A 57,671-nucleotide genomic window follows, 5' to 3' on the forward strand; every position below is an offset into this window, starting at 1 on the left:
AAAAGTACTATCAATATCAGGAATTTTAATAATGTTATTAACAATAACATTAGGATTTTTAAATATTGAAGAGTGGAATAATACAAATATAGTATCATTTATATTTATATTATTAGCTGAGATAATCTTCTTTGGAGGATTTATTTTGGTAGAAAAAACATATAATGATTTTTCAAAGACTTTCTATAGAGGAATAACTTTTTCTGTAATTACTTTATATACACTAGCAACTATAATTACATCATTAGTATTCATAATATTTACAGAGAAAGCATTTAGAAGTTTATTGACTATACAATTAATTATATTAGCAATTTTTTTAATAGCTTTTATAACTGTATATTCTATATCAAAAAAATTAAAAGATTCAGATGAAAAAATATTAGGTTCAACTTCTAGGATAGAAAACTATATAAATAGATTAAATTTATTAAAGAGTCAAGACTCAAGCAAACCATATTCTCTAAGAATTAAGAAGTTAGCGGAGGATTTGAGATTTACAGACATATCTACAACAGTATTAGCTGATGACGATATAGAATTAGTGATATCGAAATTAGAGGAAGAATTAAACAAAGATGAGGATTTGTCAGAAAAAGAAATAGAATTACTATGTAGTAAAATATCAAATCTTATAGAAAGAAGAAAATTGGAGGTACACTCTCTTAAAAGGGGAGGAATTTAACGATGAATCAATTGGAGAATAGAGTTAGTGCCAATAGAGCATTTTCTAATATCCAATTAATTATAGGAATTTTTTTAATAATTTCTTCTTTATATAAAATTGCAGATAATAGTTATATTAGAAGTAGTATAATGAATATTATGTTTGTTCTAGGATTATTGACAATGATTTTTAGTGTTAAAAGGAAGAAAATATGTAATATGTCTTTAAAATATACAGGACTTTTAGGTGAAAGTGGAAAATATAATATAACAGATTTAGCACTAGTAGTAGGAATAACAGAAGATAAGGTTAGAGAAGAAATACAGAAGCTTATAAATAAGGGATATCTACAAAATGGGTATTTAGAATCATCAACTAACTCACTAGTATTACCTGAAAGAAAATATTCTGCAGCTGATAGAACAGACTTACAAAAAAGTACAATCATTTGTAATTCCTGTGGAGGAGAAAACGAAATACCTAAAGGTAAGGTTGTAGAATGTGAGTATTGTGGTTCACGAATTAAAGATTAAAATTAACAGATACTTATTTAAGGAAGAATAAAATATGAAAATTAATATTGATAAAATTCAAAAAGCTAAAAAGAATAGTGCATTAAAATTTTGGATAGGTGGGTTTTTTATACTCTCAAGTGGTTCCGTTTTGATAGATTATATAAATGAAAATAAGGGAATAGGAGAGATTGTAATAGGAACTATTATGTTTTTATCTTTAATTACTGTTACTATAAATGGAATAAAGCAAGGTCTATTAGTTCGAAAAACTAAAAATTATTCAGCTATAATAGAAAATTATAAAAGTTATGGTGAAGTAAATACAAATGAATTAGCGGAATTAACAAAATCATCAGAAGAAAATGTGGTAAAAAATATTCAAGAAATGATAAAAAGGCAATATATATACGGTGCATATATCGATTTTAATAATAAAAAAATAGTATTTTCAAATAAAGATTTAGAAAAAACTAAAAATATTAATAATGAATTTGAAGTAGTTACATGCCCCAATTGTGGTGGCAATAATAACGTTCTAAAAGGAAGCACAGTGGAATGCGAATATTGTGGCTCCGTTATAAAAAATTAAGGGTGAAGAATGTGAATCAATGTAAAGTAAATTATATTTCAGCACTAATTTTAGGAATTCTACAATTAATATCAGCAATTTTTTTTGCTATAATGGTAATAACTGGATTAAGTGAAATTTTCACCTCGCAGTTGGATGGTTTTGAATTAATGTTAATTATTGCATTATCTGTTGGGGGTATATCTTGTCTAATATCAGCTACTGATAAATTTAAATTAGCAAGTTTATATAAAGAATATGTTAGAATTTTAGAAATATCTAAAGATGGATCAATAACTAGAATAAGTAACATAACAAAAACTAAAGAGATAGTTGTAATATGTAATTTGCAAAAAATGATAAAAAAACGGTATTTTACAGGAGCAGAAATAAATGTAGATACAAAAAGGATAATATTTAACCATACAAGTGTATATTCTGACCTTTCTTCTAATATACATAAAAATAAAAAAGTTAGGAAAGAAGAAAATAAGGTAATTATTTGCCAAAAGTGTGGGGGAGAAAATTTATTAGATACTTTGGAATGTGAATACTGTGGTTCTAAGATAAATGGAGGATAAATAGAGAATGAATAATAGACAAGGGAATAATAGCATTGTTTTTAATCCTTTATATGATAGAAAGGGAGAGAATATAGCTCTAATAATAATTTTATTATTTGTATTTTATCCTGTAGGTGTCGCTTTAATGCTTTCTAAATTACACAAAGAAAGATATAACTTTATTGAGAATGCTAAAAGTACAACTATAATAGGTTGGATATTGACTGGAATGGGGATTTTCCTTTTTTTAATTTCATTACTTGGATCTACAGTAGATTCTAATTTATATGAAGATGAATTAGCTAGTGCATTGGTTGGCATTTTAATTATAATTGCACCACTTATAATCCCTGGAATTATAATGATAAGAGAAGGAAAAAAATATAAGAAAATTGGCGAAAAATTTAATTCATATTTGTATATACTGGAAAAAAATACAGATGGAAATATAGACGAGATAGCAAATTCTATGAATTTAGATTATGAAGTAGTTGTTGATGATTTGGAATCATTAATTAGAGCAGGGGCTTTAATTAGGTGTTATGTAGACAGAAAACAAAGAAAGATAAAATTTATGGACAATTATAACACACTTAAAAATAATACAAAAAAAGAAGAGAAAAATCAGACCTGTAAAAATTGTGGTGGAAGTAATCCTGCAGGTGCTACAGAGTGCGAATATTGTGGAAGTGAATTACAATAGATTAGAACATCGTTTTATACGGTGTTTTTTTAGTAAGGAAAAGCAAAAATATAAATTTTAATGAGTTTTGATATACTTATAGTAGTAATAAATAAATTTTATAGAGGGATAATATGTATTCAAAAATAATGACATGTGTTTTGGAAGGATTAAACGGCTATGCAATTGAAGTTGAAGCTGATATAGCTAGGGGATTACAATCATTTAATATAGTTGGACTTCCAGATATTTCAATAAAAGAATCTAAAGAACGTGTAAGAGCAGCTATTAACAATTCAGGATATATGTTTCCAATAGGGCGCATTACAATAAATTTAGCTCCAGCAAATTTAAAAAAAGAAGGATCACAATTAGATATTTCTATTGCAGTAGCTATTTTAACGGCCTTTGGAGTAATTTATAATATTCCTAAAAAAGAGATAGCTTTTATAGGGGAACTTTCTCTAGATGGAAGAATTATGAATGTACAAGGTGCATTGCCTATGGTAATTTCATTAAAAGAACTGGGTTTTAAAAAAGTTATAGTACCAGATGAAAACAAAGAGGAATGTTCACTAGTAAAGGGAATAGATATTATTCCGATAAGGAGTCTTAAAGATTTAGTAGATTATTTAAATGGAGATATTAAAATAGAAAATTATAATGAAGATATAATTTTTAAAGATGGTTCTACAGAAAATTATGAAATAGATTTTGATGAAATAAAAGGACAAGAAAAATTAAAAAGAGCTATGGAAATTGCTGCTGCAGGTGAGCATAATATTATTATGATAGGACCTCCAGGAGCAGGCAAAACAATGGCAGCTATGAGACTTCCAACAATATTACCACCATTGAACTTTGAAGAGGCTATAGAATCTACAAAAATATATTCAGTAAGTGGTAATTTAAAAGAGAGTAAACTAATAAATAAACGACCTTTTAGAGCACCACATCATAGTAGCTCATCGGTTTCAATAATTGGTGGAGGGAGAATTCCTATGCCAGGAGAAGTATCTTTAGCACATAATGGGGCGCTATTTTTAGACGAATTACCAGAGTTTAACAAAAACACAATAGAAGTTTTAAGGCAACCTTTAGAAGAAAAGGAAATTACTATTTCTAGAGCAAATGCAACTCTTACTTATCCAGCTAATTTTCTTTTTATAGCAGGTATGAATCCTTGTCCGTGTGGTTATTATGGCGATGAGACAAAGGAATGTACTTGTAGTATTACTCAAATTAATAAGTATTTATCAAAAGTTAGCAGACCAATTTTAGATAGAATAGACATACATATTGAAGTGGAGCCAGTAAAATTAAACGAATTAACTTCTAGAAATAAATCTGAAAGTTCAAAAAATATAAGAGAAAGAGTTATTAAAGCAAGAAATATACAAAAGGTAAGATTTAAAAAAGAAAAAATCAAAACTAATGGGCAGATGAATAATAAGTTAATTAAAAAATATGTAGTACTAGATGATGAATTAAAAAATATACTTGAAATAGCTTACGAAAAATATAAATTTTCAGCAAGAACAGTAAATAAAATACTAAAGCTTACTAGAACTATTGCAGATTTAGAAGATAAAGAGAATATTGAAGCTAAACATTTACTAGAATCTATAAGATATAGGACAGTAGATACAAAGTATTGGGGGTAATAAATTATAAATAGATAATTTGGTGGATATTACTATAAATAATTTAATTACTAGGGGGATTAAATGTTTAAAAAATTATTTAGTAAATTTAAAAAAAATAAAATTGGTAAAATTAGAGCTATTCAATCTGGCAAAGTAATAAATATATCAGAAATTTCAGATGTAATGTTTGCTGAAAAAATATTAGGGGATGGGGTTGCGTTAATACCCAAGAGTAATGATATTTATAGTCCAGTTTCAGGTAAAATAGATGTAATTGCAAACACATTACATGCATATGGTATAAAAACCAATGATGGATTAGATGTGCTTGTACATGTCGGTTTAGAGACAATAGAGCTAAAAGGAAAAGGGTTCAAACCTAAAGTAAAAGTAGGTGATAGAGTAAAAGTAGGGGATTTACTATTAACAGTAGACATTGACTTACTAAAGGATGAGGGGTATGAAATAATAACACCTGTTATAATAACAAATATGGATGATATAGAAGAAATAAAAACTTATACAGGAGAGGCTACAGAAAAAGAGACTGTAATTATAAAATATATAAAAAAATAAAGGAAGATATTATGAATATAGTTATACTTGATGGATACTTAGTAAATCCAGGAGATTTAAGCTGGGGAAAGATTAGTGAATTAGGAAATTTAAAAGTTTATGATATAACACCAAAAGAGCTAGTAGCTGAAAGAGTAAAAAATGCAGATATTATTTTATTAAATAATTCTATAGTTGCAAAAGAAGCTATAGAAAAAGCAAATAACTTAAAATACATATCAATGTTAGCAACAGGATATGATAATGTTGATGTAGAGGAATGTAAAAAAAGAAGAATAAAAATATCCAATATACCATCATATGGAACAGATACAGTTGCTCAATTTACATTTGCTTTGTTACTTGAAGTTTGTAATAATGTAAAAATACATAGTGATGCTGTATTTTCAGGAGACTATACCTATAGTGATAAGTATGGACTTCCACTAAAAAAACAGTATGAACTTTCGGGAAAGACTATAGGAATAATAGGATATGGAAATATAGGTAAAAAAGTTGGTGAAATTGCCAAAGCTTTTGGAATGAAAGTACTAGCTTACAGAGGAGAAAATAAAGGGAAAATATATGATGAAGAAGTATCATTAGAATATTTATTAGAAAATTCAGATGTAATATCGTTACATGCTAAGTTAACAGAAGAAAATGCAGAAATTATAAACACAAAAACTATATCTAAGATGAAAAATGGAGTAATAATTATAAACGTTGCAAGAGGTGGACTTATAGTGGAAGAAGATTTAAAAGAGGCTTTGAATTCTGGGAAAATTCTAGGGGCTGGAATAGATGTAATTACAACAGAGCCAATACAAAAAGATAATATATTATTAAAAGCTAATAATTTAATTATAACTCCCCATATTGCATGGACAACAAGAGAAGCTAGACAAAGAATTATAGATATAGCAGCAGATAATATAAGAGGATATATAAACGGAAAATATATAAATACAATAAATTAAAAGTAACTTTAAAAGGATATATCTGATAGTATATCCTTGTTTTTATGGAAAAAAGCAACAAAATTAATGAAAAATGCAACTAATAGCAGTTTTATTGCAAGAAGGAAAGAAATACTTTAATATTGAAAATATCAAAAGAAATTAAAAGCAAGGAGGAACTATTTGAAGATTAGATTTAGTGTTAAAGATGGTTTAGAGCTATAAGAATATATAGTTTTAACTCATCAAAACAAAAAGGATGAATGGAAAAGTATAAAGAATATACTAGAAAATTCAATACAAACAATAAATGTAATAGATGCAAAAAACTATAGTAGTGTTGTCTTGAAATTAAATGATATTATGGTAATTCAGTCAGAAGATAGGAGATGCAATATAGTAACTAGGACTGGAGAAATGTTTTGCTAAATATGCGGTTAAAGAAATTTGAAGAAACTTTTATAGATAAAAATATTATTCGAATTAACAACAGTGTATTTATAAATATTAATTATATAAAAAGTTTTCAATCTTTGAAAAATGCAAGAATAGAAGTAGTTTTAGAAGGTGGTATAAAGTATTTTGTAAGTAGATATTATATTAAAAATTTTAGGGAGAGATTATTATGATAAAAGATTTAAAAAACTTGTTTTTTCAAGTATTTACAGGCACAGTTATATGGTTTAGTTTTTTTATTGACAATATTTTCAGAAAGATTGAATATACAGAATATAAATATAGTTTATGTATGGAATATTATAGGTGTAGCAATTATATCAACTTTAATATTCGGGGTTATATATAATGCATTATGGTATTATTTAACATTAAAACCTATATGGAATATTTTAATAGCTTCAATATTTAATACATTAGGTGGATTTGCTATGATATGGTTAATATCAAAAGATATGTTCTATTTTATAAAAAATTGGTCAATAGAAGTATTTATATTAACATTAGTTTTACACACAATTGCATTTTATTTTTATGCTAAATATAAAAATAAAAAGGAAGCAGTAATATTGAGTAAAGCAATCAATAAAGTTAATAAATAAAAGACGCAAAATGCGTCTTTTATTTATTCTTAATGTATGTATTTTCTTGATTAATATTTTTATCTCTGTAGTATAAATCTTTTCGTGGGTTATATCCTAAATTATCCCAAAATCTATTTCCAATTTCATTTTTACAAAAAGCGACAAGAGCTATTCCATTAATATTTTTTTCTTTTAGGATTTTTTCAATATGGAGAACCATCTTTTTACCTATTCCCCTACCTTTTATTTTCTCTGAAATTGCAACGTGATACAAATAAGCTCTTTTTCCATCAAAACCACATAAAATAGTTCCTTCAACATGTCCATCTTCTTCATAAACAATTGAAAGTTCAGGATTATATTCAATAAAAAATTTTATTCCTTCATAAGTATCATCAATATTTCTTAGTCCCATACCAGTAGTGTTTTTCCAAAGATTTACAGCTTCATAATAATCGTTTATATTCATAGCTCTAATAAAACCCATATAATCACCTCGATAAAAAGTACATTAATTATACCATAGAAATATTGATTATATTCAAAGCTTGTGATATATTTATTGAGCAAAGTGTTTCTTGGCACCCACTTTAAAAATCAAGATGTGATAGGAATCTGTCTCGTCTTTTGACGAGACTTTTTTTATTGTGCAGTCATAAATATAATAATTAAATTTAATGACTGTAAAGATTTATTAAGGATGTCATAACACAATTCTATATTAGGAAGGTGTTTTATGAGTAAAAAATTTAATTCAAGGTTCATAGTTAGACAAGGTGTTGTAGCTGCTTTATATGCAGTTTTAACAATGATGCCACTACTCTCTAATTTATCTTATGGACCATTACAATTCAGAGTCTCAGAGGTTTTGACATTGTTGGCATTTTTTAATGGAGAGTATGTTTGGGGACTTACAATAGGATGTTTTATTGCAAATATGTTAAGTCCATATGGTGCAATTGATGTAATTATAGGAACTTTAGCTTCTTTTATAGCGGCGTTTCTAATGAGTAAGTGCAAAAATATTTGGTCAGCTAGTGTAATGCCAGCTATAGCAAATATTTTAGTAGGAATTCAATTGTATGTTATATCTGCATCAAAAGAAGGTTTTTTTATAGTTACTGGACAAATTATGTTGTCAGAAATATTAGTTGTTACAATTCTAGGAGTTGCAATATTTAAGGCCTTAATTAAGAATAAATCTATAGTTAAGTACTTAGATCTAAATAATAGAAATATGGTTTATTAATTAGATAAGTTTTTTTGGGGTAAGAAAAGTTTGTAGGGATAAAATCTACAAACTTTTTTTATTGGAGAGTATTATGAAAAAATTAGTGATTGGTATAGTAGGTGGAGTATATAGAGGAAGTTTTGCCAACATATTGTATACAAAAGAAACTTATATTAAAACTATAACTAGAAATGGACAAATTCCAGTTATGTTGCCTATAACAAAAGATAAAAAAGCAGTTGAAGCACTTATTAAAAAAGTAGATGGACTAATTTTCCCAGGAGGAGTTAATATTTATCCTTTTCATTATGGAGAAAATCCAAAAACAGAGATACTAAATTTTGATTTAGAGAGAGATAACTCTGAATTTTTGTATTTAGAAATGGCCTTAAATTATAAAAAACCTGTGCTTGGAGTCTCAAGAGGCTGTCAAATTATAAATGTGTATATGGGAGGTTCATTAATACAAGATATAAAAAATGAAAGACAAAAAGATATATATCATATAGGAACAAGTCAGAAGTTAGAAACAAGTCATTATATAAATTTAATAGACGACACAAATATAAAGAAAGCTTTCAATGTAAATAGAGCTATTGTAACCTCATGCCATAGTCAGTCTATTAAAGACTTAGGTAAAGATTTAAGAATATCAGCTAAAGCAGATGATGGAGTAATAGAGGCCGTAGAGTATTTAGGAGATAGTTATTTAATAGGAGTTCAATTTAATTTAGATAGAATGGAAAATGAAGAAAGCAGTTCATTATTTAATCAATTTATAGGAAAGTGTAGGTAAAATAAATGGATAAATTTATAGGAATACCTTGCTGGCTTGAAAATAGAGAAGGATTTATAAGTCATGAAATAAATAATAATTTTTCAAAAATGATATTAGAATCAGGTGGAATTCCAATAGTTATACCACAAATATACGATGAAAATTTATTAGATGAATATATTAACATGATAGAAGGACTAATACTTGTAGGAGGTTCAGATATATCACCTTATCTATACAATGAGGGACCTAATAGGTATTTGGAAAGCACAAGTCCAGTACGAGATGAGGTAGAGTTTTATTTACTAAAAAAAGCTATTGGAAAAAAGATACCAGTATTTGGTGTATGTAGAGGAATGCAATTAATTAATATATTTTTTGGAGGAACTTTATACCAAGATATGTATTCTCAGTGTGAAGATGTATTTAATCATAGCGATAGGGAAAAAAAGGGAATAATTTACTACCATAAAATTAATATTAATGAAGGAAGTAGATTACATAGTATTTATGGATCGGATATTGTAGTTAATACATTCCATCACCAATCTGTTAAAAAAATAGCAAAAAACTTTAAAATTACGGCAAAATCAGATGATGGTATAATAGAAGCTATAGAATATGAAAAGGATCAGTTTATAATGGGAATTCAATTTCATCCAGAATTTCCTGAACATAATGGTGATTTTTATAAAATATTCGAATATTTTATATCACATATTTAAAGGAGGATACAATGAGTTACAAAGAAAAATTAGAAATTGGAAATCAAAATACTAAAAATGTATTTAGTAAATGCCCTGAAGTTGGAGAAAGTTTTTCAAAACTACACGGAAGTACTATAAGAGATGGAGTAGTTTCAGCAAAAAATAGAGAGCTAATAGCATTGGGTATAGCAATAGCTATAAGATGTGAAGGTTGCATAGTTGCTCATGTTGCAGCAGCTAAAAAAGCGGGAGTAACATTAGAAGAAATTTATGAAACTATAGAAGTAGCTATTTTAATGGGCGGAGGTCCATCTGTTGCATATGGTGGAATTGCAGCGGCTTGTGCAGAAGAGTTTTATAACTAAAAATATAGTTATAATTAACTAATACTGTATATATAATATTTTGTTAGAATGTGAAATGTTTAATTATTATTAATTGATAATTATAAATTAGTCAATAAGATAATTACATTTTAAAACTGAATATGTAAAAAATAGATACTTAATATTATGGAGTATCTATTTTTATGGGAAAAAATTGCAATTAATTTTTTGAATATTTTAAATATATATATTCTGAAAATCCTTTTTGTTTGGCAAATTTCACTTTTTCACGGCTATATTCTTGAAATCCATGTTTTTTATACAATGAAATAGCACTTGAATTTACATTTGTAACATTTAAAGTTAGTGTTTTGTACTTATACTTTTTAATAACATATTCAATGAGTTTACTTGCTAAACCTTGTCTTTGATATTTTTTAGATACACCAAGAATATCAATATAGGCACTATCTGAATCCAAAGGAATTGTTTTTTCAAAGTCATTACTTAAAGCTATTCCAAACATATATCCCCTGAAAAAACCAAAGTGTTTTTGAAAATCTTTAAGAGGAATATTAAAAGCTCTTTTATCGTCTGTAACAAGAGCAATAAAAGCTACAACTTCATTATCAATAGTAGCAACAAGATAGTTTTGTAGTAACAACCCATTTTTAATAGCTTGTGATATTTTTCTTTGGTCAGTAGATATTGAACTCCAGTCTTTGAAAAAAGAGTAGGCAAAAACTATTGCTACAGCTTATCTATCTTGTTTAGTTGCGTTTCTAATTATGCATTCTGACATTGTATTTCCTCCAAAATAGTAATTTATTAATAATAAATAACTGTTAACTAATTTTTAATAATGAGCATATACGTTAAAAAAGACGCTTTCAAAATGAGCGTCTATTTTTTAATTAATTTTATTTAATGCCTGCTCAATATCTGAAATAATATCATTTATATTTTCAAGTCCTACTGAAAAACGTACAAGCCCAGCGTCAATACCAGCAGCAACAAGTTGTTCGTCAGTAAGCTGTCTGTGTGTTTCACTAGCTGGATGAAGAACACAAGTTCTAATGTCTGCAACATGAACTTCGTTTGAAGCTAATTCCAGAGAATCCATGAATTTTATAGCATTATCTCTACCACCTTTTATAATTATAGAAATTACACCACTAGATCCTTTTAAATATTTTTTAGCCAATTCATAGCTTACATCTTTTTCTAATCCTGGATATGTAACGGATTCTATTTTATCAGATTTTTCAAAATATTTAGCAACTTCTAGTGCATTTTCACAGTATTGTTTCATTCTAACAGCGAGAGTTTCTAATCCTAAATTTAATAAAAATGCAGAATGTGCTGCGGGATAAACTCCAAAATCTCTCATTAATTGCATTCTAGCTTTTATAATATAGGCTGCTTTTCCATAAGTTTCTGTATATGAAATACCATGATAAGATTCATCTGGTTCAACAAATTCTGGAAACTTTCCATTAGTCCAATCAAAATTACCACTATCTACAATAACTCCACCAACTTGCACAGCATGTCCATCCATGTACTTAGTAGTTGAGTGAATTATTATATCTGCCCCATATTCAAATGGTTTACACAAGATAGGAGTTGCAAAAGTATTGTCAACTATCAGAGGAACATTATTTTTATGTGCTATATTTGAAAGTTTTTCAAAGTCTAAAACCTTAAGAGCTGGATTAGCAATAGTTTCACCAAAAACAGCTTTAGTGTTTGTTTTAAAAGCTTTTTGAATCTCTTCTTCAGAAGCATTAGCATCTACATAGATACATTCAATACCTAGTTTTTTTAAAGTATAAGAAAATAAATTTACAGTTCCACCATAGATTTCTGTAGTACTTATAAAACTATCTCCTGAATTACAAATATTTAAGATTGCTAATAAAGTTGCAGCTTGTCCAGAAGTTGTACACATAGCTCCAACTCCACCTTCAAGTTCTGCAATTTTATTTTCAACGGCCATAACTGTTGGATTTGCAAAACGTGAATAAATTAATGATTTTGTTGGTTCATCAAAAACAGAAGCAACTTCTTCCGTAGAATCGTAAACATAAGTTGTGCTTTGAACTATAGGAACAACTCTAGGCTCAGAATTTTTAGGGCTATACCCTGAATGTAGGCATTTTGTTTCATCTCTCATAAAAAACCTCCTTTAATTATAAATTGCATATATTGTAACATATTAGTTAGATATAAGGTAACATTATTTACATATAACTTGATATAAAGATAAACTATAATGAATTGAATTTTTCAACGTCATTAAATAAAGTATCATAAAACTTTTTGCCTATTTCTGATAGAACAACATCTTTATGCATAATAATTCCAATTTGAATTTTTTCATCATAATTAATTGGAACTGAAATAATATCTTCCCCATGTAAATATTTTGGAAATATGCCAGATGAAAAAGTATAGGCTTTCAGTCCTATAATAAAATTAACAACAGCCGCCCTATCACTAACGTGAATACTCTTTTTTACAGGGATGGAACTAAGTATTTCTTCTGAAAAATAAAAAGAATTATGTTGTCCTTGATTAAAAGATATTCTAGGATAATCTTCTAAATCTTCTAGGTCAATTATACTTTTTTTTGCCAAAGGGTGATCTTTGGATAAGAACACGTGGGGTTTAGCGCAAAAAAGTTCATTAAAAATAAGATTGTTCTCAGAAAGCATTTTTCTTATAACAGCTTCATTGTAATTAGAAAGGTATATTATACCAATCTCACTATACATTGTTTTGACATCTTCTATTACTTCATATGTTGTAGTTTCATTTAATGTAAAATCATATTCACCTGAGTCATATTCTTTTACTAATTCGACAAAGGCATTTGCTACAAAAAGATAATGTTGTGAAGAAGCACAAAATCTATGTTTTGTATTAGGACCAGTTATGTATTTAGTTTCTAAAAGTTCTGCCTGTGTAAGAACTTGCTGAGCATAACCTAAAAATTCAGCACCTTTATTAGATAGAACTACTCCTCTATTATTTCTAATGAAAATTGCAAATTGTAATTCTTTTTCAAGTTCCTTAATAGCGTTGGAAAGACTTGGTTGTGATATAAAAAGTTCTTTAGCAGCTTCATTGATAGATCCTTTTTCAGCAACTTTAACTATATATTTTAATTGTTGTAAAGTCATAAATACACCTCATATTTTATACTAATAAAAGAATATCATATAAATGAGTAAATATGTAATAGGAGTTAAATTATACTAAAGAATGATATGATACAATAAATTAGAAAATATTAAAATATTAGGTAAAGACATTAGGAGTAAGGTATGGATATAGAAATAAGAGAGTGTAAAGTAGAAGATGTAGAGAGTATTTACAATTTAAATAAAAATAGTTTAGATTGTGACTTTAACAAGGATATAATAAAAGAAAATCTAGAAAAAATAATAGAAAACAAAAATTATAAAATTTTAGTGGCAACATATTATAGGGAAGTAGTAGGGTATATTCAAGCACATGACTATACTAGCTTATACCAAGAATCATTAACAGATATTATTGGACTAGCAGTAGATAAAAGGTACCAAGGGAAATGTATAGGAAAAAGACTTGTACAAAGCATAGAAGAATGGGCAATAGAAGAAGGCTCAAAAGGATTAAGGTTAGTTACAAGAATTGACAGAGAAAGTGCACACGAATTTTATAAAAAGAAAGGCTTTGAAGAGATAAAATTGCAAAAAAATTTTAAAAAATATTTTTAGGAGAAATATATGGAAAATATAAGAGAATGTAAAATTGAAGATGCAGTTGCAATACACTCAATTAATAAAAACGAAATGAATTATGATTTTTCAATAGAAGAAACTAAAATAAATATAAAAAATTTATTAAAGAGTAAAAATGAGAAAATTTTTGTTTATGAAATAAACGAAAAAGTAGTAGGTTATGTTCATGCTAATAATTATCAATGCACATATGCACCAGCAATGAAAAATATAATGGGCATAGCAGTAGATTCTAATTATAAGAGATTAAGAATTTGTAAAAAATTATTATAAGCAGTAGAAAATTGGGCAATAGAAGATAAAGTATTTATAATAAGACTTGTATCGGGCTATTCTAGAAAAGAGGCTCATGAATTTTATAATAAATGTGGTTATGCAGAAGGTAAGAAACAATTAAATTTTAAGAAAAAATTATAGTAAAATACATGATAGAGGATATACACGAGAAGATTATTTAAGGACAAGATTATTTATAATTTTGAATATGGAATGAGAGAAAATTATAGGATAGATTCGGGAGATACAATAATAGTTGAAACATGTGATTGCTTTCATGAGCAGATTGATAGCGAAGAACAAATACTTATGGAAATAGATATGAATATAATTAATCCTGCTACAGGTTAGATTTATGTAAATGGTGCAGTTAATTATTTAGGTAAAAAGATTCCCTTGAATCCTATGATAGGGTCATTGGAGTTGCGCCTAAAAAAGAAGATGGAGAGTGGGGAACGCATACTCCTTGGAAACACGGAGGGAATATGGATTCTAAAATTATAACTAAAGGAGCTAACCTTTACTTTAACGTAAATCAAAAAGGTGCGATGCTAGCACTAGTTGATTTACACGCTGTTATGGGAGATGGGAAACTTTGCTTTACAGGGGTGGAAATTTCTGGAGAAGTTGAACTAAGGGTATCTGTAATAAAAGCTATAAGAGAAATTAAATGACCTATTGTAGAACTTAAAGATAGAATAGAAATAATATCTTCAGGTGAAACATTGGGAAATGCAATAATAGAAGCTTTAAAAACAGCAGTTGATTATATACAAAAAGTTTTAAATGTATCTTGGGCAGAAACTTATTTAATGGCAAGTCAAGTTATGGATTTAAATATTTCACAAATTGTCAATCCAATGAAAACGGTGAGAGCATCAATCCCTAAGTATATATGTAACATAGATTAAATATTAAAATAAAAAATAACAGCTTTATAGCTGTTATTTTTTATTTTTCGCTTCTTCTTTTTCTTTCGCTTCTTTTTCTTTTTCCAATTTTATAACATCTTTATAATCATCACCTAAAATAAAATCATTAAAAAACTTAGAGTTTTTTCCAACTTCTTCATTTAGAAAATCATATCCATATTTTTCAGACAAAGTTTCTTTATCTGAAAATAAATTTACACCTAAGCCCAGTTGATTTCCTTCAATATTAGCACCGATGCTGGCTAAAATAGTAGGATACATATCAAAAGATGTCATTGTTCTATTTTTGCTGTTTTTAGGCTCAGTTGAAGGATTTATAAATACATTATAAACACTTCTCTCGTGTCCATCTATCATATTATCTTCATAAAAATCTGTTTGCATGCCTAGATGATCACCTAAGACCACTATAGTGGTATCTTTATAAAAATCTTGCTCTTTTACCCAATTTATATATTCATTAATTTGTGTAGAATTATAAGAATATACATTTTCATATTGTGTATTAAATTTCTTAGGTGCTTCTTCTTCGAGATATCCATTTTCAAAGTGGGTATTAGCTGTTTCTATTACTAGATTAAAAGGTTTATCATCTTTAGCGAGTTCTAAAGTTTCTTCTTTAGTCCATTTAAATAAATCAGTGTCATCAAAACCCCACCAAACCTTGTCTTCAGATTTCATGTATCCATTATCTACAGCATAGTTAAAGTCAAAAATATCATAATTACCATGAGAAAGGAAATATTTATCTTTATTTCCAGCCTTTGAATCTGAGCCCATACATACTTTAAGATTGTACCCATTTTCTTTTAGTATATCTCCAAGAGCATAAGTTCCAGATAGGAAATTATCGGAAGTATAAGTATTTGCCATGCTAACTTTCATGTTTATTCCAGATGTAATAGCCACTATACCAGATACTGTCCAAGTAGAACCGTTGGTATGATAAAAACCACCTATTTTTTTATTATTTGAAAAATTTGTATTTGATAAAGCTAATTCTTCAAGTTCAGGCATTACTGAATATTCCCAACCTCCACCTAACTCTTTATCAATTAGTGAATTTTCCATAGATTCAGCAAAAATAACTATTAAGTTTTTCTTTTTCTCAGGAAAAGTAATATTAACTTTCCTACCGTCAATGTAGTTTTCTTCAATAAAATCTGAAGATGCAAGAGAGTTTTTTATAAAAAGGTCTACTCTAAGAGAAAATGTAAATATCAGTAAAGTTAAAGTGAAAAAAGCTAAAGTAAATTTAACTTGGTGATTTTCAAAAAATCTATTTTTAACAAATAAAATGATTCCAACAAACACGATAAGTGGAAGTATAGCTTTTTTTATAGCAGTAATAAAAACATCTGAAGATGAATTTTCTCCACCATTGAAAGCATAAAATAGTATTTCTTCTATTGTCTGGTCTCTAAAAGTAAATTTTATATATAAACTAGCTACTATTATTAAACAAAATATAATTACAAGTAAATTTGTTATTCTCTTTTTATTAATTGTAATCACACTCCTTTTTATCATTATTTTTCTTAGATAACCCTTTAAGGTGTATATATCCAAGAGATACTATAAATAATGCTCCTATAACATCTACTATAATATCTTTCATTGTATCCATTAAAGCATTATGTCCTGTTAAAATAGTACCATTAGCAGTCATGAATTTTTGCATGTTAGTTCCTAAAATGTAATCTGCTAAATATTCATATATTTCCCAAATTGCTCCACAAGTAACTGCAAAACAAAAAGCGAAAAGCGAAACAAAAAATGGACTAAGTTGTGTACCTTTAATTTGATTGCTATTAAAGAATTGAACTAGAATAAATCCTAAAGAACCCAACATTGTAGCACTAAAAGCGTGCAGTATAGTATCCCAGTGAGGGATTTTATAGTAGAAGTCTTTAACTTCTCCCAAATAAATAGCACAAAACAGAAAAATGAAGTACATTATTTCCATTGTATCAGGAATATCTAATCCAAATTTTCTTTCAAATTGAGATGGAAGAAAGATAACAATCATCCCTACAATACATTGTAAAATTCTTAAGACATAATCGCTTTTAACCATTTCATATTCTTTATTAGGTATACTAGCAGGTGAATTTATAAAATTATAAATTGAAAAAATTGCTGATATTGCTAGTAAAGCAAAAACTATTTTAAAAATTCTAGTTTTTCTTTTAGCAGTTAATTTTTTCTTGAAATTTTCATCTTTAATAATTTTCATATATGCTCCTTATATTAACTACAATATTATATCATAGAATTAGGGGTTTTAGCCTTAATCATAGATAGAGTAATAAGATTTACAATAAAAAATAAATCAAATAAGGGTGTATAATTATATTTAAGACAGTAGCTATGATAAATGTAAAAAAGTAAGAAACACTACTTTTAAAATATGTAGTATAATATAAAATATTATGGAAAAGATGTTAGGAGAAATTTTATGAGATATAAAGAATTTGACAGACGGGTAAAAAATCATTTGTCAAAATACAAAAAAGATATTTTGAGAATTGAAGAAAGTGGATATCATAATGGAAAATTAGAAGATTATATACTTCCAGATAGCATAGAGAAGAACTTTATAGGAAATAGTTATTCAATTTATAAAGAGAAATATGATAAAAATAGAACTCATCTTTATTCAAATCATTTATGCTCTTCACAAGTTATGAATATAAACTTTTTTATTCCTTTAATAGAAGAAATAGATTTATTAAATAAAATTATAAAACACATTTTAAATTTAGATGATAAATTAGGAAAAATAAAAAAATATGAATTTGACTATAAGCCAGGATTAGATGAAAAAAAAGAGATAGACTTATATTTAGAATATGAAGATGGAAAAAAAGTATATATCCAAACAAAGTATGTAGAAAGTAATTTTGGAGAATTTTTAGACAATAATAAGTCTAAAGAATGGGAGGAAAAATATTCTGAATTATTAAGTGAGAGTTTATATTTAAAAGATATTAAGAAAGATGAATTTTACAAAAATTATGAGCTAAATAGAAATATTGGTTTAGTTAGAAGTGATAATGAATATTCGGTATTTATCTATCCTTATGAAAATGAAAGCTTAAGAAATATAGTTGAAGATATAGATATGAAAAATATAAAGGGAATAGATTGGAATAGTATAGTATATTATGTTCTAAAACTTGTTAATGATAGTGAGCTAGAAGATTACTACAGAGAATTTTCAAGAAAATACTTAAATTATTAAAAAGGATCTTTGAAGATCTTTTTTTTGATTTTATTGGGTAGAATAATAGTATTGATATAAAATAGGAGGGTTTTATGAAAGTAGGCTTAATTATAAATCCAGTTGCTGGAATTGGTGGTTCCGTTGGATTAAAGGGAAGTGATGGAGAAAAGGTTCAAAAACTTGCTTTAGAAAAGGGAGGAACTTATCAATCTAACAATAAAACCAAAATTGCGTTAAATGAAATAGTTAGTTTGAAGGAAAAGATAACATTTTATACTGGCTTTGGAGAAATGGGAGAAAATCTTCTTAAAGAGCTAGGATTTAATTATGAAGTATTAGGAGAAGAGAAAGATAAAACAAATTTCGAAGATACTGAAAAATTAGCAAAATCTATGAAAGATTTAAACATAGATTTGCTTGTATTCGCAGGAGGAGATGGTACAGCTAGAAATATATATAATGCAATAGAGATTTCTATTCCAGTAGTAGGAATCCCAGCAGGAGTTAAAATACATTCGGCAGTTTATGCAAATAATCCTAAAGATGCAGGTTTAGCAATAAAAGAGTATATTGAAAATCCAGATAGAGTAGATGTAGTAAATTCAGAAGTTATGGATATAGATGAAGAAAAATTCAGAAAAAATATAGTTGAGGCTAAATTATATGGATATTTAAAAGTACCTCGTATTCAACATTTAATGCAACAATCAAAATCTTCTTCAAATTCTGATTCAACAGATATAGATGGCATGGCAGATGAAGTAGAAGAAAGAATGGAGAAAGAAAATGAAGATGTTTGCTATGTTTTTGGAACGGGTGGAACGACTTTTTCTATTTTGGAAAAGCTGGGGTATGAAGGTAGCCTACTAGGCGTAGATATACTTTATAAGAACGAATTGGTTATAAATGATGGGACAGAAAAAGAAATTTATAATTTTATAAAAGATAAGAAAACTATTTTGATAGTAACAGTAATTGGTGGACAAGGTCATGTTTTTGGTAGAGGAAATCAACAATTAAGTCCTAGAGTTATTAAAGAAATAGGTAAAGATAATATATGGATAGTTTCTTCACAAGACAAAATATACACTTTGCCAGATGGATATTTAAGAGTAGATACTTCAGATGTTGAATTAGATGAAGAATTATCAGGTTATTACAAAATAATAATAGGCTATAAAAGAACGATAATGGCACAAGTTAAGGCATAAAGACTACTAAAAAGTAGTCTTTTTTATTTGTAAAAAATAATATAAAAAAAGAGTTGACAATTAAAAAAATAAATTGTACTATGTACTAAGACAACAGAACACTAAGAAGGAGATATAAATGGAAAAAGTATTGGAAATAAAAAACATAGATAAGAGTTATGGAAAACATTTAGTAATAAAAAATGTGAATTTAACTGTAAATAAAGGAGATATATACGGTTTAATAGGTAAGAATGGATCTGGAAAGACAACATTATTCAAAATAATAATGGGACTTTCTAAGCAAAGCAAAGGTAGTGTTAATATTTTAGGAAGTAAAGATAATGCTTCTTTAGAAAAAGCTAGAAAAAACATAGGGTTTTTTATTGGAAGTAACTTTTTTCCATATTTAACTGCTAGAGAAAATATCAATTATTACAGAAAGATAAAAGGAATAAAAGATAAAAGTGAAATAGATAGAGTTTTAAAAATTGTCGAATTAGACAAAGTAAATAAAAAATTTAAAGACTTTTCTATGGGTATGAAGCAAAGACTAGGAATAGCCAATGCTATTTTAGGAAATCCTAAAATAGTTATATTGGATGAACCCATAAATGGGTTAGACCCTCAAGGAATAGTAGATATTAGAAATACCTTACATTATCTGCAAGAAGAATATGGTACAACTTTAATGGTATCATCTCATATTCTTTCAGAGCTAGAATTAGTTGCAAATAAATTTGGATTTATTAATAAAGGAACTTTAGTTAGGGAGTTAAGCAGGGAAGAACTTAGAAATGAAGCAAAATCATTTGTAAGTTTAAGGGTAGATGATTCAAAATCTGCAATAAATATTCTTGAGAATATGTTAAATATTGATGGATTAAGGATAGAGTCTAATTTAATAAAATTACCTTCTGAGTATGCAAAGACAACAGATGTTATTAATGAAAAATTAGTAAAAAATAATATAAGAGTTTATGAAATTCTAGTAGAGGAATTAACTTTAGAAAATTATTATTTCAATTTGATAGGAGAAGGAAAAAATGTTTAATTATTTAAAAGCAGAAATTTATAGAATATTTAAGAAGAGAAGTTTTTATATATTAATGATACTTGCGGCTGTAAGTTATATAGCTATTAATTTTATTATGAATAATGATGGATATAATGCTGAAACATTGATGATGACAACTGGGGTGTTAGTACAGCTAGGAACAATAATATTAGGTATATTTATATTTACGACTGTTTATAACGATGATTTTAACAGCAAATCTATGCAAGCTATAATAGGGTACGGTATAAAGAGAAATAAATTAGTTATATTTAAAATTATAACTACAGCGATAATGTCAGTTATAGTGTTTACATTATTGAGTATAATATTTTTTGTGAATTTAAAGTTATTAAATATGTCATTAAGTAGCGATAACTTAAGAGCAATAGCCTCTCTTGTAACAAGCAATATAGTGAAGATATTGGTAATTTCTGCTATAGCTGGAATATTTTCTTTTTTCTATCAAAAGGCAGTTCCAGGAACTATAGTATTTGTACTAGCTATATCACAAGTTTTAGATATGTTTCTAAGTACAATATTAGGACTTAATTCTGTAATTTCTTTAATAGGAGATAGAAGAGAACTAGTATTAGGAAGTGTTTTATCAAATTTTGAAGAAATTATTTACACAGGAAATATAGAAATTATTCCGATAGCTGCTATAATAATATATTTTTTAGGAGCAATATTAATTACGATGTTTACATTTAAAAATAGAGAACTAGAATTTTAGGAGGAAAATATGAAGAAATTAATGGGGTTTTTAATAGGAATAATACTTATTGGCTTAATAGGGCTTGGAGTATATAAAGGGAAAGAATACTATAATGATAGATATGTTGGAGAAACATATTATATAGTAGTACCAGAAAATCAGTCACTAGAATTAGAAAAACAATACGCAGATAATGGTGAAGAATTAGGACTTGGCAAAGAATATAAATTAATAGGATATAATAAAAAAGGAGAGAGTAAAGAGTTAGAATTTACTGTAAGAACAGATAATCCTAAAGATTTATTTAAAAGAGGAACTTATTTAGCAGTTGAGAGTAGTAATCAAATTGTATTAGGTGAAAAATCTATAGATAAATCTGAAATACCAGATAATGTATTAAAATTAATAGAAGAAAATAAATAAAAAAGGATAGTTTTAACTATCCTTTTTTATTTAGATAAAAGAGGTATAATTTAAAGGAGGTGAAATATGAGAAAAATAATAAAGTTACCAATTTTATTTATAATAGCCATTATTAGTATTACTAGTTGTAACAATAAAGAATATACTAAATATGATAATACTTTTTATGATGCATTTGATACTATTATAGTATTTACAGCCTATACTAAAACAGATGAAGAATTTAACAAATACTATGATATAGTTAAAAATGAATTTGAAAGATTACATAAATTATATAATCAATATGATAGTTTTAAAGGTATTAATAATATAAAAACTATTAATGAGAATGCAGGAATAAAGGCAATAAAAGTAGATAAAGATATTATAAATTTACTAAAATTTTCTAAAGATATGTCAGAAAAATATTCTAACAAGACAAATATAGCTTTTGGTTCTGTTTTGGAAATTTGGCATGAATATAGAACAGAAGGTTTAAATAAGCCTGAAAATGCAAAGTTACCAAATATGGAAGATCTTAAAAAAGCTTCAGAATATATAGATTTATCTAAGGTAATAATAGATGAGAAAAACAGTACAGTATTTTTAAAAGATAAAAACATGGCTCTAGACATAGGAGCAACATCAAAGGGTTATGCCTCTCAATTAGTAATAGATAAAGTAAAAGAAGAAGGATGTATCTCTGCAATATTAAATGCAGGGGGAAATATTTTATCTGTCGGAAAACCTGAAGAAAAAGGAAAATATAAGTGGAGTATAGGTATACAAAATCCTAATAGCGAGATGGGTGATACAGGGACATCAAATACTGACATAGTATATGCAAATGATATTTCTGTTGTAACAAGTGGAGATTATCAAAGATATTATGAGGTAGAGGGAAAAAGGTATAATCATATAATAGACCCTAGTACATTAATGCCAGCTGATAAATTTAAATCAGTTACAGTACTTTCAAAAGATAGTGGAGTTGCAGACTTTTTTTCAACAACATTATTTATGTTATCGTTAGAAGAAGGAAAAGAATTACTAGAAAAAGTAGAAGATGTAGAAGCTATTTGGATAGATAAAAATAATAAAATTACGACAACAAATGGAATGAAACAATATTTAAAAAGCAAAGGTGCAAAAGCTATTAGTGATTAAAAAGAGAGAAACCTATATACATGGGGTATGTATATAGGTTTTTTATTTTAATGAATTTATGAAACGTTTTGAGTTTATTTATAAGAAATCTTCTTCCTTTAAGATTTCAGTTGCTTTTTCTACATTTGCTTCGCTAATCATAACTATAGGTCCTGTACATCCCATGCCACTTTCAGCGTAAATATTATTTTTCCAAAGAGCGATAACAGCATCTTCTAAATCTAAGATATCAACTCCAGGGATTGAGCCTGTTACAACTTCTTTAGGAGGTGCTTTAACATCTGTAGTATCTTCTACAGGACGCTTAGCATTGATTGCTTCTATTACTTTGTCAAAGCAGTAAGAATTTACTTCTTTGTATTCTTCTTCTCGTATTTTATTAATATTTCCAACTAATAAATCATAAGCATATTTTATAGCATTTGCAATAACTGGAGCTCCAGATGCTCTAGATATAATTAGTATGTTTCTATGGTATCCCTCTCCGATACCAGGACCATATCCATACCCTAGAGATTCATAACTTCCACCAGTAGTAAATGCTGAAAACATCTTCATTAAGATATTGCCAGTAAGTGAATCTGTAACACATACATCAGGAACTCCTTGTAGAACATCGTTACCTCTAAGTACTGCGCCACCATCACTTCTTGCTGATTCTGTATATTCGAAATTATATCCATTAGCTCTTAAATTATTTAAAGCTTTTTCGACTTGTTTAGCGCCATCTACGTTTAAAATACCAACAGTTGGATTTTCTATTCCTAAAGATTTAGCAACAGTAATACCAGCAATAGTATTTCGAACCATACTCTCTACTCTGTTTGTAGAGCTTGTACCAGTAGTGGTAGCAAGAAGCATTTCTTTTCCAACTCCAGGAGTTATAACTCTACCAACGGTAGAAACTCCAACAGGGAAATTATAATGCATAGTTATACAAGCATCTATATATTTAGAATCTAATAATTCTTCCATTTTACTATGAGCTTCTTCTTCATTTGAAACTTCAACTAGTTCAAATTCTGTTTCAATTTTTGGACCAATTAATACTATGTCATAGTTTAAAGATTTTGCTAAATTAGCGGCTTGAAGAGTGTTTTCTATTCCATGTTCACTACCTAATAATGTAAGACCTATTTTAGGTTTTTTCATAAAAGATCCACTTTCAATACCATTAGCTATTTCTAATAATACGTCTGCAATAATATTTTTTGACATATTATCACCTCTATTCTTTTAGCATATTTGCTGCTAGTTCTCTTAAAGATTCACCAATTATTTTCTTGATTTCTTCTTTAGATGCTCCTTGTTCAGCTTCTTCTTCACCAGGATTTCTTTCACATATAAAAGAAACACCATCAAAAAGATTAGTCATTCTACCTAAGAATAAACTTCCTTTACCTACAACCATAGCTCTAGTTTTATCTCCAGTAGAAAGATCATCAATCATGAATCCAACATAAGGAACTCCTGAAGGAATATGGCCTTGAGTAGGTGCCCAACCAGGTAACCCTTTTTCATCAATTAAAGTTTTTAATTCACTTCTTTCAATATCACCACGTTTTACAGCTAAAGCAGCTATCATTTTAAAGTTAGCTTCAGGTACATTTCCAGCACCAGCTGGCATTGTGATGTCTGGATTTTGCATTTCAACTGAATAAGTATCTACATCAGTAATTTTTAAATTAGCTCTATCTAATCCAGCAGTAATAAGAGAAGTCATTACAGCTTGAGGTGAAGAACCAGTACCAACACTGTGCTTACCTGTTAAATCAGTTCTAAAAATAGGACTTATTCCATCATTTTCAGAAACTAATACTGCAAATGCTCCTAGAACATCTTCTAGAACAGGATAACCTTTTTTGACATGGTCTTTAGCATTCATTCCAAGTTTAGCAGTAGCTCCACCAGCAACAACTAAAACATTTTTATAAACGCCAGCTTTAACTAAAGCAGCAGCTTCGATTAAAGAATGAGTAGGAGCAGCACAGAAACCTCTAGTATCAGAACCAGAAGCATTGGTTAAACCTGCAACTTCAGCAATAGCTTTAGCAAAGTTACCACCACCTCTTTGGTTAATATCTCCACAAGCTTCTTCTGAACACTCAATTACATAATCTATATCGTCTTTATTAATTGAAGAATTTCTCAATAAACTAATGGCAGCTAACACTCCAGAAGCTTTAACAACAAGATTTTCAAAAATTGTATGAGCATTTAAGTTAACATCGACGTCATGAGCAGCTTTTACTATACCAACAAGCTTTCCATCATGGTACAATCCCTCTGCTTTATGTTCATCTAATAGATGTTTGTCTGATTCTAAATCAGAAGGTTTTATTTTATCTAAATCTTCCTTAAATTCAGGATAGTTTTTTTCGATTTTAGGTTTTACTTCATTAATGAATTCTTCAGTTAGTTCAACTAATTCAAAAGAATCACAAATTTTCATTATAGCAATAAACTCGTCTTGAGGAGTTATTTCACCAAATTTACCAGTTCTTTCACCTTTGTATTCTTTATTATACCAAGGCATTTCATAATTATTTAATTCTTCTGGTCTTAAGTTTCCAATGTAAACTTGGTTAGGTAAATAGTTTACAACTTCTTCATAAGATCTAATATGGTTCCCAACTTCTTTTAAAAATTCAGAATCTGGATTTACGATTCTTTCTGTTGAACAAGTTGAACCGTTTTGTACAATCATGTCTGGAGTATGAACTAATACATAACCAGCGTTTTTAACAACAGGGAAAGACATAAATTACCTCCATTTTATTATGGATTCTGCTAATAGCAGAATCCATAATTTAAATTTTTAGTTATCAAATACAGTTTGATCTTGGATTTTAGTTTCTAAAGCACTTAAAGCTTTTTCAACTAATTTTCTTCTTAAAGCTTTTTCCTCAACAGGATCCAAAGCTGGATTTCCTAATGGATGAGGGATAGCTATTGTAGGTACGATTCTATTTGCTCCTACAGTTAATGAGATAGGAACTACAGTACACATATGAACTACTGTAATACCAGTTTTTTCAATTTCTTTAACCATTGTTGCACCGCAACGTGTACAAGTGCCTCACGTTGAAGTTAAGATAACTGCATCCACACCAGCAGCAACTAATTTTTCGCCTATTTCATGAGCGAATTTCTTAGCACTTGCTACAGCAGTACCATTACCAACAGTACTATAGAAGTAATCGTATAATTTACCGATTTTACCTTCTTTTTCTAAATCTCTTAAAACGTCAACAGGGATTACTCTGTCAGCATCTTCATTGGCATAAACCGGGTCATGACCACCATGAGCAGTTTCAAAAGTTTCTTCTGTTAAGTCATCAATTCCAGCTATTGAATATTCGCCATATTTTGAAGCTGAAGAAGATTCTATTCTGTCAGGGTTTACTTTAGGAACTATACCACCAGAAGTAACAATTGCAATAGTAGCTGTAGATAAATCATCTATAGCAAAAGCTGGAGGAACTCTGTCAAATGTTGGCATAGGATATTCTGTTTCAAAGTCTTCACCTTTGATTTTTTTAACAAGCATATCAACTGCTCTTTCAGAACCACGCTTTTCATTAAAGTAGTTTACTCTAATTCCTCTTTGAATATAATTTTCTTCTTTAGGTCCAAGAATTTCTTCGCCGTTCGCTAATTTAATACCTAAAGATGCCATTTTAGGAAGAGCTTTTCTCATTCCTGCGGCAGAGTTAGCAGTTTCTATTATATACAAATCTTTCTTAAACATATCTGCACCAGGATTTTCAGTGTACATTCCTGTTACAACAGGTATATTTAATTCTTCTTGAACTAATTTTGCGATAGTTCCAGCAGCAACACCATAACGTCCTGCGTTAAATGCTGGACCTGATATAAATAAATCAGGGTTAAAACCTTTAATCATTTCAAGAACTTCTTTACTTGCTGAATCTAAATTTTCGTTAAAATAACTATCTCCACAAACAATAGTAGCTACTACTTCAAAGTCTTCTCCTAGTTTAGCTTCTAATTGTTTACTTATTGGAGGTAACTCTTCAGCAATAAAAGGCTTAGTATCGGCTTTTTCTTCTCCTCCAATTCCAGCAAAGAATTGGTTTATATAATGCACGACTTTTTTATTCGCCATATATATCCTCCTATTTATAATATTTAATATAGATGTTAAAAGATTATCCTCTTATGTCAGCCATTTCTTCAGCTATTTCATCAACATCTAATACCATTTCCATCATGCCTATTTGTTCGTCATAAACAGCTGGATCAAATAATTCTTTCATTTCATTTTCAACAACATGATAAGCACCTAAGCCTAATTCAACACCAGCTAAAGGACCAGCGAATGTAGGATCTCCAGTAGTAACTGTTTCGGCTGCAAGACCTGCAGCTTCTGCTTCTGCCGCACCTAGTAAAACCACAAGATTTTCTGCTCCATATTTATCAGCAGCATCTTTAACTCTTTTTTGGTTTTCTAAGTCCATAGCACCAGCACTAGTTCAGACAAAACATTCAGTTGATGAGAAAACTACCTCTGTATTAGGAACTGTTTTTACACATTCTTCTATTGCAGGAGCAGGTATTCCATCACGGTCGCCTATTATGATTATTTTTTTATTTTCTAATAAACTCATGATATCCTCCTAAAATTTTAATTTTTAATTTGTATTATTAATAAGTTTTTGCAGTTAAATAATTAAATCCAGTTTCGTTAGTCGCACCAGTTATAGCTTGAATTTCTACTTCTATAGTTCCATCTGCTCTTAAAGAACCTTTAGCTCCACCAGCTATAGTATCAACTACTTCAATATGACCAATTATTCTATCTAATTTTGGTAATTCAACTACTTGGTTTGCATTACCACCAGTAACAACTGCATTAGCTTTCGGATCAGCATCTGCTAATGATTGAGATGCACCATCTCTACCAGCGTACTCATCAGTTACAATTACTGTTTTAACACCTTTTTCTTCGATTTTTTTACAGTTCATTATTAAGTCTGTATCTGGATTACCAAAACCTTCTTGAGATACAATAACAGCATCTGCACCAATGTATTCAACTAACTTTGAAGTCCAGTTTGAAGATCTTTCTTTGTCCATTAAATATACGTTTTCGTTAGTTATTATTACACCTAAGAAGTTGTAATCTACACCATGTCTTGCATATAAATCTTCAATAACACCATTATTCAAATGAACATAAGTTGGGTTTTTATCACATGCAGATACACAGTTACCACTAACAATAGCTCCATCCATTATTTCAGTAGGGTAAAGTATAGTAGGAACTATTTGCTTAGCATCTACACCATATACATAAGTATCATGTAGTAAACCTTGAGTTTGCAACATATATACATAAGCTACCTTAGGTAAACTAGGATATTCAGTAATTTGTTGTAGTAATGGTTTAGTTTCGTAAGTGCTAGTTTCATCAGGAGTTAAATCTTTTGCAAGTTCTCCAATATAAGTAGCTGCTTTAAAACCAATCATTCTAACAGCTTTTTCATGATCATGTTGTTTTAATCCATCAATAGGTTCACAGATAACAACTAAGTTGTTTAGTTTTGAGAAAGGAGTATATTTAGCACCTTCACCAACCATGTCTATGATTCCTTCTTGGAAACCTACGATTTTACCAGTAGTAACAACTGCCATTCCTTTTAATGCATAAGTTGTACCTTCACCAACAGTATCTACTTTATTTAAGATACCAGGGAATATTTGTCCATTTCCATCAACCTTTACTCTAGGTTCTATTACATCTTTTACAGGAGTAATTCTAACGCTTTCACCTGGTCTAGCAATATCAAAATCTATAGATTTAATATGCTCGTCTCCACCGACAGCCTCTAGTAATTCTTCCTTACTAATATAAAGAACGCCATTTTCGATTTTTGATGAATCAGCAAATTGTATGTCTTTAATAAAAATTTTGCCTAATTCTAATCGCATTCTACACCTCCAGCTTAATTAATTGTTTATATATAAAATACTTTTGTATTTTACTTTCTTAATTATAATGTTGTACTATCATTGCTTCTATATTTTCAATAGTAGCATCGTCTTTAGTTATTTCAGCAACAATTTCTCCATCTTTGTACATAAGCATAGTTGGTAAGCCTAAAACTTTTTGCTTAATAGCTAATCTTCTAGCTTTTGTAGTATCTAAAGAACAAAATTTAATTTTGTCACCATATTTTTCAGCTAGTTTGTGAACATCTGGCATTAAAGCTTTACACGGCTCACAACCTTCACTCCAAAAGTCTACAAAAACATAACCTTGTGCGTTTAACACTTCATCATCAAAAGTTTTTTTATCTAGTTCTAACATATTAATTCCTCCTATTCAAAATGTTCGTCTATATATTTTTCAGCAGTTACTGCAGCAATTGCACCATCTGCAGCAGCTGTTACAACCTGACGTAAAGTTTTTACTCTAACATCTCCTGCGGCATAAACTCCTTCGATATTAGTTCTCATTTCGGTATCAGTAACAATATACCCATTTTCTAAGTTTATCTTTCCTTCAAATAATGAAGTTTGAGGGATTAGACCAACAAATATGAAAACTCCCATTGTTCCATCATCTTCGTCAGCAACATATTCTGAAGTTTCACCAGTAACAGTATCTTTTAAAAGTACTGATTCTAGGATTCCATCACCTTTAATTTCAATTATTTCTTTATTTAACCAAAATTCTATTTTGTCATTAGCTTGAGCTTTTTCTACAATTGACTTAGCTGCTTTAAAAGTATCTTTTCTATGAACTAAATATACTTTTCTAGCAAATTTAGTTAAATACATAGCTTCTTCTAAGGCACTATCTCCACCACCAACAACTATTACCTCAAAATCTTCAAAGAAATCAGCGTCACAAGTAGCACAGTATGAAACACCTTTACCAGTAAATTCTTTTTCACCAGTACAACCTAATTTTCTTGGAGAAGCACCTGTTGCTAAAATAACCGCTTTAGCTTTGTAAGTTTCATCATCACAAATTACTTCTTTGATTTTTGAATCTAAATTGATATCTTTAACATTTGCTTTTTTTATTTCTGCACCGAAATGTTCAACTTGGTCTGCAAATCTTTTTGTTAGAGAAGGACCAGTAGCATTTTCCACAGAACCAGGATAGTTTTCTACTTCACTAGTAACAACTATTTGACCACCTTTTTTTTCTTTTTCTAAAACTAAAGTTTTCATTTTAGCTCTAGCACCATATAATCCTGCTGCAAGACCAGCTGGACCAGCACCGATAATTACTAAATCATAAATATTGTCCATTAATACCTCCATAATAAATAAGTTAAAATATTATCATATTTACTTAAAAAAATATTTATTAAATACGCTCAAGAGCGTTATCAATCAAATCTTTATCAATTACTTTAAAATCTTCTAAAATATCTTCTGTCCACTTAAAGTTTTTGTTCATTTCATAGAATTTTTCTGCTGTTAATATAGATTCTTCAATTAACCTTATTGAATCAAAGGGGATGCCTTCTGATTTTTTTAATACTAAAGTACGATATACAGTTTCATAAGGCTTAACACTACCATATAAAGGATGCGTTAAAAGTTCGTAGTTTTTATGTATATAGTCTCTACCTTCTTTTAGAATACCTAGATAGTCTGTGTCAATGTAATTTACTTCGTAATTAGTATATGATATAAATTTGGGATTGTTTGTGATTATCATCATATAGAACACCTCCTTAAACAAAAACGACAGAAGAATCTGCCTGATTCCTCTGTCGTTATCTCCAGATAATAGTCCAGTATTAGTACTTGTACCTGAGAATTTCATTTACAACTTGGCAAGAAGTAAACTTGTCCCTTCGGTTTCATTAATGAATCTCCCAATACCTTCAACCCATATTAAGTTGAATTAAGTATATCATTTGATTGACAAATAGTCAACAAAAAAATCTACAAAAGAAAGGAAAACGCGTCAAAAAATAAACTTTAAAAATTTTATAAATATTGAAAAATCAGTAAAAAAGATACAAAATAATTTACAAGAAAACGATACCTATAAAAAAGAAATTAATATATACTCTCTATTAGTATATAATATATGTATATAGCTTTTAGGAGGAAATTATGGAAAAAAGAGACTTACTTAGAAATTTACCAGCAGTAGAAGAAGTATTGAAACAGGTAAATATCAAAGATGACAGTTATACAAAAAGTATGAAAACAGAAGCTGTGAGAGAATCATTGGATTATTTTAGAAATATGATATTAGATTCTTCAGATGGAAATCTAGAAAAAATAAAAATAGACAATGATGAAATAACAATAAAAGTAAGAGAGATATTGGAGAAAAAGTATTCATTGTCATTAGAGAAAGTTATAAATGGAACAGGAACTATATTACATACAAATTTAGGACGTTCTCTTTTGAGTGAGAGTATAAAAGATGAAGTATGGAAAATAGCATCGGGATATTCTAACTTAGAATATGATTTAGAAAAGGGTAAAAGAGGTTCTAGATATATACATGTAACTAAAATGATAAAATTACTTTTTAACGTTGAAGATGTTTTAGTGGTAAATAATAATGCAGCTGCCGTTCTTTTAGTATTAAGTACTTTTGCGAAGAACAAAGAAGCTATAGTTTCAAGAGGAGAGCTTGTAGAAGTTGGAGGGGCATTTAGAATACCAAGTGTAATGTCAATGAGTGGGGCAAAGCTAGTAGAGGTTGGTTCTACGAATAAAACTAGAATTGAAGATTACGAGGAAGCAATAACGGAAGAAACTAAATTATTGATGAAAGTGCATACTAGTAATTATAAATTAATAGGATTTACAGAAAATGTTCCTAATAATGAGCTTAATGTATTAGGGAAAAAATATAATATACCTGTAGTAGAAGATTTGGGAAGTGGAGTTTATTTTGACTTAGAAAAATTTGGACTAAAACATGAGCCTACTATTGCTGAGTCTATAAAATCTGGAATAGATATAATAACATTTAGTGGAGATAAACTTTTGGGTGGACCTCAAGCGGGAATAATAGTTGGTAAAAAAGAGTATATCGATGAAATGAAAAAAAATCAGCTACTAAGAGCCTTAAGAGTTGATAAAATAACTTTAGCAGCCTTGGAAGCGACGTTAAAATTATATTTTGACGAAGAAAAAGCTAAAGACAATATACCTACAATTAGAATGTTATCATATTCAATAGAAGAACTTGAAACTAGGATTAAGATATTATTAAATAAAATATCAAATAAGAACTTAGATATAGAAATATCTATTGAAAATGAGTTTTCAACAATTGGTGGAGGTTCTATGCCAGGAGAAGTAATCCCATCAAAAGTTTTGGTTATTTCTACAAATAAACTTTCGGTATCTAAATTAGAAGAAAAATTAAGACTTTCTAAAAGTCATATTATTGGAAGAATAAAAGAAGATAGATATATGTTAGATATTAGAACAATTCAAGATGATGAATTTGATATTATAGCAAATGAATTAGAGAGCTTATTTAAGTAGTTTGGAGGATAAATGAAGAATATAATAGTTGGAACGGCGGGACATATTGATCATGGAAAAACAACGCTGGTAAAAGCATTAACAGGAAGGGAAACAGACACTTTATCTGAAGAAAAGCAAAGAGGAATATCAATTAATTTAGGATTTACTTACTTGGATTTGCCAAATGGAAATAGAATAGGAATAGTTGATGTTCCAGGCCATGAAAAGTTTGTGAAAAATATGATGGCAGGAGCAACAGGAATAGACCTAGTATTATTTATAATTGCTGCAGACGAAGGAGTAATGCCCCAGTCTAAAGAGCATTTGGATATACTAACATACTTAAATATAAAAAAGGGAATAATAGTTTTAACAAAATGTGATTTAGTAGAAGATGATTATTTAGAACTTGTAGAAGACGAGTTAAAGGATTTTACAAAAGGTACATTTCTCGAAGGATCAGAAATTGTAAAAGTAGATTCTATTTCCAAAAGAGGAATAGATGAATTAATAAACTTACTGGAAAAAGAAAGTGAAATAATAGAAGAAAAAGAAAGTGATGTTCCAGAAAGAATGCATATAGACAGGGCTTTTCCAGTAAAGGGGATAGGAACCGTTATAACTGGGACTTTAATGGAAGGGAAAGTTACTAGAGGTGATGAACTTTTTATTTATCCGGTAGAAGAGAAAGTTAAAGTTAGAAGTGTTCAAGTTCACGGTGAAGATGTTGAAACAGCTTATGCTGGACAAAGAACAGCAATTAATATATCTACTTTGAAAAAAAATACAATATCAAGGGGAGATATAATAGCTAAGGAAGGTTCGGTTGTAACAACCAGTATAATAGATGCAAAAGTAATGGTTTCTAAAAATAGAGATTTTTCAATAAAGCACTGGACTAGGATTAGGTTAGCTTTGGGAACACGAGAAATATTGTGTAGAGCAGTACCTTTGGAGAGTGAAGAGATACTTCCAGGAGATGAAGGTTTTGTACAATTTAGGCTTGAAGAGCCTTTAGTTTGTAGAAATAGAGATAGATTTGTGTTACGGTCATATTCGCCTGTTGAAACGATAGGAGGGGGAATAATAATAGATCCTCTTTCTAAAAAAAGACATGTAGATGATGAATTAATAGAAAAACTAAGAATAAAAGAGTCTGGTGACTTAGATAAAATAATATTACAGTTTACAGAAACAGAAGATAATCTTGTGGAATTAAAAGATATAATTTCCTATACAGGAGAAAGTGAAGTAGAAGTAAATAAAGAAATAACTAAATTAATTTCAGAAAGCTTAATATTAAATATAGATAAAAAATATTTGAATGAAAAAATATTGGGTAAAATAAAAGCGAATATAAAAGAAGTTTTAGAGAAACATCACAAGGATAATCCTTTATCTTTAGGGTTTACTAAGGATGAATTAAAGACAAAAATAAATTATGATGTAAGTTTAAAAGAAATGGAAATAATTTTAGATATTTTAATTAGTAGAGATATTTTAAGAAAAAATAACGATAGCTACAGTCTAAAAGAATTTAATATTGGACTTAGCAAAAAACAAGAGAAAATGAGAAAGGATATTATAGGAGAACTGAAAAATAATTCTTTTGACAAAATAGAAACTATTAAATCTTTTGCAGGAAAAGACAAAGAAAAAGAACAAATATTAAAATATATGATAAATAAAGATATTGTAATATTTGGAGATAATAATATTCTTTTAAAAGAAGACTATGATAAAGCTGTAAAACTAGTAAAAGATTATATAGAAAAAAATGGCAATATAACTATTTCTGAGTATAGGGATTTATTAAATTCTAGTAGGAAGAATACTCTATTACTAATGGATCATTTTGATAGCATAAAATTAACTAAAAGGGTAGATGATAGCAGAATACTAGTTTAGCGATATGTATTTATAAATATAATTGAAAATATAAATAATTAATGGTACTATAAAAAAGTACTTGGGGATGAATGAGTGCTGGTGTGCTCTCTGGTCTTCAACACCAGTATGAGGGGTTAGGAGCCTCTTGGGTGGGTTCGATTCCCACGCATTCCCGCCATAAACATAGGTGAAGTTAAGCAGTATAAAATTTTTTCAGGTATTTTCTAATATAAATATAATTAATGGTAGATTGGAGAAAGGAGGACAAGGTTTTCCTAAAAAACGAATAAAAGATGTAAAATTCAACGTTTAAATAGGAAAAAAATGAATCATAGTATATTTATATGGAAATGTGGGTTAAATTAGTATTGCATGACTAGCTATAAAATCAAAAATACAAATTCAACTAGATGAATTTTCAGATAGAAAACGTTATTTTAGTTGTAATTATGTATGAAGGGAGACTATTATGGATTATTTAGCAAAAATGATAGAATCAATTAATAAAGTATTAGTTGATAATGTATTAATGTATGTTTTACCATTAGTAGGAATATTTTTTACATTATATTTAGGGTTTCCACAAATAAGAAGATTTCCAGCAGCAATTAAACAAACATTTGGTGGTTTATTTGACAAGGAAGAAAATGCTAGAAAAAAAGCAGCAGGTGAAATTTCATCTTTTCAAGCTTTAGCTGTAGCTATAGCGGCACAAGTAGGAACGGGTAATGTTGCTGGTGTTGCAACTGCAATTATGGCAGGAGGACCAGGAGCTATATTTTGGATGTGGCTTTCAGCGTTTTTTGGAATGTCAACAATATTCGTAGAGGCTATTTTAGCTCAAAAGTATAGAACAAAAGATAAAGAAGGAAACTTAGTAGGAGGACCAGCGTATTATATAAGCCAAGGTTTTAAACACAAGGGTATAGGAAAATTTTTAGCTGGGTTCTTTGCAGTAGCAATAATTTTAGCATTAGGATTTATAGGTAATATGGTTCAGTCAAATTCTATATCAACTTCCATACATACTGCTTTTAATATTCCACTTTGGATAGTAGGAGTAGCTATAGCCATATTGGCAGGTTTGGTATTTATAGGAGGTATAAAGAGAATAGCATCATTTGCTGAAATGGTAGTTCCAGTAATGGCAATTATATATATTGCTTTAGCTGTGGCTATAATGGTGATATTTAGAAATGAAGTTGGAAGTGTATTTAAATTAATATTTACAGAAGCCTTTAGTTTTAAAGCAGTAGGCGGAGGGGCAGCAGGTATTATAATAAAAGAAGCTATGAGATATGGTGTTGCGAGAGGACTATTTTCAAATGAAGCTGGTATGGGTTCAACTCCTCAAGCTCATGCAACAGCTCATGTTAAGCATCCAGCAGAGCAAGGGTTAACAGCTATGGTTGGAGTAGTTGTAGATACTGGGTTAGTTTGTACAGCTACAGCATTAATTATATTAGTAACAGGAGCAGCTAACATTTCAGGATTAGATGGTGCATTAGTAACGCAAAAAGCTTTTGAATTAGCATTTGGAAAGACAGGTCAAATTTTATTAACAATATGTTTAACATTCTTTGCATTTACTACAGTAGTAGGATGGTATTATTTTGGAGAAACAAATGTAAAATATTTATTTGGTGAAAAAGGCTTATGGCCTTATAGAATATTGGTATTAGCATTTATAGTAATAGGCTCTGCGTTAAAAGTTACATTAGTATGGAATATGGCAGATATGTTCAATACTATAATGGTACTTCCTAACTTAATAGGTATAATGGTATTATTTAAGCAAGCGAAAGCAATTACAAAAGACTATGATAGATGTAGAAAACTTGGGAAAATTGAATACAATTATGAATATGAATAAAATTATAAAAAGGAGCAGGATTTAATACCTGTTCTTTTTTTGTGAAATTTTTTAATTAAATAGCTTAAATGATAATAATCACATACTACTTGTAAAAAAAAATGGTAACCTAAAAAAGATTTATCATAGATAAATAATAAACAATAAATTTTACAAGGAGATTATTATGAATATTATTGAAAATATTGTAAGTGTTATTAATAGTATAACTAGAGATAAGATACTACTTGCTATACTACCATTGACAGGAATATTTTTTACGTTATATCTGGGATTTCCACAAATTAGAAGATTACCATCAGCATTTAAACAAACATTTGGGGGATTATTTGACAAGGAAGAAAATAAGAGAAGAAAAGCAGCGGGAGAAGTTACATCATTTCAAGCGCTATCAGTAGCTGTAGCCGCACAAGTAGGAACAGGAAATATTGTAGGAGTTGCTACTGCCATAGTATTAGGTGGTCCAGGAGCGGTATTTTGGATGTGGATGGCAGCCTTTTTAGGCATGGGTACAATATTTGCAGAAGCTATTTTAGCACAAAAATATAGAGAAAGGGACTCTGAGGGAGAATTAATAGGAGGACCAGCTTATTACATAAAGAATGGTATAAAAAATAAAACATTAGGCAAAATACTAGCTACTACTTTTTCTGTATTAATTATAATAGCGTTGGGGTTAATAGGAAACATGGTACAAGCTAATTCTATTGCAGCAACAGTTGGATCATCAATAGCAGTAGATCCTATATGGGTTGGAATTATAGTAATGGTATTAGCAGGAATGGTATTTTTAGGAGGAATAGGTAGAATAGCATCTTTTGCAGAAAAAATTGTGCCAGTAATGGCGATTTTTTATATAAGTTTAGCAATTTATGCGATGTTTGCTTATAGTAGTGAGGTAGTTCCAGTATTAAAAACTATTTTCAGAGAGGCTTTTAGTACAGGTGCTTTAATAGGTGGTGGAGCAGGTATAGCAATACAAAAGGCTATGACATTTGGAGTTTCTAGAGGATTGTTTTCAAATGAAGCTGGAATGGGTTCAACTCCACATGCACATGCAACAGCAAAGGTGAACCATCCTTTAGAGCAAGGGTTAACAGCTATTATAGGGGTATTTATTAGTACATTTTTAATTTGTACAGCTACAGCAGTTGTGATACTGGTAACTGAAGCAAACTTTTTAGACAAGCCAGTTGCATTAATTACTCAGGAAGCATTCTATACAGTATTTGGAAATTTTGGAAAACATGCACTAACAATTTGTATTTCTTGTTTTTCGTTTACGACTATAGTCGGATGGTATTATTTCGGAGAGTCTAATATTAAATTTTTATTTGGAGAAAAATTATTAACACCATATAGATTAGTTGTTTTATCTTTTGTTTTTATTGGAGCAATAGCAAAGGTTGACTTAGTATGGGAACTTGCAGATATGTTTAACTCACTAATGGTTATTCCAAACTTAATAGCAATTGTAATGCTAGCAAAGCAAGTTAAAGGAATTACAAGAGATTATGATAGGTGTAAAAAACTTGGGAAAATCACTTATGATTATGAATATGACAAAGTAGTGATGAAGCCTGAAATAGATCTTGAAGTTGCAACAGATAAAATATAAAAAAACTGCCAAATGGCAGTTTTTTTAGTTAAATCATATTTTCAGGATTAACCCAATTATCGAATTCTTCTTCTGTTAAATACTCAAGCTCTAGTGCAGACTCTTTTAGTGTTAATCCTTTTAAATGAGCATTTCTAGCTATTTTTGAAGCTTTATCATAGCCTATATGTGTATTTAAAGCTGTTACTAACATAAGAGAATTGTTTAAGTTATCCTTTATTTTTTCTTTGTTAGCTTTAATTCCAATTAGGCAATTTTCTCTAAAAGATTTTATACCATCAGCTAAAAGTCTGACAGATTGTAAAAAGTTATATATAATTACAGGCATATAAACATTTAATTCAAAATTACCTTGAGAAGCTCCAAATGAGATAGTAACATCATTTCCAAAAACTTGAGCAACAATCATAGTTAAGGCTTCTGCTTGTGTAGGATTTACCTTTCCAGGCATAATAGAACTTCCAGGTTCATTTTCAGGTATGGATATTTCTCCAAGACCACTTCTAGGACCAGAAGCTAACCATCTAACATCATTAGCAATTTTTAACAAATCGGCAGCTAATGCTTTTAATGCTCCATGACAGAACACTAACTCGTCTTTACTAGTTAAAGAGTGAAATTTATTTTCGGCTGTAGTAAATTCTATACCAGTTAAATTTGAAATTTCTTCAGCAACTATAACATCAAAACCTTCAGAACAATTTATTCCAGTTCCAACAGCAGTTCCTCCTAAAGCAAGTTCATGCATACCAAAAGAGCTATCTTTTATATTGTTTATAGATTTTTCAATCATAGAAGACCAACCGCTAATTTCTTGACCAAGAGTAAGAGGTGTTGCATCCTGTAAATGAGTTCTTCCTATTTTTATAATATCTCTATTTTCAATTGAAAGATTGTATAGAACGTCCAATGTTTTTTCGAGTTCTGGAATTAGATAATTTTCAACAGCAACTGTGGCAGAGATATGCATAGCGGTAGGGAAAGTATCGTTTGAACTTTGAGATTTGTTAACATCATCATTTGGATGAAGTAATTTTTCATTAATGATTTCATTACCACGATTGGAAATAACTTCGTTCATATTCATATTGCTTTGAGTTCCACTACCAGTTTGCCAAACAACTAAGGGAAAGTTGCCATCAAGCTTACCTTCTAAAATTTCATTGGTAACTTTATCAATAATATCTTTTTTTTCATCTGTTAAAATGCCAAGTTTATTATTTGTAATAGCACAAGCTTTTTTTAAAATAGCAAAAGCATCTGTTATTTCCAAAGGCATTTTTTCAACACCTATTTTGAAATTTTGGTAACTTCTTTGTGTTTGAGCTCCCCAGTATTTTTCAGAAGGGACTTTTAACTCACCCATACTGTCTTTTTCAATTCTATAATCCACTATCAATCACATCCTTAAAATAATTAAAGTATTAAATAGTTAACTTTAATTATAATATAACATAAGTTAAGAAAGTAATGATTTTAAATATAAAAAGATAGATAAATTTTTATTATATATATTGAAAACAAAAAGCGGTATGAATTATCATACCGCTTTTAATTATTCTAATCTTAAAAGTAATTGACCAGCTTCTACCATCTCACTATCTTTAACAACTATGGATTCAACAGTACCATCAACAGGAGAAACTATATTAGTTTCCATTTTCATAGCTTCTACTACCATTAAAGGGTCACCAGCTTTAATTTTATCCCCAACATTAACTAAAACTTTTAGTATAGTTCCAGGAATACTAGAACCAATTTCGAGTTCGTTGTCAGGATCAGCAAGTTGTAAGTAAGTATTATCTGCAGTTTTCTTACTATCTTTGTCAAATATTTTTATTTCTCTTCTATTACCGTTTATTTCGAAAGCTAAAGTTACATAACCTTCATCATCTGTTTCGCTCATTTCAACAAGTTTGATTATTAATGTCTTACCTTCTTCTATTTCAACTTCTCTAGTTTGTCCTAGGTTGATTCCATGGAAGAACACATGGCTACTAACATGAGATAAATCTCCACTTAGCTTTAAATTATCTAAATAATCTTCGAAAACTTTAGGATACAATGCATATGCTAATAAATCTTCTTCAGTTGCAGTGATACCATATTTTTCATCTAAATATTTTTTGTTGGCATCAAAATCTTCATCAGGTAAAAGTTCACCAGCTCTTACAGTAATAGGTTCTTCACCTTTTAATACAATTTTTTGTATATCTTCAGGGAAACCTCCTAAAGGTTGACCCATCATACCCTTAAAATAAGTTACTACAGAATCTGGATAATCTAAGAATTTACCTTTTTCCACAATATTTTCAGGAGTTAAATCATTTTGAACCATAAAGATTGCAAAATCTCCTACCATTTTAGAAGAAGGAGTAACCTTTACAATATCTCCAACCATATCATTTACAGATTTGTACATATCCTTAACTTCTTTAAATCTATGTCCTAAACCAAAGCTATCAACCTGAGGTTTGAAGTTTGAATATTGTCCTCCAGGAATTTCATACTTGTATATTTCAGTAGAACCAGATTTTAAATCAGATTCAAAATTAGCATATACAGGTCTTACAGCTTCCCAATACTTAGAAATCAATTCTGCATTGTCTAAGTTTACACCAGTACTTCTACGAGTATTTTCTAAAGCAGCTACAACAGAATTTAGAGCTGGCTGGCTAGTTAAACCTCCCATAGAATTAAATGCTGTATCTACTATATCAGCTCCAGCTTCAGCGGCCATTAATACAGTAGCAACTCCGTTTCCAGTAGTATCATGAGTATGAAGATGGATAGGTACAGAAACTTCATTTTTAAGAGCTTTAATTAACTTGGCACTTGCATATGGCTTTAATAAACCAGACATATCTTTTATAGCGATTATATGACTACCAATTTTTTCTAATTCTTTAGCCATATCAACGTAATATTGTAAAGTGTATTTATCTCTAGTTTCGTCTAATATATCTCCAGTGTAGCACATAGTACCTTCTAAGATTTTATCATTTTCTAAAACTTGATCCATAGCATAACGCATACCTTCAATCCAGTTTAGAGAATCAAAAACCCTGAATATATCTATACCATTTTCAGCAGATTTCTTTACGAATCTTTTAACTACGTTATCTGGATAGTTTTTATATCCTACAGTGTTATTTCCTCGTAGCAACATTTGGAATAATATATTAGGTATTCTCTTACGTAATTCTTTAAGTCTAATCCAAGGATCTTCTTGCAAAAATCTATATGCAACGTCAAATGTTGCACCTCCCCACATTTCAAGAGAGAATAAGTCACTCATATAGTTGCTAACAGCAGGAGCTACCCTTAACATATCTGTAGTTCTAACCCTTGTAGCGAGTAGTGACTGGTGTGCATCTCTAAATGTAGTATCTGTTAACAAAGTTTTTTGCTGACCTTTAACCCAGTTGATTAAGCCATTCACACCCTTTAAATCAAAAATTTGTTTAGTGCCAGACTCAAAACTTGAATTATTTAAGTCATCAAAGTTTATGGGTATATCAAATTCAGTATTTATTCTGCTTTTGTTATTTACAACATTTTCACCGATAAAATTTAATACTTTTAATTCTCTATCGTTTCTTGGTTTAACATCAAATAATTGAGGATTATTTTCTATAAAACCAGTATTACAAGTACCTTGTTGGAATTGTTCAGAGTTTAGAACATTAACCAAGAAAGGAATATTAGTTTTAACACCACTTATTTTTAATTCTTTTAAAGCTCTTTTCGATTTGTTTATTGTATCTTTAAAAGTTCTTGATTTAGAAGTTATTTTTACAAGTAAACTATCATAGAAAGGAGTAACAACTGAACCGACATAAGCATTACCAACATCAAGTCTAACTCCAAAACCAGAACCAGAACGATAAACATCTATTTTTCCTGTATCTGGAGCAAAGTCGTTAGCAGGGTCTTCAGTCGTAACTCTACATTGAATAGAATAGCCATTAACTTTTATATCATCTTGAGAACGGATACCAATTTCATCGCTATCTAAGCTATGACCTTCAGCAATTAAAATTTGAGATTGAACAATATCTATTCCAGTAACTAATTCAGTTACAGTATGCTCAACTTGTACTCTAGGATTAACTTCTATAAAGTAATGATTTAAGTCAGCATCTACCAAAAACTCTACAGTACCAGCATTATAATAATCTACACTTTTTGCTATTTTTAAAGCATCTTCACATATTTTTTCTCTTAAGTCTGTAGGTAATGAAAATGCAGGAGTATATTCGATTATTTTTTGGTGACGTCTTTGAATAGAACAATCTCTTTCAAATAAGTGAACAATATTTCCGTGTTTATCTCCAAGTATTTGAACTTCTATATGTTTAGGCTTTTTTAAATACTTTTCTATAAACATATCATCTATACCAAAAGCTTTTTTAGCCTCGGATTGAGCATTTCTAAAAGCGGGAATTAAATCTTCTTCTTTTTCAACTATCCTCATCCCTCTACCACCACCGCCAGCAGCAGCCTTAATCATAACAGGATATCCAGCTTCTTTTGCAAAGTCTAGAGCATCTTGTTTAGTTCTAATAGGCTTATCAACACCTGGGATAGTAGGAACTTCAGCTTTTTTTGCTACTATTTTAGATTTTATTTTATCCCCTAAACTATCCAATACGTTATAGCTAGGACCTATAAAAGTGATTCCATTTTCTTCACATCTTCTTGCAAATTCTTTATTTTCTGATAAAAATCCATATCCTGGATGTATAGCATCTACCCCTTTGTTTTTAGCTAGGGAAATGATTTCATTCATATCCAAATAAGCTTCTAAAGGAGTTTTACCAAATCCTACCTCGTAAGACTCATCTGCTTTAGTTCTAAAAAGAGCAGTATTGTCTTCTTCAGAATAAATGGCTACAGATCTAATTCCTAGTTCTGAACAAGCTCTAAATATTCTTACAGCTATCTCGCCTCTATTTGCGACTAATATTTTTTTAAACTTTTTTGCCATTCGTATCTCCCCATTCATAAATATAATTAATTCCAACTATTATATCACAGTAAAGTAAATAAGTACAACAACAATATAGCTACAGAATATACAAATAATATTGTATCTTTATTGTAACCTATAAAAATAGTTTGATTGTTATAATTCATTATATCAGGATAACATTGATATATAAATTTTAATGTTGAAAAAAACAAAGGAAGAGGAAGGTTAAAATATGAAGAAAAGTTTTAAAGGCTTATTATTATTAATTATTATTATATTTACAGGTTGTAGTAGTAAAACAGAAAAATTGAAATTGATTAGTAATGATATAGAAGCTAATGAAGAAAATTATACTGCAAAAATAACTGCTACAGGGGATATTATGTATCATCCTTGGACATTTAGAGATGTTAAAGATTCAGATGGAAATTATGATTTTTCACATTTTTATCAAGAAATGCAAGATGAAATAATAAAATCTGATTTAATGATAGGAAATTTTGAAACAACTTCAACACCTAGTAGGAAAATGAGTGGATTTCCAATGTTTAATACACCAGAAAAAGCAATAGAAGATTTAAAAAAATCGGGTTTTGATATTCTAACGACAGCTAATAATCATTGTATAGATTCAGGAAAAGTAGGAATAGAAGATACTATAGATGCTTTTGATAAAAACGGAATAAAACATACCGGAACTTGGAAAAAAGGAGAAAATAAAAAATATTTAATAGAGGAAGTAAATAATATAAAAATAGGATTTTTAGCATATACAGAAAGCTTTAATGGGGTGGAAGGAAATTTAAAGCAAGATGAAAAAAGTATGATAAGTCCCTTAAACGAGGAAGAAATAAAAAAAGATATAGAAACTTTAAAAGATAAAAAAGCGGACTTTATTGTTATTTTCCCACATTGGGGTGTGGAATATTCTACTAAACCTAACGATTTTCAAAAAGAGTTGGGGCATAAAATGCTAGATTGGGGAGCAGATGTTATTTTAGGTAGTCATCCTCATGTTATACAACCAATTGAAAAAGTAGAAAAAGATGGGAAAGAAAAATATATTATATACTCAATGGGAAATTCAATATCTGGCCAAAGAGAAAGATATTCTAAAAATTCTAATACAGAAGCAGGAGTATTTGTTAACTTAAATATAGAAAAGAAATCTTCAGAAAATGAAGCTGTAATAAAAAATATAGAAATTAGTCCAACTTGGGTTAAAGAAGAGAAAAATGAAGGTAAGAAAATACTTGAAGTTGTTCCAATGAATGAATATTTAGAAAGTGGAAAGCTTAGAAGTACAGTATCATCAGATAATCTCAATAGAATATTAAATATCAGGAAAAATTCAATAGATATATTAGAATCTATGGGGTATGAAACTGGACTATAAAGGCTGAGTACAGCCTTTTTTTATTGCAAGTAACGAATTTAAAAAAATTGTAGCATTTATTAAGAAAAAATTAATAAAGATACTATATAATTAAAGGGGAGGCTTAAAATGGAATTAGAATACTTAAAAAATAGAGGATATAAAGAATTTTATGAAGATAAATTAAAATATATAGAAAAGGCCATGGAAATAATATATGAAAAGATTAAATGTATGGGAGAAAAACATTTAGTTTTAGAAGATAGAAATCCAATAGAACATGTTAAATATAGAGTAAAACACCCAAAGAGCGTAAAAGAAAAATTAGAAAGACAAAAATTAGAAGTATCTTTAGAAAATTCATTAAATGAAATACAAGACGTTTGTGGATTTAGAATAGTATGTACTTTTATTAGCGATGTAAAATATATAATAAAAAAGATAGAAGAAATAGAAAATATTACAGTAGTTATAAAAAAAGATTACATAAATAAGCCTAAAAAAAATGGATATAGAAGTTATCATATTATATTGTCCTTACCTGTAGAAATAAATGGTGTAATAGAAAAAATATATGTAGAACTTCAAATAAGAACAATAGCTATGGATTGCTGGGCTAGCTTAGAGCATCAGCTAATGTATAAAAAAGATATAAGTAAGAGAGAATTATTTAAAGAAGAATTAAAAAAATGTGCAGATGAGATGGCAACAACAGACTTAAATTTAGAAACAATTATGACATTCATAGAAAGTGAAGGTATTTAAGTGAGACTTTTATATGCAGAAGATGAAATACAATTAGCTAGAGCCATATCTACAATATTAGAATATAACAATTATATAGTAGATAATGCTTATGATGGAGAAGAAGCATTAAACCTTGCGGTTAATAATAATTATGATGCTATAATACTAGATATAATGATGCCTAAAAAAGACGGAGTTGAAGTATTAAGGGAAATAAGGAGTAAAAATATATTGACACCAATAATTATGGTAACTGCAAAAGGGGAAAACTCAGATAAAATTGATGGTCTAGAATCTGGAGCAGATGATTACTTAGCAAAACCTTTTCAGACTAATGAACTTATAGCAAGATTAAAAGCACTAACAAGGAGAAATACAAACTACATAGATAATTATAAAATAGGAGATATAAATTATAATATCTCTGGAAATAAATTTGAAAAAGACAATAAAACATTAATACTAAATAGTGAAGAAGTAAAAATTATAAATAAATTTATATCTAATATGGATGCGACATTAAAATATGAACAAATATTAACGGTTTTAGACATGGATGAAAGTGAAAAAAATTTGTCTAAGATTAAATTATATATAGCATATATAAATAAAAAATTTGAAGAACTGGAGTCAGAGTATCGAATATTTGGAGATATAGAATTTGGAATAAAATTAGGGATAAAAAATGTATAGAAGATTAAGAAAAAACTTTATTTTAGTAACAACATTATCACTATTATTAGTTCTAGGATTAACTATGTTCATATTAAATATAGTTACTATGAACAGAACAAGAGAATTAGCAGATTTGAAAATCTCGGCGATATATAAGGCATATAGCAAAAAAAATGACTTTGACATAAAAGATCTTGAAAGTATTTTACAAAAATTAGATGAAGCAGAAATTACTAAAGATACACCATATAAAATTAGATATTTCTACGTAGTTTTTGATAAAAATAAGATTCTTACAGAAATAAATGTTGATAGAATAGCAGAAGAAAATGAAGCAAAGGCAAAAGAACTTTCTGAAAAAATAATAAATGAAAATAAAAGTAAGGGATATATTGAAAAATATCGTTATAATGTGGAATCTACAGAAAATGGAGAAATGGTTATATTCTTAGATACTGTTAGTGACTTACAAGCTCAAAAAGTGATTTTGGAATCTTCACTTATTATAGGAGCAACAATAAGTGGTCTTGTAATACTTATAGTCTCAATGTTATCTAAAAAAGTGATACAACCTTTTATAGATAATGAAGAGAAACAAAGACATTTTATAACAGATGCTGGACACGAATTAAAAACGCCGATATCTATAATTTCAGCAAATACAGAAATGGTTGAAATATTAAATGGAGAAAGTGAATGGACAGAAAGTACAAAGGTACAGTTAGTTAGAATGGAGAAACTTATAAAAAACTTCTTAGCACTTTCGAAATCTGATGAAACTAGCATTGAAACTCAAGAAGAAATAAATTTTTCAGAATTATTGAAAAATGTATGCAAAGATTTTAAAGGTAGGGCAGAAATTAAAGGAAAAACGATAAAAGCAGAAATACAAGGCGACATAAAAATAATGGCGGACTATGAGCAAATTCAACAAGTTATTAATATATTAATTGATAATGCAATAAAATATGCACAAGACGATAATGCTATATTTGTTAATTTAAATAAAATAAGAAAAACAGCATCTTTAAAAATAGGTAATAAAATAGAAAATTTTACAAAAGAAGATGAGAAAAAAATATTTAATAGATTTTATAGAACAGACGACTCTAGGTCTAGAGATACAGGAGGATTTGGATTGGGACTTTCAATAGCAGCGAAAATAATAGGTGCTCATGGTGGGAAAATTACAACAACATATAAAAATAGTTGGTTATTTTTCAATCTTGAATTTCCAATATTATAATAAATAATATTTAGAAAGGTGTTAATTTTGTCAGAAATAGATGTATTAAAAAAAGAAAATATACTAGAAAAATTTTTGGATAGTAGAGAAATAAAAGAAATATTACGAATTATAGATAACTTGGGGTTAAAAGAAGCTTGTCTATGTGCTGGAGCAATTAGAAATAACCTATGGAATATTATAGATGGAAAAGAGTTGGAATTTGATACAGATATAGATGTAATATTCTATGACAAGGAAATATCTTATGAAAAAACTTGTGAAATAGAAGATAGTTTAAAAGAAAATTATCCTAAATATAATTGGGAATTAAAGAACCAAGTATACATGCATATACATTCTAGTAGTGAAGCTTTTTTGAATGTAGAAGAAGCTATAAGTAAATTTCCTGAAACTTGTACAGCTGTGGGGATAATATTTGAAAAAGATAGTTATAAATGGATAGCTCCTTATGGACTAGAAGATATTTTTAATAAAATAGTAAGACCTACTCCTGAATTTAGAAAAAATAAAAGAAAAATGAATATCTATATTAATAGAGTAAAGAATAAAAAATGGGAGAAAAAGTGGAAAGATATAAAGGTATTTTATGAATAAAAACTAATATAAATAGAAGAGGTGACTATATTCATCTCTTTTTTATATTAGAAAATATATTACTTATGGTATTATTTTAGTTATAGGAGAAAATAATGATAATAATAAATAATATAAAATTAGGGATAGATGAAGATACAAGTGAATTAAAAGATAAAATAAAGAAAAAATTAAAAATAAAATATGATAATTTTTCATATGATGTATATAGAAGGTCAATAGATGCTAGAAAGAAAAATAACATACAATTTGTATATCAAATTTTAGTAGATATTGATTTATCTGAAAAGAGACTTTCTAAATTAAAAGATAATGATATTTCTCTATTTGAAGAAAAAACATTTAATATAATACCAACTAAAAAATTTAATAAAAGACCAATAGTTGTTGGACTTGGACCCTCTGGGCTTTTTTGTGGCTATATGCTTGCTAAATATGGATATAATCCAATTATTATAGAACGTGGAAAAGAAGTAGATGAAAGAGCGAAAGATATTGAGGGTTTTTGGGAAACTGGCAAGTTAAACTATGAATCAAATGTTCAATTTGGGGAAGGTGGTGCTGGAACTTTCTCTGATGGAAAATTAACATCAAGGTCTAATAATTTTAGAATTAGGGAAATTTTAAACATATTTGTGGAAAACGGTGCTCCAGAAGAAATTTTAATATTACAGAAACCACATATTGGAACAGATTTATTAAGAGATGTTGTGAAAAATATAAGAGAGAAGATAATTTCTTTTGGTGGTGAAGTGTATTTTGAAACAAAACTAGAGGAAATATTAATAAAAGATAGTAAAGTTACTGGAATAAAAACAAATAAAGGTAATTTTGAAACAGAAGATTTATTTTTGGCAATAGGACATAGTGCTAGGGATACTTTTGAAATGATACATTCTAAAAATATTAAAATCGAAAATAAACCATTTGCAGTAGGATTTAGAATAGAACATCCTCAAATTTTAATAAATAAGTCACAGTATGGAGAATCTTTTGCTTCTCCTAAGCTAGCTGCAGCAGAATATCAACTAACCTATAGAAGTGAAAGTGGAAGGGGAGTATATACTTTTTGTATGTGTCCAGGAGGAAGGGTAATTTCTGCAAGTTCATTTAAAGATGAACTTTGTGTAAATGGAATGAGTTATCATTCTAGAGATTTGGAGAATGCTAATAGTGCTATAATTGCAAATATTTCCGAAGAAGATTATGGAACAGAAATTCTTTCGGGAATGTATTTTCAACAAGATATTGAAAAAAGGGCTTACGAACTAGGTGGAGGAAAATATGTTGCTCCAGTACAAAGAGTAAAAGATTATATTGAAGATGTTGAAACTACAATTCTTGGAGAGGTTGTTCCAAGTTATAAGCCAAGTTACAAACTATCTAATTTAAATAGGATATATCCTAAAAATATTAATGATTCTATTAAAGAAGCCATAATAAATTTGGATAAAAAATTAAAAGGATTTTCACTAGATGATGCTATCCTAACTGGTGTGGAAACAAGGTCTTCATCTCCTATTAGAATATTAAGAGATAAAGAAAGTTATGAGTCAGTAAATATAAAAGGATTATATCCTATAGGAGAAGGTGCAGGATATGCAGGAGGTATAATGAGCTCGGCAGTAGATGGAATAATGTCGGTCGAAAGAGTAGTAGAAAATACAAAATCATCTGTATAGGAGAAAAAATGAAATATAAAATAATCGCTTGTGATATGGATGAAACTTTTTTAAATGATCAAAGTGAAATTCCAGACAATAACTTAAATATAGTTAAAATATTAGACGAGGAATATGGAATAAAATTTGTACCAGCTTCAGGGAGAGGTCATTATTCTTTACAAAACGAAATTAGATGGCTAGGATATGATAAGAAAGATAAAGAATATATTATTGGTTTAAATGGTGCTACTATAACAGAAGCAAATAGTGGAGAAATTTTATATTTTAAAGGCTTAGATTATAAGATAGCAAAAGAATTGTTTGAATTTGGGAAAAATGAGGATATTTGTATAGAAATTTATACAAGTGATAATTTATATGTTTATAATTTAAGTGAAGATGAAAAAGAATATATGCTTAAAAAAGATATTAAATGGATAGATATAGTGGAAGATAGTATAGATTTTTTGAAAAATGAAAATATAGCTAAAGTATTATTTCAAAAAACTGATATGGAATTTTTAAAAAATCTTAAAAAAAATATTATTGAAGTTATTAACCATGAAGTTAGTATTACTTATTCGTCTAATAGATATTTAGAATTTAATTCACCAAGAGTTAACAAAGGAGAAGGAATCAAAAATTTGTGCGAAATTTTGAATATTAACAAAGAAGAAGTAATAGCAATAGGTGATAATCATAATGATATAGATATGTTAAAAGTTGCAGGACTGTCAATTTCAGTATCAAATGCAGTTGATGAAGTGAAAGAAATGGTTGATTATATTGGAAAATACAATAATAATGATGGGATATTAGAAGAAGTTTTTAATAAATTTATTAAAGATAGATAATCTTCTAGTTTTAATATTATAAGATAAATGATATAATAATCTTTGAATTTTTAATAGCATATGGAGGATATAATGAAGAAATTTTTTATAACAATTGGAGTTTTAGTTTTAGCTCTTTCAATATTTGGGATATATGATACATCTCAAAAGAAAAAAGAGGCAGAAGCTATAGCTGCAAAAACAAGCAATATTATAGCAACTATAGAAAATATAGAAGAATCAGATGGAAAAAACAAAATAACTATAGTTGCAACTGACGAAAATGAAGACAAATTTAAAGGCAAAAAATATGTTTTTACAGAAGGTAAAGTAGAAAAGTTATCTGTTAATAATGAGAAGAATGAAGAAGCAAAATTAAAAGATTTAGAAAAAGGAAAGAAAATATACATTCAGCATATAGGAGATATTAAAGACGGCGATATTAATGAGTTTACAGGTGAAATAGTCATTACAATAATACCTGAAGAACAAATGTCTACAGAGCCTACTGGAGCTACTGAAGCTACAGAAACTGAACCTACAAAAGAAACAAAAGCGGAATAATAGTATATTAAAATCATCTACAGCAAATTGTAGATGATTTTTTAATGTAAATTTAGACAAACAAGAAAACCTTTTCAAAATTTAAAAAATAGTTTATAATAATTTTAATAGAAATAATAAATTGTTAAATAACTAAATAATTTATTATTAAATCTATAATATATAAGTTAGATTTATTGGAGGAGAATATGAACTATTTTAATTTTAACAATAAGGTAGCAGTAGTTTTTGGAGCATCTTCAGGTATAGGAAAGGCAGCAGCTTTAGGATATGGAGATTCAGGAGCAAGTGTTGCGGTGCTAGCGAGGAGAAAAGAAAAATTAGATACTCTTGTTAAAGAAATGAGAGATAGAGGATATACAGCAGAGGCATTTGAATGTGATGTAACGAGTGAAGAAAGTATAAAAAATGCAGCTAAGGAAATCGTTAAGAAATTTGGAAAGATAGATATTTTATTTAATAACGCAGGGATTGCTGTACCTGGTTCGGTTGAAAACTTGACAATTGAGCAATGGAATAATTCAATGAATACAAATGTAAGAGGAGCTTACATGACAATGAAGTATTTAGTTCCAGAAATGAAGAAAAATGGATATGGGAAAATTGTAAATACAGCTTCAGTAAATGCAGTTTTATTTGATAAAAATGATGAGCTAGTAAGACATGCTTACAATGTATCTAAATCAGCAATGGTAGGTTTAACTAAAGCAGTAGCTTCTACATATATGAAAGATGGGATTACAGTTAATTCAGTAGGTCCAGGCTTATTTGAAACAGAAATGACAGAAAATACTTTATTTAAACATGAAGGGTTTATGAATTCTTATAATGCAGTAAACCCAGCAGGACGTCCAGGTAAAATGGAAGAGTTGGTAGGAACAATTTTATATTTATCATCAGATGCTTCAAATTATGTAACAGGTCAATTAATATTGGTAGATGGTGGAATTACATTGGTATAAAACAGAGAGAATATCTCTGTTTTTAATGTATTAGGAAAATAATTTCATAATAAAATACATTGGAATAAAAAAGATAAGATAGAATACGAAAAAACATTTTCAAATAGTTAACTATTGTATATAATAGTATTAACAACGATAATATATTGTTAGATACCTATTAAAATAATTTATTATCATAATATAAGAAATAAACAATTAAGGGGGAGTTATGAATTATTTTGATTTTAAAAACAAAGTAGCAGTAGTTTTTGGTGCAACTTCTAGAATAGGAAGAGCAGCAGCGTTAGGATATGGCGATTGTGGTGCTAAAGTAGCTATTTTATCAGAAAATAAAGAAGATTTAAAAGAATTATTTAAAGAAATGGGAAATAAAGGATATACAGTAGCTATGTTTGAATGTGATGTCACTAGTGAAGATAGTATAAAAAATGCGGCAGAAGAAATAGTAGAGAGATTTGGAAGTTTAGATATACTATTTAATAATTCAGGAATTATACAACATGGATCTATTGAAGATTTAACAGAAGAAGAGTGGAATCAATCTATGAATATAAATGTTAGATCCGCATATATGACTATGAAATATTTAATCCCAGAAATGAAGAAGAATGGTTATGGAAAAATTGTAAATACATCTTCAGCAAATGCGGTAGTCTTTAATAAAAATGAAAACTTAGTAAGACATGCTTATAACGTTTCAAAAGCTGCAATGGTAGGGCTTACAAAAGCAGTTGGAGCAACATATATGAAAGATGGTATAACCGTTAATTCAGTTGGACTTGGTATTTTTGAAGGAGAACTAGGAGATGAAAAAGAATTAGTAGAAAATTATCTTTTAAATAATCCATCAGGCCGTTTAGGGAAAATGGAAGAATTAATAGGGACTATTATGTACTTATCATCAGATGCATCTAACTATATAACAGGACAATTTTTATTAGCTGATGGTGGAATGACATTAGTGTAAATCAATAAAAAGAGAGTAAATTATTTACTCTCTTTTGTTATGTCTTCAAATTTAAACATAATATTTTCTTCATTTTTATCATCACCATATATGTAATAAACTCTTCCTGGCTTTACATTATAAATGGCTTCTATTTTATCGGTAGTTACATTTTTTTTAATAACATGATTTTCTATATATTGAAAATTCAAATTAACAATATTTGTATATTCAAACAAATATCCCCTAGAATTTTTAGGAATAGCTTTGAAATTTAGGCAATCTTTTTTTTCTAAAGGAATTGGAATATATCCGTTAATAGATATTATGTTAATATATGGACTAACAAATAAGTAACAAAGATTATCTTTTTCTATTTTTTCTAATCTTTTTTTTTCAGCATTTCTTCTCTTGTATATAGAAGCAGTATATATAATAAGTCCTACTACAAAAATTATAGATAATATATTCATAAATGTATTATTCATAAGCACCTCTGATAATTGTTATTAACATATTATACCATACTTTAATTTTATACTTTTAAGCAAGGGTGAGAAAATACAAAAAAATTAGAGGGAATTCCCTCTAATTAATATAATATTTCTTTTCCTCCAAAATAGTCTAATTTTTTTATTCCTATTTTAGCAGATGCAACAGGATATACTATTTCAGTAGTTTGAGTATTAATTTCTACTAATGTAAACTTATTATTATTTAAAGCTTTATCAATTATTTCATCTATTTCAGAAATATCATTTATTTTATAAGCTTCAGTATTCGGGTAAGATTCTACTAATTTGCAAAAATCAGGGTTACAAGTAAATTCTATACCACTATATCTTTTATTACTGCTAAAATATTGAAGCTGTCGAACTAAATTCAATGATGAATTATTGAATAAAAATACCTTTATAGGTAAATTTTGTTCTAAAGCAGTAGCTATTTCGGCAAAATTCATTTGTAAAGATCCATCTCCGCATACATTTATAACTATTTCATCAGGATTTGCTTTAGCAACTCCTATAGAAGCTGGAAGTCCATACCCCATAGTACCAAGTCCACCTGAAGTAATGAATCTACCTGGCTTTGAAAAATTATAGAACTGAGCAGTAAACATTTGATGCTGTCCCACTTCTGTACAAACAAAAGCTTCTCCATTTGTTTTTTCAGAAAGTCTTTCTATAACTATTGGTGGATTAAGTACAGTATTGTCATAAGTCATAGGATATTTTTTATCCAATTTTCGTACATCATCTATCCATTCCGAAAAAATCAAATCGTCAATTATAGGATTAAATTCATCTAGAAAATTCTTTATATCAGAAACTACAGGATAATGGGTTTTTATGTTTTTTCCTAGTTCAGCAGGGTCTATATCTACATGAACAATTGTGGCTTTTGGAGCAAAGTTATCTGTAATCATCGTAGCTCTATCATCAAATCTAGCCCCTAAACTAATAATTAAATCACATTCGTTAATGGCGTAATTTGCAGCTGCTGTTCCGTGTAGTCCTAACATACCAAAATAGTTATCAATGTAATTGTTAATAGCTGCCTTACCCATTAAAGTAGTCAATATAGGAGCTTTGACTTTATGAAATAATTCTTCTAATTCGGAAAAACATTTAGAATAAACTGAACCACCACCAATTAGAAATACAGGTTTTTTAGATTTTTCTAATATATTTTTAATTCTTTCAACTTGCTTTATATTAGGTTCATAATTAGGACTATATCCCATTAAATTAGGCTTTGTAGGCTCTGTATATTCAAATTCAGACAATTGTATGTCTTTTGGAATATCAATTAATACAGGCCCTTTTCGTCCTGTGTTTGCAATATGAAATGCATTTTCAAAAATTTGAGGTATTTCTGAAGCGTCTTTTACCAAATAACTATGTTTAACGATAGGCAAAGTTATACCAGTTATATCAACTTCTTGAAAAGCATCAGTACCAACCATAGAAGTTGCAACCTGCCCAGTAATAGCGATTAATGGTACAGAATCCATAAAAGCAGTTGCAATACCAGTAACTAAATTTGTAGCTCCTGGACCTGAAGTTGCTAAACATACACCAACAGTGTTAGTTGAACGAGATTGACCACTGGCAGCGTGGGCAGCGGATTGTTCTTCTCTAACCAAAATATGCTCTATATCAGTATTCAGAAGTTCATCATAAAGTGGAATTACAGCACCACCAGGATAGCCATATATACATTTAACATTTTGTTTTTCTAAGGATTTTATAACAGCTTGTGCTCCAGTTATTTTCATCTTATGGATACCCCCTTACTTTTTTTAGCTCCTCTTGAAAGAGCAACCATACCAGTTCTAACTATTTCTCGGATGCCATAAGGTCGCAAAGCCTTTTCTAAGGCAGATATTTTACTTGTTGTTCCAGTAGCTTCAATTACAAAAGAACTAACATTCATATCAATAACTTTGGCTCTAAATATGTCAACAACTTGTAATATTTCAGTTCTAGTACTTTTGCTAACGCTTAATTTAATTAAAACTAGCTCTCTTTCTACGAATTCTTCATCTGTTAAATGAATGACTTTGATTACATCTATAAGCTTGTAGAGTTGTTTTTCTACCTGTTCAATAATTCGCTCATCACCATTAACTACAATTGTCATTCTGGAAATTCCAGGAACATCTGTTTCGCCAACAGCTAAACTTTCAATATTATAACCACGTCTAGAGAAAAGTCCAGAGACACGAGTAAGTACCCCAGATTTATTTTCAACTATAACAGAAATTGTATGTTCCATATTTACCCCCTCCTTTGAAGAATTATAAAAATATATTACTAAGAATAGTATTATATTAAAGTGCAAAAGTCAATTATTATATTAAAATTAATCTATGAAATTAATATTATTAATATAAAAATAACATGTAACCTAAGAAAAGTATATAAATCAGGGTATAAAAGAATTAAGAAACAAATTAGGAGGAAAAACCATGAAATACAATGTACTATTGGCTAAGTTTTCAGTAAGGAGTGAAGGGTATGAGGCGTTTATAACCTTGAGTAATAAAAGTGCTAGTGAAAAATACTTTATAAATCAAATGGTACTTGCTCTAAGAAAAGACAATAAATTAGAAATAGAAGATATATATGATTCAGGAAAAGATACAAATGATGATACTATCTTAGGTGGAATACTAGGAGGTATAGTTGGAATATTTAGTGGTCCTATAGGATTTTTGCTATGGGGAAGTTTAGGTGCATTAATAGGGAGTGCAAAGGACGCGTCCGATGAGACAGAAGATATGAGTTTATTAGAAAGAGTTTGCAAAATATTAGATAATGATGAGATAGCTATAATAGCATTAATAGAAGAAGATGAATTAACTGAAATAAATGAAATGTTAAATAAATATAATGCTGAAATAGTAAGATTTGATGCTAGTGAAGTTCAATACGAAGTAGAAAAAGCTAAAGAATTACAAGAAGAATTAGAGAAAGAAACTAAAAGGAAGATGAGAGAAGAAAGAAAGGGAGCTAGAAAAGAAAAACTTAAAGACATTAAAGAAAAAATCTCAGATGAATTTAAAAATCTTAAAAGCATAGTAAAATAAACTCCAGAATCTGGAGTTTATTTTTTTAGGATAGGTATATATTCTATTCCGTTTTTTTCCAAAAGTTCAATTGCATAATCATCTATTCTATATCCATTTAAGTAGTATATTTTTGAAATTCCTGCTTGAATTAATGCTTTGGTACAGTTTAGACACGGAAAATGAGTAACATAACATTTACAATCTTTAACTGAAATGCCTTCCTTTGCACAATACAATAATGCATTCATTTCAGCATGAATTGTAGCTATGCAATGTCCATCTCTCATTGTATGTCCTATTTCATCACAATGAGGATTTCCAGCAACAGAACCATTATATCCAGTAGAAACAATTCTATTATCTTTGTTGACTAGCACACAACCAACGTATGCTCTATCACAAGTTCCTCTATCAGCAACACTTTGAGCTAAATCTATAAAATATTCATCCCATGATTTTCTCATAAAATATACCTCCAAATTATAAAATAATTATATCATAAAGTGAAAGTTAATTTTTCATGTTTTTTCTATATCTTTTAAACTCAGGGATGTAAAATAATGCTGCAATAATCGCACAAATTGTAGCAGTACAAAGTATTATAAAAATAATATTTTTAGGCATAGAAGGAATTAATACTATCAAAGTCATTCCTATATAGTAAACAAAAGTAGAAACTTTTCCGAAAATTTTTGCACCTTCAATTTTAACGTTATTTTTCATAAGATAACTACCAATTATAATCATACCTAAATCTTTGAAAATCATGATAGCAAAGAAATACCAATATTGCCTTAATATATAAGCAAGTGTCAAAGATACAGCAGCTTGTGTCAATTTGTCTGCAGCAGGATCTAAAACTTTTCCAAAGTCTGTAATCCAGTTAAATTTTCTAGCTAAATATCCATCAATAAAATCTGTAAAACCTGAAAAAATAAGTATTAATCCAGCATTTAATGTATTTCCATTTATCATTTGAAAAACAAAAAAAGGTATTAATATAATTCTAAAAATAGATATTATATTGGGTATGTATTTCATTTTTCCTCCTAAGTAAAAGTTATAATATTCAACAATTACAAAATATAACATAAAGTATTTTATATTAATAACTACAAGAGCTAGTATACCATTAAATTATAAAAATATAGTAGTAAAAATTAATTGTTATTTATAAAAGTATATATTAATACATAAGAAGCATATTGTAGTACAATAATGTATATAGATGTAATTTCAAGGAGGAGAAATGAAACTACAGGTATTGGTGGACAATAACACATACATAGATCATTATTGCTATGGAGAGCCAGGAGCAAGTTTTTATATAGAAATAGATGATAAAAGAATACTATTTGATACAGGTTATTCAGACATATTTATTACAAATGCAGAGAAATTAAATGTAAATTTAAAAGAGATAACTAATATTGTACTATCTCATGGTCATGATGACCATACAGGAGGTCTAAAATACCTAGATAATTATATGGATATTTCTAATATAGAACTAATATCACATGTTGATACTTTCTATAATAAAAAGTCGGGTTCTGAAATTTGTGGAGCTCCTTTTAGTTTAGAAGAAATAGACGATAAGGTAAACTTCAAACCGACTAAAGAAGCATATAAAATATCAGAAAATTG

62 protein-coding genes, 1 tRNA gene and 1 riboswitch (2 of these 64 only partly in view) are annotated in these 57,671 nt (G+C 28.7%); of the genes, 42 read left to right on the plus strand and 21 right to left on the minus strand.

From position 1 onward, the window contains the following. From CS899_RS07060 to CS899_RS10860, 10 genes are all read left to right on the plus strand, one after another. On the plus strand, positions 1-685 hold the 3' portion of the coding sequence (locus CS899_RS07060; protein WP_100065484.1) for a hypothetical protein. It extends 14 nt beyond the left edge of the window; only the last 685 of its 699 coding nucleotides appear in the window; the start codon falls outside the window, past its left edge; its stop codon occupies positions 683-685. Positions 686-687: 2 nt separating this feature from the next. Beyond that, entirely contained in the window at positions 688-1,200 is a 513-nt protein-coding gene (locus CS899_RS07065) for a hypothetical protein (RefSeq protein ID WP_100065485.1), read from the plus strand. 34 nt (positions 1,201-1,234) lie between these two features. Beyond that, positions 1,235-1,771 (plus strand): PCI domain-containing protein, encoded by a 537-nt coding sequence (locus tag CS899_RS07070; RefSeq protein WP_100065486.1) that lies wholly within the window; start codon positions 1,235-1,237, stop codon positions 1,769-1,771. An 11-nt stretch (positions 1,772-1,782) separates the two neighbouring features. Next, entirely contained in the window at positions 1,783-2,331 is a 549-nt protein-coding gene (locus CS899_RS07075; RefSeq protein WP_100065487.1) for a hypothetical protein, read from the plus strand. 7 nt (positions 2,332-2,338) lie between these two features. After that, on the plus strand, positions 2,339-3,016 hold the full coding sequence (locus CS899_RS07080) for a zinc ribbon domain-containing protein (protein ID WP_100065488.1): 678 nt from the start codon (positions 2,339-2,341) through the stop codon (positions 3,014-3,016). A 113-nt stretch (positions 3,017-3,129) separates the two neighbouring features. After that, positions 3,130-4,659, plus strand: coding sequence for a YifB family Mg chelatase-like AAA ATPase (locus tag CS899_RS07085; RefSeq protein ID WP_100065489.1), 1,530 nt, complete (start codon positions 3,130-3,132; stop codon positions 4,657-4,659). 63 nt (positions 4,660-4,722) lie between these two features. Continuing rightward, positions 4,723-5,217, plus strand: coding sequence for a PTS sugar transporter subunit IIA (locus tag CS899_RS07090; protein WP_100065490.1), 495 nt, complete (start codon positions 4,723-4,725; stop codon positions 5,215-5,217). A gap of 11 nt (positions 5,218-5,228) precedes the next feature. Next, on the plus strand, positions 5,229-6,176 hold the full coding sequence (locus CS899_RS07095; RefSeq protein WP_164995882.1) for a D-2-hydroxyacid dehydrogenase: 948 nt from the start codon (positions 5,229-5,231) through the stop codon (positions 6,174-6,176). A gap of 401 nt (positions 6,177-6,577) precedes the next feature. Next, entirely contained in the window at positions 6,578-6,784 is a 207-nt protein-coding gene (locus CS899_RS07100; protein ID WP_100065492.1) for a LytTR family DNA-binding domain-containing protein, read from the plus strand. A 258-nt stretch (positions 6,785-7,042) separates the two neighbouring features. After that, the gene (locus CS899_RS10860) at positions 7,043-7,213 is read left to right on the plus strand and encodes a hypothetical protein (RefSeq protein WP_164995883.1); all 171 of its coding nucleotides are present in this window, start codon (positions 7,043-7,045) and stop codon (positions 7,211-7,213) included. Positions 7,214-7,232: 19 nt separating this feature from the next. On the opposite strand, the gene CS899_RS07110 is transcribed toward CS899_RS10860, so the two are convergent. Further along, the gene (locus CS899_RS07110) at positions 7,233-7,682 is read right to left on the minus strand and encodes a GNAT family N-acetyltransferase (protein WP_100065494.1); all 450 of its coding nucleotides are present in this window, start codon (positions 7,680-7,682) and stop codon (positions 7,233-7,235) included. 249 nt (positions 7,683-7,931) lie between these two features. Here CS899_RS07110 and CS899_RS07115 point away from each other — a divergent pair, with 249 nt between their 5' ends. The 4 genes from CS899_RS07115 (at position 7,932) to CS899_RS07130 (ending at position 10,276) form a co-directional block, all read left to right on the plus strand. Beyond that, positions 7,932-8,444, plus strand: a complete 513-nt coding sequence (locus CS899_RS07115; RefSeq protein ID WP_100065495.1) for a QueT transporter family protein — start codon at positions 7,932-7,934, stop codon at positions 8,442-8,444. 73 nt (positions 8,445-8,517) lie between these two features. After that, entirely contained in the window at positions 8,518-9,222 is a 705-nt protein-coding gene (locus CS899_RS07120; RefSeq protein ID WP_100065496.1) for a gamma-glutamyl-gamma-aminobutyrate hydrolase family protein, read from the plus strand. Between the two features lie 5 nt (positions 9,223-9,227). Then, the gene (locus CS899_RS07125; RefSeq protein ID WP_100065497.1) at positions 9,228-9,929 is read left to right on the plus strand and encodes a gamma-glutamyl-gamma-aminobutyrate hydrolase family protein; all 702 of its coding nucleotides are present in this window, start codon (positions 9,228-9,230) and stop codon (positions 9,927-9,929) included. An 11-nt stretch (positions 9,930-9,940) separates the two neighbouring features. After that, a complete protein-coding gene (locus CS899_RS07130) occupies positions 9,941-10,276 on the plus strand; it encodes a carboxymuconolactone decarboxylase family protein (protein ID WP_100065498.1) in 336 nt (111 codons plus the stop codon). Positions 10,277-10,457: 181 nt separating this feature from the next. Here the strand turns inward: CS899_RS07130 and CS899_RS07135 are convergent, their stop codons facing one another. The 3 genes from CS899_RS07135 to CS899_RS07145 form a co-directional block, all read right to left on the minus strand. After that, positions 10,458-10,901: a GNAT family N-acetyltransferase gene (locus CS899_RS07135; protein WP_207204759.1), complete on the minus strand. Its 444-nt coding sequence runs from the start codon at positions 10,899-10,901 to the stop codon at positions 10,458-10,460. A 246-nt stretch (positions 10,902-11,147) separates the two neighbouring features. Further along, the gene (locus tag CS899_RS07140) at positions 11,148-12,413 is read right to left on the minus strand and encodes an O-acetylhomoserine aminocarboxypropyltransferase/cysteine synthase family protein (protein WP_100065499.1); all 1,266 of its coding nucleotides are present in this window, start codon (positions 12,411-12,413) and stop codon (positions 11,148-11,150) included. A gap of 94 nt (positions 12,414-12,507) precedes the next feature. Beyond that, the gene (locus tag CS899_RS07145) at positions 12,508-13,422 is read right to left on the minus strand and encodes a LysR family transcriptional regulator (RefSeq protein ID WP_100065500.1); all 915 of its coding nucleotides are present in this window, start codon (positions 13,420-13,422) and stop codon (positions 12,508-12,510) included. A gap of 144 nt (positions 13,423-13,566) precedes the next feature. Here CS899_RS07145 and CS899_RS07150 point away from each other — a divergent pair, with 144 nt between their 5' ends. From CS899_RS07150 to CS899_RS07165, 5 genes are all read left to right on the plus strand, one after another. Next, on the plus strand, positions 13,567-14,001 hold the full coding sequence (locus CS899_RS07150; protein ID WP_100065501.1) for a GNAT family N-acetyltransferase: 435 nt from the start codon (positions 13,567-13,569) through the stop codon (positions 13,999-14,001). Between the two features lie 9 nt (positions 14,002-14,010). Further along, positions 14,011-14,298: a GNAT family N-acetyltransferase gene (locus CS899_RS07155; RefSeq protein ID WP_207204760.1), complete on the plus strand. Its 288-nt coding sequence runs from the start codon at positions 14,011-14,013 to the stop codon at positions 14,296-14,298. Between the two features lie 216 nt (positions 14,299-14,514). After that, positions 14,515-14,652, plus strand: coding sequence for a hypothetical protein (locus CS899_RS10865; protein ID WP_164995884.1), 138 nt, complete (start codon positions 14,515-14,517; stop codon positions 14,650-14,652). Between the two features lie 134 nt (positions 14,653-14,786). Continuing rightward, a complete protein-coding gene (locus CS899_RS07160; RefSeq protein ID WP_100065502.1) occupies positions 14,787-14,975 on the plus strand; it encodes an acetamidase/formamidase family protein in 189 nt (62 codons plus the stop codon). A 51-nt stretch (positions 14,976-15,026) separates the two neighbouring features. Beyond that, positions 15,027-15,212, plus strand: coding sequence for a hypothetical protein (locus CS899_RS07165; protein ID WP_100065503.1), 186 nt, complete (start codon positions 15,027-15,029; stop codon positions 15,210-15,212). Between the two features lie 33 nt (positions 15,213-15,245). Here the strand turns inward: CS899_RS07165 and CS899_RS07170 are convergent, their stop codons facing one another. Both CS899_RS07170 and CS899_RS07175 read right to left on the minus strand, forming a co-directional pair. Next, positions 15,246-16,748, minus strand: a complete 1,503-nt coding sequence (locus CS899_RS07170) for an LTA synthase family protein (RefSeq protein ID WP_164995885.1) — start codon at positions 16,746-16,748, stop codon at positions 15,246-15,248. Further along, complete coding sequence (locus CS899_RS07175) at positions 16,735-17,469, minus strand: DUF2238 domain-containing protein (RefSeq protein WP_100065505.1); 735 nt, start codon at positions 17,467-17,469, stop codon at positions 16,735-16,737. Before CS899_RS07175 ends, CS899_RS07170 begins: the two co-directional genes overlap by 14 nt. Before the next feature lie 222 nt (positions 17,470-17,691). On the opposite strand from CS899_RS07175, the gene CS899_RS07180 reads away from it, so the two are divergent. From CS899_RS07180 to CS899_RS07205, 6 genes are all read left to right on the plus strand, one after another. Then, positions 17,692-18,477, plus strand: coding sequence for a PGN_0703 family putative restriction endonuclease (locus CS899_RS07180; RefSeq protein ID WP_100065506.1), 786 nt, complete (start codon positions 17,692-17,694; stop codon positions 18,475-18,477). Between the two features lie 74 nt (positions 18,478-18,551). Beyond that, positions 18,552-19,670, plus strand: coding sequence for an ATP-NAD kinase family protein (locus CS899_RS07185; RefSeq protein ID WP_100065507.1), 1,119 nt, complete (start codon positions 18,552-18,554; stop codon positions 19,668-19,670). Between the two features lie 118 nt (positions 19,671-19,788). Beyond that, positions 19,789-20,703 (plus strand): ABC transporter ATP-binding protein, encoded by a 915-nt coding sequence (locus tag CS899_RS07190; protein WP_100065508.1) that lies wholly within the window; start codon positions 19,789-19,791, stop codon positions 20,701-20,703. Beyond that, on the plus strand, positions 20,696-21,442 hold the full coding sequence (locus CS899_RS07195) for a hypothetical protein (RefSeq protein WP_100065509.1): 747 nt from the start codon (positions 20,696-20,698) through the stop codon (positions 21,440-21,442). Before CS899_RS07190 ends, CS899_RS07195 begins: the two co-directional genes overlap by 8 nt. 9 nt (positions 21,443-21,451) lie before the next feature. Beyond that, on the plus strand, positions 21,452-21,847 hold the full coding sequence (locus CS899_RS07200) for a YxeA family protein (RefSeq protein WP_100065510.1): 396 nt from the start codon (positions 21,452-21,454) through the stop codon (positions 21,845-21,847). A gap of 66 nt (positions 21,848-21,913) precedes the next feature. Beyond that, entirely contained in the window at positions 21,914-22,996 is a 1,083-nt protein-coding gene (locus CS899_RS07205) for an FAD:protein FMN transferase (RefSeq protein ID WP_100065511.1), read from the plus strand. A gap of 78 nt (positions 22,997-23,074) precedes the next feature. Here the strand turns inward: CS899_RS07205 and grdD are convergent, their stop codons facing one another. From grdD to CS899_RS07245, 8 genes are all read right to left on the minus strand, one after another. Further along, on the minus strand, positions 23,075-24,214 hold the full coding sequence (gene grdD, locus CS899_RS07210) for a glycine/sarcosine/betaine reductase complex component C subunit alpha (RefSeq protein WP_100065512.1): 1,140 nt from the start codon (positions 24,212-24,214) through the stop codon (positions 23,075-23,077). Positions 24,215-24,224: 10 nt separating this feature from the next. Continuing rightward, positions 24,225-25,757, minus strand: a complete 1,533-nt coding sequence (gene grdC / locus CS899_RS07215; RefSeq protein WP_100065513.1) for a glycine/sarcosine/betaine reductase complex component C subunit beta — start codon at positions 25,755-25,757, stop codon at positions 24,225-24,227. Positions 25,758-25,814: 57 nt separating this feature from the next. Next, positions 25,815-27,125, minus strand: coding sequence for a glycine reductase complex selenoprotein B (grdB, locus tag CS899_RS07220; RefSeq protein ID WP_100065514.1), 1,311 nt, complete (start codon positions 27,123-27,125; stop codon positions 25,815-25,817). Between the two features lie 43 nt (positions 27,126-27,168). Beyond that, positions 27,169-27,627: a glycine/sarcosine/betaine reductase complex selenoprotein A gene (gene grdA / locus CS899_RS07225; protein ID WP_100065515.1), complete on the minus strand. Its 459-nt coding sequence runs from the start codon at positions 27,625-27,627 to the stop codon at positions 27,169-27,171. 37 nt (positions 27,628-27,664) lie between these two features. Next, positions 27,665-28,951, minus strand: coding sequence for a glycine/sarcosine/betaine reductase component B subunit (locus CS899_RS07230; protein WP_100065516.1), 1,287 nt, complete (start codon positions 28,949-28,951; stop codon positions 27,665-27,667). 58 nt (positions 28,952-29,009) lie between these two features. Then, positions 29,010-29,330: a thioredoxin TrxA gene (trxA, locus tag CS899_RS07235; RefSeq protein ID WP_100065517.1), complete on the minus strand. Its 321-nt coding sequence runs from the start codon at positions 29,328-29,330 to the stop codon at positions 29,010-29,012. An 11-nt stretch (positions 29,331-29,341) separates the two neighbouring features. Beyond that, the gene (gene trxB / locus CS899_RS07240; protein WP_207204769.1) at positions 29,342-30,274 is read right to left on the minus strand and encodes a thioredoxin-disulfide reductase; all 933 of its coding nucleotides are present in this window, start codon (positions 30,272-30,274) and stop codon (positions 29,342-29,344) included. A gap of 67 nt (positions 30,275-30,341) precedes the next feature. Next, positions 30,342-30,701, minus strand: a complete 360-nt coding sequence (locus tag CS899_RS07245) for a GrdX family protein (protein WP_100065519.1) — start codon at positions 30,699-30,701, stop codon at positions 30,342-30,344. 70 nt (positions 30,702-30,771) lie between these two features. Further along, positions 30,772-30,871, minus strand: a riboswitch (glycine riboswitch). Positions 30,872-31,102: 231 nt separating this feature from the next. Here CS899_RS07245 and selA point away from each other — a divergent pair. The 5 genes from selA to CS899_RS07270 all read left to right on the plus strand — a co-directional run bounded on the left by selA (position 31,103) and on the right by CS899_RS07270 (position 37,863). Next, a complete protein-coding gene (gene selA / locus CS899_RS07250; RefSeq protein WP_100065520.1) occupies positions 31,103-32,500 on the plus strand; it encodes an L-seryl-tRNA(Sec) selenium transferase in 1,398 nt (465 codons plus the stop codon). A gap of 12 nt (positions 32,501-32,512) precedes the next feature. Beyond that, the gene (gene selB / locus CS899_RS07255; protein WP_100065521.1) at positions 32,513-34,390 is read left to right on the plus strand and encodes a selenocysteine-specific translation elongation factor; all 1,878 of its coding nucleotides are present in this window, start codon (positions 32,513-32,515) and stop codon (positions 34,388-34,390) included. 63 nt (positions 34,391-34,453) lie between these two features. Then, positions 34,454-34,550, plus strand: a tRNA-Sec gene (locus CS899_RS07260). 291 nt (positions 34,551-34,841) lie between these two features. Then, positions 34,842-36,245 carry an alanine/glycine:cation symporter family protein gene (locus CS899_RS07265; RefSeq protein WP_100065522.1) on the plus strand — a complete coding sequence of 468 codons (1,404 nt, stop codon included), beginning with the start codon at positions 34,842-34,844 and terminating at the stop codon, positions 36,243-36,245. 166 nt (positions 36,246-36,411) lie between these two features. Next, entirely contained in the window at positions 36,412-37,863 is a 1,452-nt protein-coding gene (locus CS899_RS07270) for an alanine/glycine:cation symporter family protein (RefSeq protein WP_100065523.1), read from the plus strand. A 28-nt stretch (positions 37,864-37,891) separates the two neighbouring features. Here the strand turns inward: CS899_RS07270 and fumC are convergent, their stop codons facing one another. Then, a complete protein-coding gene (gene fumC, locus CS899_RS07275; RefSeq protein WP_100065524.1) occupies positions 37,892-39,256 on the minus strand; it encodes a class II fumarate hydratase in 1,365 nt (454 codons plus the stop codon). 162 nt (positions 39,257-39,418) lie between these two features. Next, the gene (locus CS899_RS07280; protein WP_100065525.1) at positions 39,419-42,853 is read right to left on the minus strand and encodes a pyruvate carboxylase; all 3,435 of its coding nucleotides are present in this window, start codon (positions 42,851-42,853) and stop codon (positions 39,419-39,421) included. Positions 42,854-43,070: 217 nt separating this feature from the next. Between CS899_RS07280 and CS899_RS07285 the strand changes: the two genes are divergently transcribed. From CS899_RS07285 to CS899_RS07330, 10 genes are all read left to right on the plus strand, one after another. After that, complete coding sequence (locus CS899_RS07285; protein WP_100065526.1) at positions 43,071-44,234, plus strand: CapA family protein; 1,164 nt, start codon at positions 43,071-43,073, stop codon at positions 44,232-44,234. A gap of 108 nt (positions 44,235-44,342) precedes the next feature. Next, a complete protein-coding gene (locus CS899_RS07290) occupies positions 44,343-44,978 on the plus strand; it encodes a GTP pyrophosphokinase (RefSeq protein WP_100065527.1) in 636 nt (211 codons plus the stop codon). Then, on the plus strand, positions 44,979-45,653 hold the full coding sequence (locus tag CS899_RS07295) for a response regulator transcription factor (RefSeq protein ID WP_100065528.1): 675 nt from the start codon (positions 44,979-44,981) through the stop codon (positions 45,651-45,653). It begins immediately after the preceding gene. Continuing rightward, positions 45,646-46,881: a sensor histidine kinase gene (locus tag CS899_RS07300; protein ID WP_100065529.1), complete on the plus strand. Its 1,236-nt coding sequence runs from the start codon at positions 45,646-45,648 to the stop codon at positions 46,879-46,881. Before CS899_RS07295 ends, CS899_RS07300 begins: the two co-directional genes overlap by 8 nt. 27 nt (positions 46,882-46,908) lie before the next feature. Further along, entirely contained in the window at positions 46,909-47,478 is a 570-nt protein-coding gene (locus CS899_RS07305; RefSeq protein WP_164995886.1) for a nucleotidyltransferase family protein, read from the plus strand. A 95-nt stretch (positions 47,479-47,573) separates the two neighbouring features. Beyond that, the gene (locus CS899_RS07310) at positions 47,574-49,160 is read left to right on the plus strand and encodes an NAD(P)/FAD-dependent oxidoreductase (RefSeq protein ID WP_100065531.1); all 1,587 of its coding nucleotides are present in this window, start codon (positions 47,574-47,576) and stop codon (positions 49,158-49,160) included. Between the two features lie 8 nt (positions 49,161-49,168). Then, a complete protein-coding gene (locus CS899_RS07315; RefSeq protein ID WP_100065532.1) occupies positions 49,169-49,996 on the plus strand; it encodes an HAD family hydrolase in 828 nt (275 codons plus the stop codon). Positions 49,997-50,068: 72 nt separating this feature from the next. Beyond that, a complete protein-coding gene (locus CS899_RS07320) occupies positions 50,069-50,539 on the plus strand; it encodes a hypothetical protein (RefSeq protein WP_100065533.1) in 471 nt (156 codons plus the stop codon). A 188-nt stretch (positions 50,540-50,727) separates the two neighbouring features. Beyond that, positions 50,728-51,501: an SDR family NAD(P)-dependent oxidoreductase gene (locus CS899_RS07325; RefSeq protein WP_100065534.1), complete on the plus strand. Its 774-nt coding sequence runs from the start codon at positions 50,728-50,730 to the stop codon at positions 51,499-51,501. A gap of 211 nt (positions 51,502-51,712) precedes the next feature. Continuing rightward, on the plus strand, positions 51,713-52,471 hold the full coding sequence (locus CS899_RS07330; protein ID WP_100065535.1) for an SDR family NAD(P)-dependent oxidoreductase: 759 nt from the start codon (positions 51,713-51,715) through the stop codon (positions 52,469-52,471). Between the two features lie 20 nt (positions 52,472-52,491). On the opposite strand, the gene CS899_RS07335 is transcribed toward CS899_RS07330, so the two are convergent. From CS899_RS07335 to ilvN, 3 genes are all read right to left on the minus strand, one after another. After that, a complete protein-coding gene (locus tag CS899_RS07335) occupies positions 52,492-52,938 on the minus strand; it encodes a hypothetical protein (protein ID WP_100065536.1) in 447 nt (148 codons plus the stop codon). A 104-nt stretch (positions 52,939-53,042) separates the two neighbouring features. Beyond that, complete coding sequence (ilvB, locus tag CS899_RS07340; protein ID WP_100065537.1) at positions 53,043-54,728, minus strand: biosynthetic-type acetolactate synthase large subunit; 1,686 nt, start codon at positions 54,726-54,728, stop codon at positions 53,043-53,045. After that, positions 54,725-55,228: an acetolactate synthase small subunit gene (gene ilvN / locus CS899_RS07345; RefSeq protein WP_100065538.1), complete on the minus strand. Its 504-nt coding sequence runs from the start codon at positions 55,226-55,228 to the stop codon at positions 54,725-54,727. Before ilvN ends, ilvB begins: the two co-directional genes overlap by 4 nt. Before the next feature lie 193 nt (positions 55,229-55,421). Between ilvN and CS899_RS07350 the strand changes: the two genes are divergently transcribed. Continuing rightward, a complete protein-coding gene (locus CS899_RS07350) occupies positions 55,422-56,042 on the plus strand; it encodes a DUF1269 domain-containing protein (RefSeq protein ID WP_100065539.1) in 621 nt (206 codons plus the stop codon). Between the two features lie 17 nt (positions 56,043-56,059). Here CS899_RS07350 and CS899_RS07355 read toward each other — a convergent pair whose 3' ends face one another. After that, complete coding sequence (locus CS899_RS07355) at positions 56,060-56,488, minus strand: deoxycytidylate deaminase (protein WP_100065540.1); 429 nt, start codon at positions 56,486-56,488, stop codon at positions 56,060-56,062. 46 nt (positions 56,489-56,534) lie between these two features. After that, the gene (locus CS899_RS07360) at positions 56,535-57,065 is read right to left on the minus strand and encodes a CDP-alcohol phosphatidyltransferase family protein (RefSeq protein WP_164995887.1); all 531 of its coding nucleotides are present in this window, start codon (positions 57,063-57,065) and stop codon (positions 56,535-56,537) included. Between the two features lie 208 nt (positions 57,066-57,273). Between CS899_RS07360 and CS899_RS07365 the strand changes: the two genes are divergently transcribed. Beyond that, a protein-coding gene (locus tag CS899_RS07365) for an MBL fold metallo-hydrolase (protein ID WP_100065542.1) crosses the window boundary here: on the plus strand, positions 57,274-57,671 show its 5' portion. 409 nt of this gene lie beyond the right edge of the window; only the first 398 of its 807 coding nucleotides appear in the window; it begins with the start codon at positions 57,274-57,276; its stop codon lies off the right edge, out of view.

The organism is Miniphocaeibacter massiliensis, from assembly GCF_900232905.1.
Classification (GTDB): Bacteria; Bacillota; Clostridia; order Tissierellales; family Peptoniphilaceae; genus Miniphocaeibacter; species Miniphocaeibacter massiliensis.

What these genes read in the sequence shown, in the direction of transcription:
- CS899_RS07065 (WP_100065485.1), top strand. Translation starts at nt 688, where the DNA reads ATGAATCAATTGGAGAATAGAGTTAGTGCCAATAGAGCATTTTCTAAT.
- CS899_RS07070 (WP_100065486.1), top strand. Translation starts at nt 1,235, where the DNA reads ATGAAAATTAATATTGATAAAATTCAAAAAGCTAAAAAGAATAGTGCA.
- CS899_RS07080 (WP_100065488.1), top strand. Translation starts at nt 2,339, where the DNA reads ATGAATAATAGACAAGGGAATAATAGCATTGTTTTTAATCCTTTATAT.
- CS899_RS07085 (WP_100065489.1), top strand. Translation starts at nt 3,130, where the DNA reads ATGTATTCAAAAATAATGACATGTGTTTTGGAAGGATTAAACGGCTAT.
- CS899_RS07090 (WP_100065490.1), top strand. Translation starts at nt 4,723, where the DNA reads ATGTTTAAAAAATTATTTAGTAAATTTAAAAAAAATAAAATTGGTAAA.
- CS899_RS07095 (WP_164995882.1), top strand. Translation starts at nt 5,229, where the DNA reads ATGAATATAGTTATACTTGATGGATACTTAGTAAATCCAGGAGATTTA.
- CS899_RS10860 (WP_164995883.1), top strand. Translation starts at nt 7,043, where the DNA reads ATGATATGGTTAATATCAAAAGATATGTTCTATTTTATAAAAAATTGG.
- CS899_RS07110 (WP_100065494.1), bottom strand. Translation starts at nt 7,682, where the DNA reads ATGGGTTTTATTAGAGCTATGAATATAAACGATTATTATGAAGCTGTA.
- CS899_RS07115 (WP_100065495.1), top strand. Translation starts at nt 7,932, where the DNA reads ATGAGTAAAAAATTTAATTCAAGGTTCATAGTTAGACAAGGTGTTGTA.
- CS899_RS07120 (WP_100065496.1), top strand. Translation starts at nt 8,518, where the DNA reads ATGAAAAAATTAGTGATTGGTATAGTAGGTGGAGTATATAGAGGAAGT.
- CS899_RS07125 (WP_100065497.1), top strand. Translation starts at nt 9,228, where the DNA reads ATGGATAAATTTATAGGAATACCTTGCTGGCTTGAAAATAGAGAAGGA.
- CS899_RS07130 (WP_100065498.1), top strand. Translation starts at nt 9,941, where the DNA reads ATGAGTTACAAAGAAAAATTAGAAATTGGAAATCAAAATACTAAAAAT.
- CS899_RS07140 (WP_100065499.1), bottom strand. Translation starts at nt 12,413, where the DNA reads ATGAGAGATGAAACAAAATGCCTACATTCAGGGTATAGCCCTAAAAAT.
- CS899_RS07145 (WP_100065500.1), bottom strand. Translation starts at nt 13,422, where the DNA reads ATGACTTTACAACAATTAAAATATATAGTTAAAGTTGCTGAAAAAGGA.
- CS899_RS07150 (WP_100065501.1), top strand. Translation starts at nt 13,567, where the DNA reads ATGGATATAGAAATAAGAGAGTGTAAAGTAGAAGATGTAGAGAGTATT.
- CS899_RS07155 (WP_207204760.1), top strand. Translation starts at nt 14,011, where the DNA reads ATGGAAAATATAAGAGAATGTAAAATTGAAGATGCAGTTGCAATACAC.
- CS899_RS10865 (WP_164995884.1), top strand. Translation starts at nt 14,515, where the DNA reads ATGAGAGAAAATTATAGGATAGATTCGGGAGATACAATAATAGTTGAA.
- CS899_RS07160 (WP_100065502.1), top strand. Translation starts at nt 14,787, where the DNA reads ATGGATTCTAAAATTATAACTAAAGGAGCTAACCTTTACTTTAACGTA.
- CS899_RS07175 (WP_100065505.1), bottom strand. Translation starts at nt 17,469, where the DNA reads ATGAAAATTATTAAAGATGAAAATTTCAAGAAAAAATTAACTGCTAAA.
- CS899_RS07180 (WP_100065506.1), top strand. Translation starts at nt 17,692, where the DNA reads ATGAGATATAAAGAATTTGACAGACGGGTAAAAAATCATTTGTCAAAA.
- CS899_RS07185 (WP_100065507.1), top strand. Translation starts at nt 18,552, where the DNA reads ATGAAAGTAGGCTTAATTATAAATCCAGTTGCTGGAATTGGTGGTTCC.
- CS899_RS07190 (WP_100065508.1), top strand. Translation starts at nt 19,789, where the DNA reads ATGGAAAAAGTATTGGAAATAAAAAACATAGATAAGAGTTATGGAAAA.
- CS899_RS07195 (WP_100065509.1), top strand. Translation starts at nt 20,696, where the DNA reads ATGTTTAATTATTTAAAAGCAGAAATTTATAGAATATTTAAGAAGAGA.
- CS899_RS07200 (WP_100065510.1), top strand. Translation starts at nt 21,452, where the DNA reads ATGAAGAAATTAATGGGGTTTTTAATAGGAATAATACTTATTGGCTTA.
- CS899_RS07205 (WP_100065511.1), top strand. Translation starts at nt 21,914, where the DNA reads ATGAGAAAAATAATAAAGTTACCAATTTTATTTATAATAGCCATTATT.
- grdD (WP_100065512.1), bottom strand. Translation starts at nt 24,214, where the DNA reads ATGTCAAAAAATATTATTGCAGACGTATTATTAGAAATAGCTAATGGT.
- grdC (WP_100065513.1), bottom strand. Translation starts at nt 25,757, where the DNA reads ATGTCTTTCCCTGTTGTTAAAAACGCTGGTTATGTATTAGTTCATACT.
- CS899_RS07230 (WP_100065516.1), bottom strand. Translation starts at nt 28,951, where the DNA reads ATGCGATTAGAATTAGGCAAAATTTTTATTAAAGACATACAATTTGCT.
- trxA (WP_100065517.1), bottom strand. Translation starts at nt 29,330, where the DNA reads ATGTTAGAACTAGATAAAAAAACTTTTGATGATGAAGTGTTAAACGCA.
- CS899_RS07245 (WP_100065519.1), bottom strand. Translation starts at nt 30,701, where the DNA reads ATGATGATAATCACAAACAATCCCAAATTTATATCATATACTAATTAC.
- selA (WP_100065520.1), top strand. Translation starts at nt 31,103, where the DNA reads ATGGAAAAAAGAGACTTACTTAGAAATTTACCAGCAGTAGAAGAAGTA.
- selB (WP_100065521.1), top strand. Translation starts at nt 32,513, where the DNA reads ATGAAGAATATAATAGTTGGAACGGCGGGACATATTGATCATGGAAAA.
- CS899_RS07265 (WP_100065522.1), top strand. Translation starts at nt 34,842, where the DNA reads ATGGATTATTTAGCAAAAATGATAGAATCAATTAATAAAGTATTAGTT.
- CS899_RS07270 (WP_100065523.1), top strand. Translation starts at nt 36,412, where the DNA reads ATGAATATTATTGAAAATATTGTAAGTGTTATTAATAGTATAACTAGA.
- CS899_RS07280 (WP_100065525.1), bottom strand. Translation starts at nt 42,853, where the DNA reads ATGGCAAAAAAGTTTAAAAAAATATTAGTCGCAAATAGAGGCGAGATA.
- CS899_RS07285 (WP_100065526.1), top strand. Translation starts at nt 43,071, where the DNA reads ATGAAGAAAAGTTTTAAAGGCTTATTATTATTAATTATTATTATATTT.
- CS899_RS07290 (WP_100065527.1), top strand. Translation starts at nt 44,343, where the DNA reads ATGGAATTAGAATACTTAAAAAATAGAGGATATAAAGAATTTTATGAA.
- CS899_RS07300 (WP_100065529.1), top strand. Translation starts at nt 45,646, where the DNA reads ATGTATAGAAGATTAAGAAAAAACTTTATTTTAGTAACAACATTATCA.
- CS899_RS07310 (WP_100065531.1), top strand. Translation starts at nt 47,574, where the DNA reads ATGATAATAATAAATAATATAAAATTAGGGATAGATGAAGATACAAGT.
- CS899_RS07315 (WP_100065532.1), top strand. Translation starts at nt 49,169, where the DNA reads ATGAAATATAAAATAATCGCTTGTGATATGGATGAAACTTTTTTAAAT.
- CS899_RS07320 (WP_100065533.1), top strand. Translation starts at nt 50,069, where the DNA reads ATGAAGAAATTTTTTATAACAATTGGAGTTTTAGTTTTAGCTCTTTCA.
- CS899_RS07325 (WP_100065534.1), top strand. Translation starts at nt 50,728, where the DNA reads ATGAACTATTTTAATTTTAACAATAAGGTAGCAGTAGTTTTTGGAGCA.
- CS899_RS07330 (WP_100065535.1), top strand. Translation starts at nt 51,713, where the DNA reads ATGAATTATTTTGATTTTAAAAACAAAGTAGCAGTAGTTTTTGGTGCA.
- CS899_RS07335 (WP_100065536.1), bottom strand. Translation starts at nt 52,938, where the DNA reads ATGAATAATACATTTATGAATATATTATCTATAATTTTTGTAGTAGGA.
- ilvB (WP_100065537.1), bottom strand. Translation starts at nt 54,728, where the DNA reads ATGAAAATAACTGGAGCACAAGCTGTTATAAAATCCTTAGAAAAACAA.
- ilvN (WP_100065538.1), bottom strand. Translation starts at nt 55,228, where the DNA reads ATGGAACATACAATTTCTGTTATAGTTGAAAATAAATCTGGGGTACTT.
- CS899_RS07350 (WP_100065539.1), top strand. Translation starts at nt 55,422, where the DNA reads ATGAAATACAATGTACTATTGGCTAAGTTTTCAGTAAGGAGTGAAGGG.
- CS899_RS07355 (WP_100065540.1), bottom strand. Translation starts at nt 56,488, where the DNA reads ATGAGAAAATCATGGGATGAATATTTTATAGATTTAGCTCAAAGTGTT.
- CS899_RS07360 (WP_164995887.1), bottom strand. Translation starts at nt 57,065, where the DNA reads ATGAAATACATACCCAATATAATATCTATTTTTAGAATTATATTAATA.